The sequence below is a fragment of the Butyricicoccus sp. AF18-9LB genome (assembly GCF_027684505.1).
GTDB lineage: Bacteria > Bacillota > Clostridia > Oscillospirales > Butyricicoccaceae > Agathobaculum > Agathobaculum butyriciproducens.
On sequence record NZ_JAQCWA010000003.1, the window covers coordinates 1 to 55258 of the forward strand.

60 protein-coding genes, 2 pseudogenes and 1 other annotated feature (1 of these 63 cut by a window edge) are annotated in these 55258 nt (G+C 56.3%); of the genes and pseudogenes, 34 read left to right on the forward strand and 28 right to left on the reverse strand.

Features of this window, described 5'->3' with window-relative positions:
• Window positions 1–116 precede the first annotated feature (116 nt).
• The 4 genes from PGY33_RS03090 to PGY33_RS03105 all read left to right on the forward strand — a co-directional run bounded on the left by PGY33_RS03090 (window position 117) and on the right by PGY33_RS03105 (window position 2887).
• Window positions 117–494: a GntR family transcriptional regulator gene (locus tag PGY33_RS03090; protein WP_117492165.1), complete on the forward strand. Its 378-nt coding sequence runs from the start codon at window positions 117–119 to the stop codon at window positions 492–494.
• Complete coding sequence (locus tag PGY33_RS03095; RefSeq protein WP_110435051.1) at window positions 487–1191, forward strand: ABC transporter ATP-binding protein; 705 nt, start codon at window positions 487–489, stop codon at window positions 1189–1191. Before PGY33_RS03090 ends, PGY33_RS03095 begins: the two co-directional genes overlap by 8 nt.
• Complete coding sequence (locus PGY33_RS03100; RefSeq protein WP_118478514.1) at window positions 1185–1985, forward strand: hypothetical protein; 801 nt, start codon at window positions 1185–1187, stop codon at window positions 1983–1985. The genes PGY33_RS03095 and PGY33_RS03100 overlap by 7 nt, the downstream gene beginning before the upstream one ends.
• A gap of 92 nt (window positions 1986–2077) precedes the next feature.
• Window positions 2078–2887: a zinc ribbon domain-containing protein gene (locus PGY33_RS03105; RefSeq protein WP_118478516.1), complete on the forward strand. Its 810-nt coding sequence runs from the start codon at window positions 2078–2080 to the stop codon at window positions 2885–2887.
• A gap of 285 nt (window positions 2888–3172) precedes the next feature.
• On the opposite strand, the gene PGY33_RS03110 is transcribed toward PGY33_RS03105, so the two are convergent.
• Window positions 3173–3823: a YczE/YyaS/YitT family protein gene (locus PGY33_RS03110; protein WP_270477315.1), complete on the reverse strand. Its 651-nt coding sequence runs from the start codon at window positions 3821–3823 to the stop codon at window positions 3173–3175.
• Between the two features lie 97 nt (window positions 3824–3920).
• Window positions 3921–4634 carry a helix-turn-helix transcriptional regulator gene (locus tag PGY33_RS03115; RefSeq protein ID WP_118668021.1) on the reverse strand — a complete coding sequence of 238 codons (714 nt, stop codon included), beginning with the start codon at window positions 4632–4634 and terminating at the stop codon, window positions 3921–3923.
• Window positions 4635–4994: 360 nt separating this feature from the next.
• On the opposite strand from PGY33_RS03115, the gene PGY33_RS03120 reads away from it, so the two are divergent.
• On the forward strand, window positions 4995–5480 hold the full coding sequence (locus tag PGY33_RS03120) for a phosphate-starvation-inducible PsiE family protein (protein WP_110435046.1): 486 nt from the start codon (window positions 4995–4997) through the stop codon (window positions 5478–5480).
• Window positions 5481–5750: 270 nt separating this feature from the next.
• Here PGY33_RS03120 and spo0A read toward each other — a convergent pair whose 3' ends face one another.
• The 8 genes from spo0A to glyA form a co-directional block, all read right to left on the reverse strand.
• Window positions 5751–6500: a sporulation transcription factor Spo0A gene (gene spo0A, locus PGY33_RS03125; protein ID WP_242994956.1), complete on the reverse strand. Its 750-nt coding sequence runs from the start codon at window positions 6498–6500 to the stop codon at window positions 5751–5753.
• A 359-nt stretch (window positions 6501–6859) separates the two neighbouring features.
• Window positions 6860–7867, reverse strand: a complete 1008-nt coding sequence (gene spoIVB, locus PGY33_RS03130; RefSeq protein ID WP_270477318.1) for a SpoIVB peptidase — start codon at window positions 7865–7867, stop codon at window positions 6860–6862.
• Between the two features lie 178 nt (window positions 7868–8045).
• Entirely contained in the window at window positions 8046–8672 is a 627-nt protein-coding gene (locus tag PGY33_RS03135) for an ECF transporter S component (RefSeq protein WP_270477319.1), read from the reverse strand.
• Window positions 8673–8766: 94 nt separating this feature from the next.
• Window positions 8767–9537 carry a type III pantothenate kinase gene (locus PGY33_RS03140; RefSeq protein WP_158580219.1) on the reverse strand — a complete coding sequence of 257 codons (771 nt, stop codon included), beginning with the start codon at window positions 9535–9537 and terminating at the stop codon, window positions 8767–8769.
• Window positions 9538–9621: 84 nt separating this feature from the next.
• Window positions 9622–9975 (reverse strand): putative ABC transporter permease, encoded by a 354-nt coding sequence (locus PGY33_RS03145; RefSeq protein ID WP_243022773.1) that lies wholly within the window; start codon window positions 9973–9975, stop codon window positions 9622–9624.
• 352 nt (window positions 9976–10327) lie between these two features.
• Window positions 10328–10855 carry a DUF3592 domain-containing protein gene (locus tag PGY33_RS03150; RefSeq protein WP_117492149.1) on the reverse strand — a complete coding sequence of 176 codons (528 nt, stop codon included), beginning with the start codon at window positions 10853–10855 and terminating at the stop codon, window positions 10328–10330.
• Between the two features lie 274 nt (window positions 10856–11129).
• Window positions 11130–12476, reverse strand: coding sequence for a glucose-6-phosphate isomerase (locus tag PGY33_RS03155; protein WP_118478532.1), 1347 nt, complete (start codon window positions 12474–12476; stop codon window positions 11130–11132).
• Between the two features lie 223 nt (window positions 12477–12699).
• Window positions 12700–13941, reverse strand: a complete 1242-nt coding sequence (glyA, locus tag PGY33_RS03160) for a serine hydroxymethyltransferase (protein WP_118478534.1) — start codon at window positions 13939–13941, stop codon at window positions 12700–12702.
• Window positions 13942–14151: 210 nt separating this feature from the next.
• Here glyA and nth point away from each other — a divergent pair, with 210 nt between their 5' ends.
• From nth to PGY33_RS03195, 8 genes and pseudogenes are all read left to right on the forward strand, one after another.
• The gene (gene nth, locus PGY33_RS03165; protein ID WP_117492143.1) at window positions 14152–14790 is read left to right on the forward strand and encodes an endonuclease III; all 639 of its coding nucleotides are present in this window, start codon (window positions 14152–14154) and stop codon (window positions 14788–14790) included.
• 86 nt (window positions 14791–14876) lie between these two features.
• Window positions 14877–15126, forward strand: a binding site (T-box leader).
• Window positions 15127–15523: 397 nt separating this feature from the next.
• Window positions 15524–16170: pseudogene (locus PGY33_RS14440) on the forward strand (hypothetical protein).
• Complete coding sequence (locus PGY33_RS14445; protein ID WP_442861210.1) at window positions 16125–16868, forward strand: anthranilate synthase component I family protein; 744 nt, start codon at window positions 16125–16127, stop codon at window positions 16866–16868. Before PGY33_RS14440 ends, PGY33_RS14445 begins: the two are co-directional and overlap by 46 nt.
• Window positions 16868–17029: pseudogene (locus PGY33_RS03175) on the forward strand (glutamine amidotransferase-related protein); the annotation flags it as partial. The gene PGY33_RS14445 and the pseudogene PGY33_RS03175, both read left to right, overlap by 1 nt.
• A 117-nt stretch (window positions 17030–17146) precedes the next feature.
• The gene (gene trpD, locus PGY33_RS03180; RefSeq protein WP_118478538.1) at window positions 17147–18166 is read left to right on the forward strand and encodes an anthranilate phosphoribosyltransferase; all 1020 of its coding nucleotides are present in this window, start codon (window positions 17147–17149) and stop codon (window positions 18164–18166) included.
• Window positions 18163–18945 carry an indole-3-glycerol phosphate synthase TrpC gene (trpC, locus tag PGY33_RS03185; RefSeq protein ID WP_118478540.1) on the forward strand — a complete coding sequence of 261 codons (783 nt, stop codon included), beginning with the start codon at window positions 18163–18165 and terminating at the stop codon, window positions 18943–18945. The genes trpD and trpC overlap by 4 nt, the downstream gene beginning before the upstream one ends.
• Window positions 18942–19553, forward strand: a complete 612-nt coding sequence (locus PGY33_RS03190) for a phosphoribosylanthranilate isomerase (RefSeq protein ID WP_118478542.1) — start codon at window positions 18942–18944, stop codon at window positions 19551–19553. Before trpC ends, PGY33_RS03190 begins: the two co-directional genes overlap by 4 nt.
• Window positions 19550–19993: a pyridoxal-phosphate dependent enzyme gene (locus tag PGY33_RS03195; protein ID WP_442861211.1), complete on the forward strand. Its 444-nt coding sequence runs from the start codon at window positions 19550–19552 to the stop codon at window positions 19991–19993. Before PGY33_RS03190 ends, PGY33_RS03195 begins: the two co-directional genes overlap by 4 nt.
• 192 nt (window positions 19994–20185) lie before the next feature.
• On the opposite strand, the gene rbr is transcribed toward PGY33_RS03195, so the two are convergent.
• Together rbr and PGY33_RS03205 are read right to left on the reverse strand one after the other, a co-directional pair.
• Window positions 20186–20725 carry a rubrerythrin gene (gene rbr, locus PGY33_RS03200; RefSeq protein WP_118478544.1) on the reverse strand — a complete coding sequence of 180 codons (540 nt, stop codon included), beginning with the start codon at window positions 20723–20725 and terminating at the stop codon, window positions 20186–20188.
• Between the two features lie 72 nt (window positions 20726–20797).
• Complete coding sequence (locus PGY33_RS03205; RefSeq protein ID WP_118360766.1) at window positions 20798–21181, reverse strand: Fur family transcriptional regulator; 384 nt, start codon at window positions 21179–21181, stop codon at window positions 20798–20800.
• Window positions 21182–21524: 343 nt separating this feature from the next.
• Between PGY33_RS03205 and PGY33_RS03210 the strand changes: the two genes are divergently transcribed.
• Window positions 21525–21677 (forward strand): hypothetical protein, encoded by a 153-nt coding sequence (locus PGY33_RS03210; RefSeq protein WP_158575059.1) that lies wholly within the window; start codon window positions 21525–21527, stop codon window positions 21675–21677.
• A 27-nt stretch (window positions 21678–21704) separates the two neighbouring features.
• On the opposite strand, the gene trhA is transcribed toward PGY33_RS03210, so the two are convergent.
• Window positions 21705–22358, reverse strand: a complete 654-nt coding sequence (gene trhA / locus PGY33_RS03215) for a PAQR family membrane homeostasis protein TrhA (RefSeq protein WP_117492125.1) — start codon at window positions 22356–22358, stop codon at window positions 21705–21707.
• Between the two features lie 401 nt (window positions 22359–22759).
• Window positions 22760–23725: a polysaccharide deacetylase family protein gene (locus PGY33_RS03220; RefSeq protein ID WP_270477328.1), complete on the reverse strand. Its 966-nt coding sequence runs from the start codon at window positions 23723–23725 to the stop codon at window positions 22760–22762.
• A gap of 195 nt (window positions 23726–23920) precedes the next feature.
• Here PGY33_RS03220 and PGY33_RS03225 point away from each other — a divergent pair, with 195 nt between their 5' ends.
• From PGY33_RS03225 to thiE, 5 genes are read left to right on the forward strand one after another with little or no spacing between them, the layout of a single operon-like run.
• Complete coding sequence (locus tag PGY33_RS03225) at window positions 23921–24451, forward strand: DUF1836 domain-containing protein (RefSeq protein WP_270477330.1); 531 nt, start codon at window positions 23921–23923, stop codon at window positions 24449–24451.
• A 5-nt stretch (window positions 24452–24456) separates the two neighbouring features.
• Complete coding sequence (locus tag PGY33_RS03230) at window positions 24457–24933, forward strand: YbaK/EbsC family protein (RefSeq protein ID WP_270477332.1); 477 nt, start codon at window positions 24457–24459, stop codon at window positions 24931–24933.
• Window positions 24897–25652 (forward strand): nitrilase-related carbon-nitrogen hydrolase, encoded by a 756-nt coding sequence (locus PGY33_RS03235; RefSeq protein ID WP_270477334.1) that lies wholly within the window; start codon window positions 24897–24899, stop codon window positions 25650–25652. The genes PGY33_RS03230 and PGY33_RS03235 overlap by 37 nt, the downstream gene beginning before the upstream one ends.
• Before the next feature lie 33 nt (window positions 25653–25685).
• A complete protein-coding gene (locus tag PGY33_RS03240) occupies window positions 25686–26240 on the forward strand; it encodes a DUF6652 family protein (protein WP_270477335.1) in 555 nt (184 codons plus the stop codon).
• A gap of 21 nt (window positions 26241–26261) precedes the next feature.
• On the forward strand, window positions 26262–26894 hold the full coding sequence (thiE, locus tag PGY33_RS03245; protein ID WP_270477336.1) for a thiamine phosphate synthase: 633 nt from the start codon (window positions 26262–26264) through the stop codon (window positions 26892–26894).
• Between the two features lie 296 nt (window positions 26895–27190).
• Here thiE and PGY33_RS03250 read toward each other — a convergent pair whose 3' ends face one another.
• Window positions 27191–27781: a GerMN domain-containing protein gene (locus tag PGY33_RS03250; protein WP_118478556.1), complete on the reverse strand. Its 591-nt coding sequence runs from the start codon at window positions 27779–27781 to the stop codon at window positions 27191–27193.
• Between the two features lie 227 nt (window positions 27782–28008).
• Between PGY33_RS03250 and PGY33_RS03255 the strand changes: the two genes are divergently transcribed.
• Window positions 28009–28731 (forward strand): peptidoglycan recognition protein family protein, encoded by a 723-nt coding sequence (locus PGY33_RS03255; RefSeq protein WP_270477339.1) that lies wholly within the window; start codon window positions 28009–28011, stop codon window positions 28729–28731.
• Window positions 28732–28772: 41 nt separating this feature from the next.
• Here the strand turns inward: PGY33_RS03255 and PGY33_RS03260 are convergent, their stop codons facing one another.
• The 3 genes from PGY33_RS03260 to PGY33_RS03270 are packed head-to-tail and all read right to left on the reverse strand — an operon-like array spanning window position 28773 to window position 32209.
• Window positions 28773–30140, reverse strand: coding sequence for an MATE family efflux transporter (locus PGY33_RS03260; protein WP_270477342.1), 1368 nt, complete (start codon window positions 30138–30140; stop codon window positions 28773–28775).
• A 9-nt stretch (window positions 30141–30149) separates the two neighbouring features.
• Window positions 30150–31514 (reverse strand): dipeptidase PepV, encoded by a 1365-nt coding sequence (pepV, locus tag PGY33_RS03265; protein ID WP_270477346.1) that lies wholly within the window; start codon window positions 31512–31514, stop codon window positions 30150–30152.
• Window positions 31515–31540: 26 nt separating this feature from the next.
• Window positions 31541–32209: a Crp/Fnr family transcriptional regulator gene (locus PGY33_RS03270; protein WP_270477347.1), complete on the reverse strand. Its 669-nt coding sequence runs from the start codon at window positions 32207–32209 to the stop codon at window positions 31541–31543.
• Between the two features lie 954 nt (window positions 32210–33163).
• Here PGY33_RS03270 and PGY33_RS03275 point away from each other — a divergent pair.
• From PGY33_RS03275 to PGY33_RS03300, 6 genes are all read left to right on the forward strand, one after another.
• A complete protein-coding gene (locus PGY33_RS03275) occupies window positions 33164–33859 on the forward strand; it encodes a 4Fe-4S binding protein (protein WP_117555249.1) in 696 nt (231 codons plus the stop codon).
• A gap of 141 nt (window positions 33860–34000) precedes the next feature.
• The gene (locus PGY33_RS03280) at window positions 34001–35023 is read left to right on the forward strand and encodes a LacI family DNA-binding transcriptional regulator (protein WP_188885664.1); all 1023 of its coding nucleotides are present in this window, start codon (window positions 34001–34003) and stop codon (window positions 35021–35023) included.
• An 8-nt stretch (window positions 35024–35031) separates the two neighbouring features.
• Window positions 35032–35805 (forward strand): alpha/beta hydrolase, encoded by a 774-nt coding sequence (locus PGY33_RS03285; RefSeq protein ID WP_270477351.1) that lies wholly within the window; start codon window positions 35032–35034, stop codon window positions 35803–35805.
• A gap of 2 nt (window positions 35806–35807) precedes the next feature.
• Complete coding sequence (locus tag PGY33_RS03290; protein ID WP_270477353.1) at window positions 35808–36302, forward strand: GNAT family N-acetyltransferase; 495 nt, start codon at window positions 35808–35810, stop codon at window positions 36300–36302.
• Between the two features lie 138 nt (window positions 36303–36440).
• Entirely contained in the window at window positions 36441–36743 is a 303-nt protein-coding gene (locus PGY33_RS03295; RefSeq protein WP_110437322.1) for a DUF2089 family protein, read from the forward strand.
• Window positions 36743–37117, forward strand: coding sequence for a hypothetical protein (locus PGY33_RS03300; RefSeq protein ID WP_270477355.1), 375 nt, complete (start codon window positions 36743–36745; stop codon window positions 37115–37117). Before PGY33_RS03295 ends, PGY33_RS03300 begins: the two co-directional genes overlap by 1 nt.
• Window positions 37118–38161: 1044 nt before the next feature.
• On the opposite strand, the gene PGY33_RS03305 is transcribed toward PGY33_RS03300, so the two are convergent.
• The 6 genes from PGY33_RS03305 to PGY33_RS03330 form a co-directional block, all read right to left on the reverse strand.
• Window positions 38162–38704: a nitroreductase family protein gene (locus tag PGY33_RS03305; protein WP_118285105.1), complete on the reverse strand. Its 543-nt coding sequence runs from the start codon at window positions 38702–38704 to the stop codon at window positions 38162–38164.
• A 65-nt stretch (window positions 38705–38769) separates the two neighbouring features.
• A complete protein-coding gene (locus tag PGY33_RS03310; RefSeq protein ID WP_110437318.1) occupies window positions 38770–39171 on the reverse strand; it encodes a secondary thiamine-phosphate synthase enzyme YjbQ in 402 nt (133 codons plus the stop codon).
• 2 nt (window positions 39172–39173) lie between these two features.
• Window positions 39174–39743 (reverse strand): hydrolase, encoded by a 570-nt coding sequence (locus PGY33_RS03315; protein ID WP_110437317.1) that lies wholly within the window; start codon window positions 39741–39743, stop codon window positions 39174–39176.
• On the reverse strand, window positions 39733–41067 hold the full coding sequence (locus PGY33_RS03320; protein WP_118478572.1) for a CCA tRNA nucleotidyltransferase: 1335 nt from the start codon (window positions 41065–41067) through the stop codon (window positions 39733–39735). The genes PGY33_RS03315 and PGY33_RS03320 overlap by 11 nt, the downstream gene beginning before the upstream one ends.
• Window positions 41067–41273, reverse strand: coding sequence for a DUF896 domain-containing protein (locus PGY33_RS03325; protein ID WP_118478574.1), 207 nt, complete (start codon window positions 41271–41273; stop codon window positions 41067–41069). The genes PGY33_RS03320 and PGY33_RS03325 overlap by 1 nt, the downstream gene beginning before the upstream one ends.
• Before the next feature lie 45 nt (window positions 41274–41318).
• Window positions 41319–41819: a hypothetical protein gene (locus PGY33_RS03330; protein ID WP_118478576.1), complete on the reverse strand. Its 501-nt coding sequence runs from the start codon at window positions 41817–41819 to the stop codon at window positions 41319–41321.
• Window positions 41820–41961: 142 nt separating this feature from the next.
• On the opposite strand from PGY33_RS03330, the gene PGY33_RS03335 reads away from it, so the two are divergent.
• The 3 genes from PGY33_RS03335 (at window position 41962) to PGY33_RS03345 (ending at window position 44526) form a co-directional block, all read left to right on the forward strand.
• A complete protein-coding gene (locus PGY33_RS03335) occupies window positions 41962–43227 on the forward strand; it encodes an O-acetylhomoserine aminocarboxypropyltransferase/cysteine synthase family protein (RefSeq protein ID WP_270477360.1) in 1266 nt (421 codons plus the stop codon).
• A 222-nt stretch (window positions 43228–43449) separates the two neighbouring features.
• On the forward strand, window positions 43450–43905 hold the full coding sequence (locus tag PGY33_RS03340) for a GNAT family N-acetyltransferase (RefSeq protein ID WP_118285100.1): 456 nt from the start codon (window positions 43450–43452) through the stop codon (window positions 43903–43905).
• A gap of 105 nt (window positions 43906–44010) precedes the next feature.
• Entirely contained in the window at window positions 44011–44526 is a 516-nt protein-coding gene (locus tag PGY33_RS03345) for an HD domain-containing protein (RefSeq protein ID WP_119195173.1), read from the forward strand.
• 45 nt (window positions 44527–44571) lie between these two features.
• Here PGY33_RS03345 and PGY33_RS03350 read toward each other — a convergent pair whose 3' ends face one another.
• Window positions 44572–45570 (reverse strand): hypothetical protein, encoded by a 999-nt coding sequence (locus PGY33_RS03350; RefSeq protein WP_270477364.1) that lies wholly within the window; start codon window positions 45568–45570, stop codon window positions 44572–44574.
• Window positions 45557–46051 (reverse strand): RNA polymerase sigma factor, encoded by a 495-nt coding sequence (locus PGY33_RS03355; protein ID WP_118753522.1) that lies wholly within the window; start codon window positions 46049–46051, stop codon window positions 45557–45559. Before PGY33_RS03355 ends, PGY33_RS03350 begins: the two co-directional genes overlap by 14 nt.
• A gap of 227 nt (window positions 46052–46278) precedes the next feature.
• Between PGY33_RS03355 and PGY33_RS03360 the strand changes: the two genes are divergently transcribed.
• Window positions 46279–47376, forward strand: coding sequence for a stalk domain-containing protein (locus PGY33_RS03360; protein WP_270477366.1), 1098 nt, complete (start codon window positions 46279–46281; stop codon window positions 47374–47376).
• 47 nt (window positions 47377–47423) lie between these two features.
• Here the strand turns inward: PGY33_RS03360 and PGY33_RS03365 are convergent, their stop codons facing one another.
• Window positions 47424–47984 (reverse strand): coiled-coil domain-containing protein, encoded by a 561-nt coding sequence (locus tag PGY33_RS03365; RefSeq protein WP_270477368.1) that lies wholly within the window; start codon window positions 47982–47984, stop codon window positions 47424–47426.
• A gap of 234 nt (window positions 47985–48218) precedes the next feature.
• Here PGY33_RS03365 and rlmB point away from each other — a divergent pair, with 234 nt between their 5' ends.
• Window positions 48219–48992, forward strand: a complete 774-nt coding sequence (rlmB, locus tag PGY33_RS03370; RefSeq protein WP_117555164.1) for a 23S rRNA (guanosine(2251)-2'-O)-methyltransferase RlmB — start codon at window positions 48219–48221, stop codon at window positions 48990–48992.
• Between the two features lie 13 nt (window positions 48993–49005).
• Window positions 49006–51213, forward strand: a complete 2208-nt coding sequence (locus PGY33_RS03375) for a hypothetical protein (RefSeq protein ID WP_118478591.1) — start codon at window positions 49006–49008, stop codon at window positions 51211–51213.
• A 1062-nt stretch (window positions 51214–52275) separates the two neighbouring features.
• Here PGY33_RS03375 and PGY33_RS03380 read toward each other — a convergent pair.
• Window positions 52276–53157 (reverse strand): helix-turn-helix transcriptional regulator, encoded by an 882-nt coding sequence (locus PGY33_RS03380; RefSeq protein WP_118360219.1) that lies wholly within the window; start codon window positions 53155–53157, stop codon window positions 52276–52278.
• A 369-nt stretch (window positions 53158–53526) separates the two neighbouring features.
• On the opposite strand from PGY33_RS03380, the gene PGY33_RS03385 reads away from it, so the two are divergent.
• On the forward strand, window positions 53527–54333 hold the full coding sequence (locus PGY33_RS03385) for a 5-deoxy-glucuronate isomerase (RefSeq protein ID WP_117555212.1): 807 nt from the start codon (window positions 53527–53529) through the stop codon (window positions 54331–54333).
• Between the two features lie 335 nt (window positions 54334–54668).
• On the forward strand, window positions 54669–55258 hold the start of the coding sequence (gene iolD / locus PGY33_RS03390) for a 3D-(3,5/4)-trihydroxycyclohexane-1,2-dione acylhydrolase (decyclizing) (protein WP_118478780.1). 1372 nt of this gene lie beyond the right edge of the window; only the first 590 of its 1962 coding nucleotides appear in the window; its start codon is at window positions 54669–54671; its stop codon lies off the right edge, out of view.

Below are 55258 nucleotides of genomic sequence, written 5' to 3' on the forward strand. Positions count from 1 at the left end.
CTGCGGCAGTTCGTGTGCCCCGGTCAGCCGGTGCAGAAAAATTTCAGCAAAGGGTATTGACAAATCTGTATGCTTGTATTATTATCATAGTACAATAAAACGAAAGGAGAGAGCTTATGCAATGGGAATTGCGGGGGGATCGTCCGATCTATCAACAGCTTGTGGAAAAGCTGACCGAGCAGATCGTCAGCGGACAGCTTGCGGCGGGTGAAAAGGTACCGCCGGTGCGCGAGCTGGCGGCTCAGGCGGGTGTCAACCCGAACACCATGCAGCGCGCGCTTGCGGAAATGGAGCGCGAGGGCCTGATGTTCACCAACCGCACGAGCGGACGCTATGTAACGGAGGACAGAGAAATGATTGGTAAGGTAAGAGAGCAAATCGCGGGAGAGCGCATCACGGAATTTCTGTCCGGCATGAGCCAGCTTGGTTTCACCGAGCAGGACATTGTGGCGCTTCTGGAGAAACGCAGTGGGGAGGAGAAGAACAATGGATAACAACGAACTGGTTATCTGTCAGGGTCTGACAAAAAACTACGGTAAAAAGACCGCGCTTAATAATCTGAATCTGACGCTCGGCCGCGGACAGTTTATCGGTCTGCTCGGCCCGAACGGCTCAGGCAAAACAACGACTATCAAGCTGCTGAACGGTCTGCTGCAGCCGACAAGCGGCTCGGTGCTCATTGACGGTCAGGCGCCGGGCACCTACACGCACAGCATCATCAGCTATCTGCCCGACAAAAACTATCTCAACGACGCGATGAAGGTCAACGACCTGATTTCGTTCTTTGCGGATTTTTACACGGATTTTGACCGCGTAAAGGCAACCGACATGCTGGATTCGCTGCAGATCGACCCGCTCAGCCGCCTGAAAACGCTCAGCAAGGGCAATCAGGAGAAGGTGCAGCTCATCCTCACCATGAGCCGCAAGGCGCAGCTGTATGTGCTCGATGAGCCGATCGCGGGTGTCGATCCGGCGGCGCGCGACTACATTCTGAGCACCATTCTCTCGAATTACAGCGAGGACGCGTCCGTTCTGCTGTCTACGCACCTCATCGCGGATGTGGAGCGCGTGCTCGACGAGGTTATCTTCCTCAAGGAAGGCGCGATGGTGCTGCACGATACGGTTGACCATATCCGCGAGGAACACGGAAAATCGGTTGACGCACTGTTCCGGGAGGTGTTTGCATGTTAAAGCTGCTGAAATATGAGTGGAAAGCCTGTGCGCGTATCTGTCTGCCGCTGTACGGCGTGCTGATCTTAATGTCGTTCGTCACACACCTGCTGTACAGTATCCCGCAGAACAGCACGTTCGGCTTTATGCTGCCGGCCATCAGCTCCATGCTGTATATGGGCGTGATGATGGCGGCATTTGTGGTAACGGCTGTCATCCTCATCCAGCGTTTTTACAAAAACCTGCTCGGCAGTGAGGGCTACCTCATGTTCACCCTGCCGGTGACGGTTTCGCAGCACCTGTTCAGCAAGACTATCATCGCGGTGGTTATGATCGCGCTGAGCGGCATCGCGGCGTTCCTCAGCATCGGCATTTTTGCCGATATGTCCTTCGGCACCCTGTTTATCGATATGATAAAGGGTGTGGCGCGGAGCGGCGGCCTGCTGTTCGTGCTGGAGCTGCTCGTGCTGGCGGTGCTCGGCATTGCGGGCATGGCGCTGTTCGTCTATATGTGCATGGCGCTCGGCCATCTGGCGGGCAAGCACCGCCTGCTGATGTCGGTCGTGTGGTACGTTGTTCTTTCTACCGCAGTGCAGGTTCTCCTGCTTCTGGTGATGATGGGCGGGGGCAATGTCATGCCGGAGGCGCTTGCCGATGCGATGGTACGCTGGCTTGACAGCACCATGCAGACCATCACGCCGATGGATGCGGCGCATCTCATGCTGCGGTTCTGCTGCGTATTCGAACTCATCAGCGATGCGGTGTATTTCCTTGTGACGCGCTGGATTCTCACGCACAAGCTCAATCTCGAATAACAGAAAAAGGATACACACTTGTGTATCCTTTTTCTCTTGCCTGAACGGTATATCTCTGGTATGATGGAGGTAGTAAAAGGGAGGTGTGTCCTGTGAAATGTCAGCACTGTGGTATCCATTTTGACGATGAGGAACGCGTATGTCCGATGTGCGGCGCACGCGCGGGCAGCAAGGGCCGCATGACGAGACCCGCGCCGAAATGGCGCGGCAAGCCGCGTGAGACCTATACCGAATATCATCCGACGATAGAGAACAGCAGCTCGGCGAAAACGGCGAAGAGCAAGTCGCGTCCTATCCAGGATAAGCCGAAGAAAAAACGCGCAAAGGGTGCGGTGATTGCGATAATTGTTATCGCTCTGCTGCAGTTTGTGCCGACGCTGATCGCGTTTGTGGTGGATGATCTGGTGCCGGAAATCGAGAGCAGCTTCGGAAATTCCCCCGCGCCGGATTACGATTCGGATTACAGCTATGCGGCGCAGGACCTCAGCAGCATTCTCGGCACGGACAGCGGCATGGTGATCGATAACAGCGACACCTTCCGTCTGCACTACGACCAGTCGAATGGTGAATGGGCGATTCTGTATACCTCGGCGGACGGCGGCACATTCAAGAGCACGGCCGACGCGTGGTGTCTGTACGACGACCCCGACGAGTATTACTATCCGGAGGCGTATCCGTCCGATCAGTACGATATGTACACGGTTGCGTTCACGCTGTACGATACCGAGGTGGTAGGGAGCCTGCCCGAGTGGTGTCAGTCGGTAGCCGATAGCGGCGATGATATTTGGCTGAATTTGTATGTCAGCAAAACCGATGATACGCTGCTCATCGAGGATATGGATGGCATCGGCCTGTTCGGCACGACAGACCCGGTTCCGTATTATCGGGCACAGAATATGTGATTTTGTAAAAAAGCGTGAAAAACAGCAGCCCCGGTTCTGTCACTTGACAAAACCGGGGCGCCGCGCTGTAATATAGCTGCAAACGGCGGCTCGCTGCACCGAGCCGCCGTTCCCAATAGCTGAAGTATTTGAGGAAATGCCGCTCCGGTCTACGGGGCGGTTTTTGTGTTTTACGGGAGAATTTTGTGCATATGCAAAAGAAAAGGGCAGACCCAATGAGTGAGATGATTCAGTGCCGGAGATGCGACCACAAATAAATTGAAATTGATGATGAAAAATGGAGAATTACCGCTTTCCGGTAATTCTCGCAATGGTTTCCGCCACGTTCTCCTGATGCACCTCGGCGGGCTTGAACCGCACGGCTGCAAAATTGAGGTTGATCAGCGGACCCAGTCCGACGGCGGAAATAATGGTGCCGACACCGACCGGACCGCCGAGAAAGAAGCCGATGACCGTTACGAGCACATCCACGACCGCGCGGCACGCGCCGGCCGACCGCCCGAACTTACGCGCGAGCGCGACCATCAGCGCGTCGCGGGGGCCGCTGCCGAGCGCGCTTTTCATGTACAGCCAGGTGCCGAGCGCAAGCAGCTCCAGACCGCCGATGAGCATGGCAATGCCGCTCACCAATCCGTGCATCTGCGGGATGAGGTGCGCCGCCTGAATCGCGTCGATTATGACCGCGCAGCCCGCAATGTTGATGATCGTGCCGAAGCCGAAGCTCTCGCCGAAGAGCACGGCCGTGAGGATGGCTGCCGCGCCTGCGATAGCGGACGCTGTGCCGTAGGTCATGCCGGTTCGCAGCGACATGCCCTGCTGCAGCACGCTCCACGGCTCGAGTCCGACATTCGCCTGCAGCATCATCGCAATGCCGATCGAACTGACCGCAACACCCAGGATCAGCCAGAACAACCGGCGCATGTAATTTTGAAACATGAGAGCATCCTCCTGCTATCAGACTAAAGCGAAGTAAAGTAAAACGGCAAAATCGGAAGAATTTCGCTCCGGTTTTGCCGTTTGAGTTTTGATCTTGTTATTCCGAAGCGGAATTGCTGTCGTCCTTTTTAATCTGGGAAAGATAGCGGTACACACTGGCCTGCGAGCAGTGCAGCGCGTCGGCCACATCCTTGACCGCGCCTTTCAGCAGGAAGATACCGCCGGTTTCAAGCGAAGCAATGATCTGCATGCGCTCGTCCGGTGTGAGACGGTCGGCGGTCACGCCGAGGCGGATGAGTTCGCGGCCGACCGCATCGCCTGCCACCGCGTCGATCGAGTTGTGGAAGCTCTCGGTCGTTGCCGGAACCGCTCGCGGGAATGGATCACCGGGTTCGGCCTGCTGCGGTGCAATATGGTCGTCGATAAAAATATCCGGATGACACAGCCGCAGCACGTTTTCGCTGGCGGCCAGATACCGGCTGTCGTCAAAGTTGATGCACAGCATGCCGACCAGCTTGCCGTTGTGCTTGATGAACATGGTGCTCGAGCGCAGCGTTTTACCCTCGGCAGAGAGGCCGCAGTAGTGCAGACGGTAATCCTGCGTTTCGTAGCTTTTGTCCATCAGGATTTTGAGCGCCACATTGGTAAGCGGTGCACCGATCTCCCGGCCGCTGATGTGATTGTTGGCGATGGCTACTATGGAGCGGTTTTTGTCGGTCATATCATGCAGAGCAACCTCATAATCCGGTCCAAGTGCCTGTCCGAGAAATTCTGTCAGCTTGATGTAGTGCTGCAACAGCGGATTAGCCATTTGCCCACCCCGTTTCAAAGAATTTTCTTTGCAGTGCCTTTGATTGCATGGCATTGCCTTTTTATTAGTTTACTCTAATATTATTATAGCTTAACAATGATAAGTTTGTCAAAAAATAAACGCAAATAATTTCTCACAACAAAAATAAAAAGTTATTATGCAAAATAACTAAAATGAGGATAAAGTGCATAAAAAACTTGTGAGAAACCAGTGAACCATACAAAACTTGTTAAAATAATTGACAAGGCGCAAAAACTATGTTAAATTTATATCAAGGAATGAGACACAGACTGATAAAAAATTACAAAACTGCAGAAAGAGGAATGCAAAGAGATGAGGAGTAGAGAAAGGGAGACTGCCATGAATTCTGATTTTCGAGACAAGCTCTCCAACGCCGCGACAGCGGTTGAGATCACCCTTGGCATGGTGATCCTGATCGCGTGCATTGTGTCCGGCATCGGCATGGTCGCCATGACCGATATGAACAAGCTGTTCGGTGATCCGGCGTATCTGCAGGCGCGCATGAGCTCGGCCTGCCTGATCATCATCGGTATTGAGCTGATCAAGATGATCACCAGCTACACCATCGACTCGGTGGTTGACGTTATGCTCCTCGCCATCGCGCGCCAGATGATCGTCGAGCATACCTCGCCGATCGAGAATCTGATCGCCGTGCTGTCGATCGGCATCCTGTTCGTGATCCGGAAGTATCTGTATATTTCGCGTCTGGACCGCCGCCGCAGCAAGAAGGAGATCGAGGAGGACATCCGCGCAGAGGTTCTCGGCGTGGAAAACCGTAACGAGCCGAAAAAGCCGGAACCGCCCGAGATTGGCTCATTGATTTGACATAAGGAAAATGCATATCACCTGAAAACCGCAGCGCCCGAGAGGGCGCTGCGGTTTTTTGTTGGAAAGGATGCAGATAAATTGTTTCATTTATTCACAATATCAGAAAAAGTTTATAGGCTTGAACCTGCGTTTCACTCACACTTTCGCTATGTTGGCAGGCTTGCAAGCGATTTGCTGCGATTCACATAACAGCGTAAATAGTACGCATACGATACCGATAAATCGTTTTCTGAATGATATTACTGCTGCTTACGTTGTAAATTTGCCTTACGCCCCAAACCGCATCTGCAGCCGCAGCCGGTCGGCAATCATCGAGATAAATTCGCTATTTGTCGGTTTTCCCTTGACGCCCGAGACCGTGTAGCCGAAGTAATTCTGCAGGGTTTCGATGTCACCGCGGTCCCACGCGACCTCGATCGCGTGCCGGATGGCGCGCTCCACGCGGGAGGAGGTCGTCTTGAACTTTTTAGCAATCGACGGGTACAGCACCTTGGTGATGGCGCTGACCGATTCGATATCCTCGACTGCCATCATGATGGCCTCGCGCAGATACTGGTAACCCTTGATGTGCGCCGGCACGCCCACCTGATGAATCACCTCGGTCACGCGGAGCTCAAGCGCCATGCTTTCCTCGGCCTTGACCGCGCGCAGCTGACCGGTCCGCCACAGGCGAAGCCGCTCGCAGACCGCCTGCGGCTCCATCGGCTTGCGCAGGAACAGATCCACGCCGAGCGCCGCGCATTCCGCGCCGATCTGCGGGCTTGCAAACGCCGAGAATACCATCACCGCCGGATGCGGTCCGTCCTGCTCGTGCAGGCGGCTGAGCACGCTCATGCCGTCCATCACCGGCAGCATCAGTTCAATGATAAGTACATCCGGCCGCAGCTCATTGACTGCGGAAAGCGCCTTTTCGCCGTTTTCCGCAATGCCGACCAGCTCAAAATCGTCCGCACTGTCCAGTACCGCCGACATACGCGCGCAAAATTCGGTGTCGTCGTCTGCAAGTAAAACTCTCATTTTCTCATCCATATGTCATAACCAGCTTTCCGATAAATTTCATCTCTTTTTCTTGGCAATAGATTACCATATACTACCATAACTTGCAAGACCTTTTGTAAAAATATGGACAGAAAATTGCAGACAGAATTCGACAAAATCTGTCGATTTACCCGAAACGACCGGTCAGACCGACCGCTTTTGTAATTTCTGCATATTTTCAAAATTCCCCGGAAATAGACAAAATACAAGCAAAACTGCGGTTTTCGACAACAAAACAGCGGTTATTAACTCAAAAGAAAGGGCGCACAATGTGCGCCCAAACGAAAGGTAACCCCATCACAAATTACGAACTGCTGATTCCTGATTGCTCATGAAAGCTAACTCGCTTTGAGCATTTTCTCCATCGAAATGCCATACCCTTCCATCGGATTATCGACCAGCACATGCGTTACCGCGCCGATCAGCTTGCCGTTCTGCAGGATCGGACTGCCGCTCATGCCCTGCACGATGCCGCCGGTTTTTTCCTCAAGCTGCGAATCGGTCACGCGGAGCATCATGCTGCGCCCGTATTCGTCGTTCGCCGGATAGAGCTTGACAATCTGGACAGAATAACGCTGCACGCTGTCGCCGTCCACGTTGGAGAGGATTTCCGCGTCACCGATTTTGATTTCATCTGCCGACGCGACCGGCACGCACTGCAGCTCGCTGTACAGCGAATCGTCCGTCATGGTGCCGAAAATGCCGCTTTCTGTGTTCTGCGCCACGGTTCCGAGCGATTTTTCAGTCGAAAATTCGCCCTGCAGCGAACCTGGTTCACCCGCCTTGCCGCGCTGCACGCTGCTCACCGTCGAGTGAATGATCGTGCCCTCCTGCAGCGGCAGCAGCACGCCGGTCTCGCTGTCGCAGATGCCGTGACCGAGCGAGCCGAACGCGCCGGTCTGCGGGTCAACGTAGGTCAGCGTGCCGATTCCTGCCAGACTGTCGCGCGCGAGCACGCCGATGCGGTACGCACCGGTTTTGTCCCTGCACGGTGTCACCGTGACGCTTTTCTCCGCGTCTCCGCGCTCGAGCGTCAGCTTGATCGGCTGTCCCGCCGAGAGCGCGACCTGCTTCTGCAGATCATCGTTCGAGTGCAGCGCGGTCTCACCGGCGCGGCACAGCACATCGCCCTCCTGCACGCCCGCCTCCTTCGCAGGGGAGTGCGTGCCGTCCGCGCCCTGCACCTCGGTCAGCTGCACGATGAGCACGCCCTCCGCCTGCATTTTGATGCCGACCGTGTGCCCGATCGGGATGACCTCGGCGATTTTTGCCGCCTGCGCGGAGACTGTCACCGCAAACAGCAGAAACAGGGCAAGCGCCGTGCGTTTTGCGTGATTTTTTTGCATTTTTTCACCTCCGCTATTACTATGCCGCACGGAGCATGAAAACAACGCTGAGAACCTTTTCTATTCTGCCGGACATTTGGCGGCGCGGAAATTCTCTGGGTACGGAAAGGTTTTCCGGGAACGCAAAACGGCAGTTTCTCTGCGAAAAATGAGAGAAACTGCCGCAATTAGCAATGATTTATTCTGCTTTTACAGGTGCACGATGACCGAGGAACGATGCTACCGCACGGGCAAGCACGCCGCCGACCGCACAGCCGACGATGATCTCGATCAGGCCCTGCACGCCGACCAGTGCAACCACGAAGGACAGCGGGTTAGCCACGCCGAGCGTTGCCACACGTTCCTGCACGAAGTCGGTCTTGTAGAACACCAGAACGATGTAACCCATGAAGAAAATGGTATTCAGCAGCGGCGCGGACATCGCACCGACGAAATAGCTCCAGCTCTTCTTGCGGTCCACGCGGCGCAGCACGCGGAACAGCAGGCCGACGCACCAGCCCATCAGTACGCGCATGACAACGCACAGAACGAAGGTGTTGATCGGGCTGATCTGGAAGAACATGCCGGTCATACCGCCGCCTGCAAGCGCATCCTTAAAGCTGACACAGCCGAATACGCCGCCGAGAATCGCACCGGCGGTCGGGCCCATGGTCATCGCGCCGACAGCGATCGGCACGGTCAGGAACGACATGTACAGCGGGCCGACCGGCACGCTGCCCAGACCCATCAGCTTCATCACGACCTCGATCGCCGCCAGCAGCGCCAGCTGCGCGAGATATCGTACGTTGGTAGTTTTGTTATTCATTTGTAATTCCTCCTGCTGCCGTCCTGCTTTGACAGGTACAGCGCAATACAAAAATTGTGGTGGTCAGCGATAGAAATTCGCTGCCAAATCTCTTTCAACCCCGATTTTTCTTCCAAATCAGGTGCAGACCATCGAGCACAAGGCTTTCATCGTACTCGAACGGGATACGCAGATAGGGAGTGACGAGCGGTGCAAGCTCTCCGGTAAGCACCACATAGGGCGTTTCTCCGAGCGCCTCCGCAAAGCGTTCGACCATGCCGTCCACGAGCGACGCGGCACCGTAAACCGCGCCGACGCGCATGGCATCGACCGTGTTCCGGGCGAGAATGCCCTCGTCCTTGGCGTCGATAGCGACCGCCGGAAGCTGCGCCGCCTGCTCGCGGAGCGCGAGCAGACTCAGCTGCACACCCGCCGTGATGGCCGAGCCGACCAGCGCACCGGACTGGTCGAGCGCGGTGAACGTGGTCGCGGTGCCGAGCGTAACCGCCACGCACGGCAGCTTTCCCTTGGCACGGGCGGCCACCGCAGCGGCTACGCGGTCCGAGCCGACCTGCCGCGGCTGCTCGGAGCGGATGTTGAGTCCGGTCTTGACGCCGCTTGATACCTCGATGACGTCGCAGATGCCGAGCAGGCGCAGCGCACCCTCGAGCACGCCGACCATGCTCGGAACGACCGAGCTGACAATACCGCCGTGGATGCGACGCACGTTCACGCCGTACAGCAAAAGCACCTGCTGCAGCTTGCAGGCGTAGTCATCGCGCGTCAGCTTGGGCTCGGTTGCGATGGAGGCAGAAAAAACCTGTCCGTCCTCCTCATAGCCGCCGAGCAAAACGCGGCTGTTTCCTGCGTTGACTGCAATCAGCATGGTGTGTCTCCTTTTCTGCATAGTTTACCACTATTATAAGACATTGAAAACCGTATTGCAAGGGGAGAGGCACACATTTCCGTCTTATTTCGGCAGCATGATCGGCGCGGCGAGCAGCGTCCACAGCACGGCGTATTTCGGGCAGATCTGCCCTTGAACATTGCCGAATTCGTGCGAGTAATCCCACACGCGCAGCCGGAAATGCCGGTTGACCGTGCAGCCGACCACATATTCCGCCGCCGTGATGCATGCCGCGCCGCACAGGCAGCGGGAGAGCGGGTTTTCCTCGTGTACGCGCCGCCGCAGCTGCCGCAGACCGACCAGAACCGCACCGCCGGTCAGCGCCATGGTCCAGTGGGTGCGTCCGCGCCAGAGAAGCTCAAGCGCGGCGTAACCGGCCGCGCCCAGCGCAAAGACTGCGGGAGTTTGCAGTTTCATTTTCATCACCGCATTTATTTTGCCCGGAATGGCTGGATTTACGCAAGGGTGGAGTAATTGAGAATGGAGAATGAGCGTGGAGATTTGGCATTTTCCATTCTCGATTTGGCATACGCGCAAAATAAAAAGGAGAGAGCACAGCGCGCTCTCCTTGAATACAGCAAAGGGATCAGTCCTCCCTTTTACCTTTTGTGTTGATATAAGCCTATCCGCCAATCCCTCCGTCGATTTGACGGAACTTTAAGCATTGGAAAAGGAGCAAGGTGGGTTTTAACCTTGCTCCTATCGGTCAGAATATGCTATTCAGTTCAACAAACTGGAATTTGTCTGATTAGCAATTATCTTTTGCAATTTATAACTGCATCAAAAAGAATACCAGTACACTCGAGAGTATTGTTACTGTCCCCATTATGATAAACATCATGGAAGTAAAACTTTTTGAAATTGGTCTATCAACATAGCACTTTTTAGGATTGTTTGGATTATAATAAACTGTCATCTTACTGTTGATAGGCCACAACTGCTCCGCAAATTGACGCAAATTTGCAATAGCTCCAGTTTTTACATGTAGCCATCCTTTTTCATCTTCATAGACTTCTGATTTCATCGGTACAGGTACTCCTGATAGTTGCGTTGTTATAATTCCTCGAAATTTTTTCTTTGCTTTATAACAAGTTCCATTCACAAAGTACTCAACGATTGGGTACACTCTTCCATTTCCAGGAAACCCATATTGTTTAACAATACCGTCTGTCTTTTTTGTACACAATTTATTCTGTCTTTTTACAATGATATTGAAAATAACTCCTAGTAGAACTAATATTACACCAAGACCTCCAACTGTCATCAATTCTAACCATGCAATTTGTATTTCAGCCATAGTTTCATCACCTCAAGTTCCGATTTTTATATTTGCTTATAAAATAGATGTCTGCTGTTTGCAATGTATATTTATAAGCTCATTTCCCATAAGTACACAATTCTGAAAAGGGAGAATTCTTTTGTATCATACAATATTTTTGTGCTTCTTTCGAGGCATGAAAAGATGCCGAAGTTGCCTTCGGCATCTTTTTGGTATCCAGTATCGGTTATGTGCGTGATTTAGTGAAATCACCGGAGTTATACCCCATCAACACAAAGGGTAAAAGGGACGATCAGTCCTCCAGCTTGACACGAGCCTCAAGGTATTTTCTCCGCTCCTCGAAACCCGATCTGCCCAGAAGTGCAAACATATTCTTCTTATAATCCTCAACACCCGGCTGATTGAACGGATTTACGCCGAGCAGGTAGCCCGAAATGCCGCAGGCCTTCTCGAAAAAGTAGACCAGATAGCCGAAATGCCAAGCATCCGTGCGGTCGATCTCAATGATGATATTCGGTGTGCCGCCGTCCATGTGGGCGATCAGCGTGCCCTCGTACGCTTTCTGGTTGACGTGCTGCACGGTCTGACCTGCCAGATAATTCAGGCCGTCGATGTCCTCTTCGGTATGCTCGATGGTAATCTCGGAGCGCGGTTCCTTGACCCACAGCACGGTCTCGAACATGATGCGCGAGCCGTCCTGAATGAACTGACCGATGGAATGAAGGTCGGTGGAGAAATTCGCTGAGGTGACGAACAGACCCTTATGGTCCTTGCCCTCGGACTCATCGAACAGCTGCTTGAGCCATTCGCCGAGCATGACGAGCGACGGCTCGTAGTTTACCATGATCTCCATGGATTTGCCCTTGAACAGCAGCAGATTACGCAGTGCCGCATAGCGCGCGCAGTCGTGCAAGGAGCCATGAGAATATTCCTCGCGGGAGGCCGCAGCGCCTGCCATCACCGCGTCAATGTCCAGACCGGCTGCAGCCATCGGCAGCAGACCGACTGGCGTGAGCACCGAGAAACGGCCGCCGATGTTATCCGGTACGACAAAGGTCTCGTAGCCCTCGTCATCCGCCAGCTTTTTGAGCGCGCCGCGCTCTTTATCGGTCGTGGCGAAGATGCGCTCCTTGGCGCCCTCGCGGCCGTAGCGCTGCTCGCACAGCTTTTTCAGCTCGCGGAAGGCGATGGCAGGCTCGGTGGTCGTGCCCGACTTCGAGATGACGTTGATGCAGAAGTCGCGGTCACCGATCATCTTGATAATGTCGTTCAAGTAGGACGACGAAATGTTGTTGCCGGCAAAGTAGACCTCCGGAATGCCCTCCGGGCGGGTCTGGTTGTAGAACTGACCGTTTACGAACTCGATGGCTGCCCGTGCCCCTAAATACGAGCCGCCGATGCCGATGACGATCAGCACATCGCAGATCTGCTGAATCTTCTTTGCCGCCTGCTTGATGCGCGCAAACTCGTCCCGGTCGTAATCCACCGGCAGATTCAGCCAGCCAAGAAAATCGTTTCCGGCGCCGGTGCCGTTCACGAGCGTGTCCTGCGCTGCCGCGACCTGCGCGGTGTAGTCCGCAATCTCGGCCTCGGTTCGGACAAATCGCCGGAGACCGGTCAGTTTCAGTTTAATTCCCATTACTGCATTTCCCCTTTTGTTATTTCCTCCAAGCCATTTGGCGGGATTTGCTCTCCCTCATGTATCTAAGTATAGCATACTGACGGAAAAAGGCAAGCATTTTGTTCAAACCTTACAAAAACTTTATCTGCTCGACTGTTTCTGACAGGTAATTTTGCATTATGCAAACCGAACAAAGCTAACCAAAAAGCCGACTCCAACAGTAGGGAGTCGGCAAAAATTGTTAGTAAATTGGAAAATTTGCGCAGATATCGCGTACATTTCGGCGGATATCGTTTGCCTTGTTGTCGAAATCGGTTGCGGCCTGCCAGATGAACTCGGCAATGCGGAGCATCTCCGGCGCACCGAAGCCGCGGGTGGTGACAGCGGGCGTGCCGATGCGCATGCCCGAGGTGACGAACGGACTTTCCGGGTCGTTCGGGATGGCATTCTTGTTGGCGGTGATGTATACCTCGTCCAGACGGCGCTGCAGCTCCTTGCCGGTCACGCCGGTCTTTCGCAGGTCGATGAGCATGAGGTGGTTGTCCGTGCCGCCCGCCACAAGGTCGAAGCCCTGCTTCTGGAGTGCGTCCGCGAGCACGCGGGCATTGGTGACAACATTCTGCTGATATGCCTTGAACTCCGGTTTGAGTGCCTCACCGAAGCAGACCGCCTTTGCGGCGATGACATGCTCGAGCGGGCCGCCCTGTGTGCCGGGGAAGATGGCCTTGTCAAATTTCTTCGCCAGCTCCTCATCGTTCGTCAGGATAACGCCGCCGCGCGGACCGCGCAGCGTCTTGTGCGTCGTGGTGGTGACGACATCTGCGTAGGGGACCGGGCTCTGGTGCAGACCGGCAGCCACCAGACCGGCAATGTGCGCCATGTCAACGAACAGGTACGCGCCGACCTCGTGTGCGATCTCGGCGAATTTTGCAAAGTTGATGGCGCGCGGATACGCGGACGCACCGGCGATGATCATTTTCGGCTGTTCCTTTTTTGCCAGCTCGCGGAGCGCATCATAATCAATGAGACCGTTCTCATCCACGCCGTAGGGCACGATGTTGTACAGCAGACCGGACTGATTGACCGGCGAACCGTGGGTCAGGTGGCCGCCGTTGTCCAGGCTCATGCCGAGCACGGTATCACCCGGTTTGCACAGCGCCTGATAGACCGCCATGTTCGCCTGTGCGCCCGAGTGCGGCTGCACGTTCGCGTATTTCGCGCCGAACAGCTGGCACACGCGGCGGATTGCGAGGTTTTCCACCTCATCAACGCATTCGCAGCCGCCGTAGTAGCGCTTGCACGGATAGCCTTCGGCGTACTTATTGGTCAGCACGCTGCCCATTGCCGCCATAACAGCCTCGCTGACTATATTTTCCGAGGCGATCAACTCAATGTTGCGCGCCTGTCGTTTGTATTCCGCTTCGATCATACGTCCGAGTTCGGGGTCGAACGCTGTCACGAAGTCCATTGCTTGACGAACCATGATACAGCCTCCTGCCGGATAAGAATTTACTATTATAATTTAACCACATTTTTCGCATGGAATCTATTGACAAACATCTGATTTTTGCGTTACCGCTTTAGCAGTTTATAGTGAAATTGTTACATTGTGCATTTTTGTGCAAACAGTTGCCCTTTTTTCGACGATATGCTACAATTATCGTAGGAAAACTTGTGGAGAGAGGATAACAAAATGACTAAGAAAGAACGTGCCGCCACCGTTACCGAGCTGTTGAAAACCGTCTATCCGGAGGCGGTCTGCGCCCTGCATTATACACACGATTATGAATTGCTGTTCGCCACCCGGCTTTCCGCGCAGTGCACGGACGCGCGCGTCAATATTGTGACAGAAAAATTATTCAAGCAGTTTCCGACCCTGCAGAGCTTCGCGGATGCGTCCGAGGAGGAGATTGCCGAGGCCATCAAGACCTGCGGCCTGTTCCGCACCAAAGCGCGCGACCTCAAGGCGTGCGCCATGATGCTCATCGCCAATTACGGCGGCAGGGTGCCGGATACTATGGAGGAGCTGCTCAAGCTGCCGGGCGTCGGCCGCAAGACCGCCAACCTCATCCTCGGGGATATTTTCGGCAAACCCGCCATTGTGTGCGATACGCACTGCATCCGTTTGTCCAACCGGCTGGGCTTCGTCAAGAACGAGAAGGACCCGGTCAAGGTGGAGAACGCCCTGAGAAAGCTGCTCGACCCGGCAGAGTCGTCCGATTTCTGCCACCGGCTGGTGCTGTTCGGCCGCGAGCACTGCACCGCCCGCAGCCCGAAGTGCGAGGGCTGTCCGCTCGGTGCGGTGTGCCCGTCGTATCCCATTGCGAAATAACATAGAGAAAAAGTGGAATTTGCGAAAAAACACAGAAAATCCACTTGGCAAATTTTCATCGTAGGAATATACTGATTTCAGAAAAAGCAAAACCGCAGAACAAGAGTGAGTAAGAGCGAGACCGCGCTTTCAGAGAGCTTTCCGGTGGTGTGAGGAGAGCAGCAGAGGACGTTACTGAATGGACTTGTGAGGGCAGCCTCAAATCCGCAGGGAGAGTATGGCTGACGGGATTCCCACCGTTATCATGGGAGCGTGTGTGTTTGCACACGACAGAGTGGACGTTTTTGTACGTCAATTTGGGTGGTACCGCAGAAGTAACAGGCTTTTGTCCCATGATACGTTTGTATCGTGAGACAAAAGCCTTTTTTTATTGTGTCTGTTCGGAACGAACAGACACTCGATTGAAACCACGCTTTCGATCGAATCCCGAAGAAAAACCGCGTCCTTCGGACACATTTTTTCTTCCCTTGTATAAAAAGGCAGGCGCTATTCTTGCGCGACTTCTCGGTCGCGCTGCGCGTACACGCCCTGCCTTTTTATGAATTTGCTCCGCAAATTCTATTAAATGCGTGCTGCCACACGAACCCAAGAAATAAAACACGGTTTATGATTACCGCCGATGTTTTGCTGAAATATGGAGGAAAACACAATGATTACCCCAAGCTGTGATGAGATTTTAGAACTCGCGAAGGAGTATACGACCATTCCGGTCTGCCGCGAGATCTACGCCGATATGACAACGCCGATTTCGCTGCTGCGCCGCCTGCAGACCCGTTCCGACCGCTTTTTCCTGCTGGAGAGCGTGGAGGGCGGCGAAAAATGGGCGCGCTACTCCTTCCTCGGCTATGACCCCATCCTCCGTGCGACCTGCAAAAACGGAACGGTAACGCTCGAGGGTACGGTCAACAAGACGGTCAAGACCGACAAGCCGCTCACCGTGCTCCGCGGCTTGAGGGGCAGCCGCCGTTCACGGGCGGTTTCGTCGGCTGCTTCGCGTATGCCATGCTCGGCTACGCGGAGCCGACGCTCAAAATCAAGCGCGGCGCATGGGACGATTTCGACCTGATGCTGTTCGACAAGGTCATTGCCTATGACCACCTCAAGCAGAAGATCGTGCTCATCGTCAACATGAAGACCGACAGCGTGATGGAGAATTACGGCAAGGCGTGTGCGGCACTCGAGGGCATGGCGGCGCTGATCAACGACCAGACCCCGCTTCCGCCGCTCAAGGCAACCGGCAGGCCGAGCTTCACCTGCAACGTCACCGAGGCGCAGTACGCCGACATCGTGAGAAAACCCGCGAATACATCTTTGACGGCGATATCTTTCAGGCGGTGCAGTCGCGTCAGTTCTCCAGTCCGTATGCGGACAGCCTGCTGAGCGCGTACCGCGTGCTCCGCACCACCAACCCCTCGCCGTACATGGTGTTCCTTTCCATTGATGGGGACGAGGTCATGTGTTCCTCTCCGGAAACGCTCGTCCGACTGGATAACGGCCGCCTGACCACCTTTCCGGTTGCAGGCTCCCGTCCGCGCGGCAAAACGCCGGAGGAGGATAAGGCGCTCGAGAACGAGCTTCTTGCGGACGAAAAGGAGCTTTCCGAGCACAATATGCTGGTCGATCTCGGCAGAAATGACCTCGGCCGCGTGTCCAAGATCGGCACGGTCGAAGTCATCGATTACATGATGATCCACCGCTATTCCAAGATCATGCACATTTGTTCGCAGGTCGAGGGCGACATTGACGAAAAGTACGACGCCTGCGACGCCATCGAAGCGGTGCTTCCGGCGGGAACGCTGTCCGGCGCACCCAAGATCCGCGCCTGCGAAATTATCGAGGAGCAGGAGAGCGAGCCGCGCGGCGTATACGGCGGCGCACTCGGCTATCTGGATTTCACCGGCAATATGGATACCTGCATCGCCATCCGCATGGCTGCCAAGAAGAACGGCACAGTCACCGTGCAGGCGGGCGGTGGCATCGTCGCGGATTCCGTGCCGCATAACGAGTATATGGAAAGCGCAAACAAGGCAAAGGCAGTTATGAACGCCATCGAGCGTGCATCGGAGGTAGACGGATAATGATTCTCCTGATCGACAATTACGATTCTTTTTCCTATACCCTGTTCCAGCAGGCGGCGGCCATCGAGCCGGAAATCAAGGTAGTCCGCAATGATGCGCTCACCGTCAGCGAAATCGAGGGACTGAATCCCTCACACATCATTCTTTCTCCGGGGCCCGGCTATATGAAAAACTTTCTGTCTATGTAAAGTTTGACCAGAACCGTAGGGCGGGCTGCCCTACGGAGAAGATATCAATTAGTAATGATATAATAGATGTAATAGAAAGGTCGATATATAATGATTCAGCTTGCAATTCACGAGGCCATCAACGGCCGTGATTTGGACTACACCATCGCTCGTACAACAATGGAGGAAATGATGGACGGCACCGCGACTGACATCGAAATGGCAACCCTGCTGACGGCGCTCCGCATGAAGGGCGAAACCATCACCGAGATTACCGCCTGCGCCGAGGTCATGCGCGAAAAGGGCGCGCACATTGAGCCGAAGGGCGCGGTCATGGACCTTGTCGGTACCGGCGGTGACGAGGTTGGCTCGTTCAACATCTCCACGACCGCCGCGTTTGTGGCGGCGGCAGGCGGTGTGCCGGTTGCAAAGCACGGCAACCGGTCGGTTTCGTCCAAGTCGGGCGCGGCTGACGTGCTCGAGGAGCTGGGCGTTGTCCTTTCTCTGTCTCCCGAGCAGAACGAAAGGGTGCTGGCTGAAACGGGCATCTGCTTCCTGTTCGCACAGGGCTATCACAAGTCAATGAAGAACGTGGCTCCCGTCCGCAAGGGCATGGGCGAGCGAACCATCTTCAACGTGCTCGGCCCGCTGTCCAATCCGGCGCGCGCGACCATGCAGCTGCTCGGCGTGTATGACGAAAATCTGGTCATGCCGATGGCGCAGGTGCTCTCCAACCTCGGCGTAACGCGCGGCATGGTGGTCTGCGGCGGCGGCATGGATGAGGCGAGCCTGATTGGCAGGAACAAGGTCTGCGAAATCCGCGGCGGCAAGCTGACGCCGTATGAACTCGACCCGACCGAATACGGCCTGTCGCTCTGCACGGTGGACGAGCTGCGCGGCGGCTCGCCCAAGGCAAACGCACAGATCACCCGCGACATTCTTGCAGGCCGTGAGCAGGGCGCGAAGCGCGAGGAGATCCTGCTGAACGCCGGTATCGCGCTGTACCTCGGTCTGGACGGCCTGACGCTGGCGGACGGCATCAAAAAGGCCGCAGAGATCATCGACAGCGGCGCGGCGCTCGACAAGCTGAACCGGTTCGCGGCGGCAACGCAGGAGGCGGCAAAGGCATGATTCTCGACGAACTGGCGGCGCACGCCCGCGAGCGCGTCGCGGCGGACAAGGCGAAAATCCCGCTCGAGGACATGAAGGCGCAGGCGGAAGCACTCCCGAAGGACGATTTTCGGTTCGAGAAGGCGCTTGCCGGCAAGGACTGCGCGTTTATCTGCGAGGTCAAGAAGGCCAGTCCGTCCAAGGGTATTATCGACCCGGTGTTTGACTTTGCGTCCATCGCGCAAAGCTACGAGGACGCGGGCGCGGACTGTGTTTCGTGCCTGACCGAACCCAAGTGGTTCCTCGGCTCGGATGAGATTTTCAAGAAGGTTAGGGGAATCGTCACCAGACCGATGATCCGCAAGGATTTTACGGTGGACGAATATCAGATTTACCAGGCCAAAGTCCTCGGCGCGGACGCGGTGCTTCTCATTTGCACGCTGCTCGACACCGAAACCATACGCGGCTACATCGGCATTTGCGACAAACTCGGTCTCAGCGCTTTGGTGGAAACGCACGACGAGAAGGAAATGCAGTCCGCGGTTCGAGCGGGTGCGCGGCTGATCGGCGTGAACAACCGCAACCTCAAGGACTTCACGGTGGACCTCGGCAACGCGGCTCGTCTGCGCGAGGTCGCACCGGATGGTACGGTTTTCGTAGCCGAGAGCGGCGTTTCCTCTCCCGAGGATGCGGCGGCACTGCGAAAGACCGGCGCGGATGCCGTTCTGGTAGGCGAGTACCTCATGCGTGCCGCAGACAAGAAACAGGCGCTCGACGCACTCAGGGAGGCCGCAAAGTGAAGCTGAAATTCTGCGGACTGACCCGCAAAGCGGATATCGAAGCCGCAAACGAAGTAAAACCCGATTTCATCGGCTTTGTGTTCGCGGAGAGCCGCCGGCATGTATCGGATTTAGACGCGGCTCGGCTCAAGGAGCACCTCGACCCGCACATCAAGGCGGTCGGCGTGTTTGTGAACGACGAACCGGAGCATATTGCCGCGCTCGTGCGCGATGAGGTTATCGACATTATCCAGCTGCACGGCGGCGAGAGCCTGCATTATATAAACAAGCTGCGAAAGCTGACAAGCGCGCCCATCGTCTACGCCGTGCGAGTGGAGACCCACCGCGACATTGAGCAGGTGGACACCCTGCCGGTGGATTATCTGCTGCTGGATACCTATGTAAAGCACGCCTACGGCGGCAGCGGCAAAACCTTCGACTGGTCGCTGATCGGGCAGGTAAACCACCCGTATTTTCTCGCGGGCGGGCTGAATGAAACCAACGTCCAAAGAGCCGCACAGACCGGCGCGTATGCGCTCGACCTGTCCAGCGGCATTGAAACGGACGATGAAAAGGATATTGACAAGATGCGCCGCGTATCGGCGCTTGTGAAAGAAGCAAGCCAATGAGCAAGGGTCGTTTTGGCGTACACGGCGGTCAGTACATGCCGGAAACGCTGATGAACGCGGTTATCGAGCTGGAGGAAGCTTACAACCACTATAAGAACAATCCGGAATTCAACGCAGAGCTGACCGAGCTGCTGAACAACTACGCAGGCCGCCCGTCGCGCCTGTACTTTGCGGAGCACATGACAAATGACCTCGGCGGTGCGAAAATCTACCTCAAGCGTGAGGATTTGAACCACACGGGCGCCCATAAGATCAACAACGTGCTCGGTCAGGCGCTGCTGGCGAAAAAGATGGGCAAGACCCGTCTGATCGCAGAGACCGGCGCCGATCAGCACGGTGTTGCGACCGCGACCGCTGCCGCTCTCATGGGCAGGGACTGCGTGCCGCACGTCAAGGCGTACGTTAAGAGCATGAAGGACGCGGTACGCTCCGCAAACTAAACAAAAATGAGGGGAAAACGGTTGTTTCTCCCTCGTTTCATATTGATTATGGTGAAATGTTTTGCGTTGATTGTTCATGTTACCGCAGGGCGGGATGACCTCATCCCACCGTTTCCCAACCCGTTTGCACATTCGTAAATAAAAATGGAGAATGGTAAATCAAAAGGTTCATTCTCCATTCTCCATTTTCAATTAGTAATTGTCAGCCTTGAGTTCAAAGTAGGCTTTAGGATGTGCACAAACCGGACAGACCTCCGGCGCCTGTCTGCCAACCACGATATGTCCGCAGTTGGAGCACTGCCATACGCAGTCGCCGTCGCGGGAAAAGACCAGCTTGTCCTCGACATTCTTGAGCAGCCTGCGGTAGCGTTCCTCGTGCTCCTTCTCGATTGCGCCGACCATCTCAAACAGGTCTGCGATGTGGTCGAAGCCCTCCTCACGCGCCTCTTTGGCGAAGGTAGCGTACATGTCGGTCCACTCGTAGTTTTCGCCCTCTGCGGCAGCCTTGAGGTTGGCTGCGGTGTCATCAATGCCGCCGTTGAGCAGCTTGAACCAGATTTTCGCGTGCTCCTTCTCGTTTGCGGCGGTATCTTCGAAGATTTTCGCAATCTGCACATAGCCGTCCTTTTTCGCCTTGGAGGCAAAGAACGTGTACTTGTTGCGTGCCATAGATTCGCCTGCGAATGCGGTCTGCAGGTTTGCTTCGGTGCGGGTGCCCTTGAGTTCTGCCATAACAGTTATCCTTTCTCCACTTTTCTTATTCTTCCGGTCTCCCTTGACGGTCAGACCGTTCTGACTGCTCTTTTAGTCTTTCCTGCATGCGCTGCAAATACCCTCGAACAGAATTTCGTACCGATGCAGCTCCACGCCGGAGGAATCCTCCACGCGGTCGATGAGATCGGTGACAGGCGGCATAAATACATCAAAAACGCCGCCGCACTTGGTGCACCGCACATGATAATGCGGCTTGATGTTGAAATCAAAGTGATCGGCACCGGTCGGCACAGGCACGCGCAAAATCTCGCCCTGAGCTGCCAGCTGGTTCAGATTGCGGTAAACCGTGGCCTTGCTGATGGTCGGGTGCTGCGCCGCGATAAAGGCATAAATCGCATCTGCGGTAGGGTGGTTGTGCAGCTGATTCACTGCCTGCAATACAATCTGACGCTGAATGGTGTTTCTGGTCTGCATAAAATGCACCTCCTTTATTAGTATTACTTCTTAATTAAGAGTATATTGCAAATCCATATTTTTGTCAATCGGTAAGAAGCACTTTTTTGAATAATGTATGGGAAGAGATTTTGAAAAGATTGCAGGCGATACGGAGAGTATGATATTTTAAGGCAATACCGCATAATTGAACAAGAGTGATTTGCGAGTAAATTTTGCGTACTGACGAGGCACAGTTTTGCGGTAATACTTGATGTATTACCGTGAAACTGCAACAAAGTCAGAGCACAAAATTTCCGCAAAGCACCGCCGCTTTAATTGTGCGGTGTTGCCTTAATATAAACCGGGGAATGGAGATGGCAGTATGGATCGAGCGGAGTTAGAAAAATATATACGGAATAATTATGGTACAGAGCCGGATCATCCGTGGATAAAGCATCCGAATTATGGAGTGTTCCGCCATAGCAGTAATAAAAATGGTTTGCCGGGTGCGGATGAAAACAAAAACGAGCCGTGAATCACATGAAGATTCACGGCTCGTTTGTTATAGTACATAAAGAAACACCATCAGATAATGACAAACGCTGCCGACGATTACGAACAGGTGAAACAGCTCATGAAACCCGATCATTTTTCCTAAATTCGGCTTTTTGGCGATATAGATCACGCCGCCGACCGTATACGACAGACCTCCGGCAGCCAGCAGGGCAATGGCAGGCGCGGGCATGGACAGCACAACCCCGAAATCAAACGCGATTGCCCAGCCAAGCGCGAGGTACAGCGCGGTGCCGATGAGACGCGGCGCGTCAATCCACAGCAGCTTGATGGCAATGCCGGTTAGCGCAATCAGCCAGATCACGCCAAGAAAGATATAGCTGCGCGGCGCAGGCATGAATTTGAGAATAATCGGCGTATAGCTGCCCGCGATCAGCACATAGATCATGCTGTGGTCAAGTTTTTTCAGCCGCCGCAGGACGGCTTCGCCGCGGCCGGAGAAATGGTACACGCTGCTTGCGGAGTACAGCGCGATCAGCGACAGGCAGAACACCACGGCAGCCGCCGCCAGCGAGCCGGTGACGGACGAATCGAACAGCAGCCGCACGAGCAGCACGAACAGTCCGGCGCCGCTGAGCACCGCACCGATGAAATGAGAGTAACTGGAAAACGGCTCACGGGCCTTGAGAAATGCACGAGGCATACAAACTCCTCCTTTTGCTATGTAGAGTTAAAAACTATATCACATCTGTTATGATACCACATTTTCCGAAAATTGCAAGTGCTTTCTCCAAATTGTCACCATGAAAAAAGCACCGTCTTTGTTAATCAAAGACAGTGCTTCAGCTTGTCGAAAAAGCAATATTCGATTTTTATGCTTCGTGCGGCAGCACGCATTCAATCGAATTTGCTTTGCAAATTCATAAATTCCGGGAGCATGTATCTCGGAATTTATACAAGGGAAGAAAAAATGTGTCCGCAGGACGTGGTTTTTCTTCGAGATTCGCTCGAAAGCGTGGTTTCGAGCGAGAGGCTGTTCGGAAAACAAAGTTTTTCGACAGTCTCAAGCACCGTCTTTGTTAATCAAAGACAGTGCTTGGACAATCAGGTATACGATTTCGGAATTTTTATGGTTCTCTCCTGCGCGGGAAGGTGCCGGGCGACTTCCTGCCGGATTTTCTCATTCTTGATCATGGTCGGCATGTGCGCCCGCACGGTAATATCGTGCGAGGCGTTCGGGTTCGCCGGAAGAATATCGCTCAGTTTGGTGTCCATCGTGATGCGGTAACGCGGCAGATCGGTCAATCCGCGCCGGATAGACGCCGTTCCGGTGTTGGTCAGTACGCTGACCTGAATACCGTTTTTCTGCAGCAGCGGCTGCATCCACGCATCGCGCGCGCCGAACGGATATGCGAAAAACAGCACGTTTTTCTGGTTGGTATTTTGCGTGATGAGGTCGATGCTCTGCTTGAGGTCCTCGCCGACGCGCTTGTTATACGCCGCCTGCGACTCGCCCTTCAGCCGCTGGATGCCGTTGATGCCGTCCGGTGCGGTCAGTCCGCCGTACTGCGGGTTGTGCAGGTTGTAGGTGTGAGAGGCCAGCTCCACCAGACCGCTGTCGGCCATTTCGGCTGCCTCATCCCACTTGAGGAAAAAGCGATTCGCTTCCGTGTTGTCGTTTGCGCGGATGCTTTTGCCGATCAGTGCAATGACGGCTTTCATGCCGGTTTTCTGCAGAATCGGGTACGCAATATCGTAATTGGAGCGATAACCATCGTCAAAGGTGATCATGACCGGCCGCTCGGGCATGGCTTCCTTTCCGGCTCGGATGTCGATCAAATCCGCCGAGAGCAGCGGCGTGTAGCCGTTGTATTCCAGATATTCCATGTCCTCCTGAAACCGCTCGCCGGTGATGGTCATACTCGTCACGGCGGACGGGTCGTTCGTCAGATTGTGGTACATCAGAATCGGAACCTTCGAGGCAGTATTTGCCGCGCTGCAGCTGATACAGGATACAAAAAATGCACCTGTCAGTCCGAAAAGGACCAGGCGTTGCCAGAATTTTTTCATATGTAAGCCTCCTACCGCTTATTGTACGTTCAGTATACCATAATATAGTGGGTTTGTCGAGCGGCATAACTCTTGCGTGAAGCGCGCAAAAGGCTTATAATAATAGCATTGCAGACCGCACGGACAGACGAAAAATTGCGTGTTTCCGTTCAACATTGTAATTGTTAATATTTTGTAAAAGATGAGGTGAACGCCATGCCGCGGCTGGAGAAAACCATAGAAGCGGTCTTTGCCGACCGCGATATCATGCCCGACGAGGTGCCGCAGCTTGACCTGTATATGGATCAGGTGCTGACGCTGTTCGATCAGTGTTTATCAGGCAGCAAGCGCACGCCGGAGGACAAGCTGCTGACAAAAACCATGGTCAACAACTACGTCAAGGAAGGGCTTATGACGCCGGTGAAGGGCAAAAAATACACGCGCCAGCAGATCATGCAGCTGCTCTGCGTGTACCATTTGAAGCAGACGCTGCGCTTAAACGATGTGAAGGCGCTGACCGGTCGGGACGATGTGGACTTTGCGGCGTGCTACGAGCATCTGCTCGCGGACAAGAAGCGCATGCGCGAAGCCATTCCGCCGCTGCTGACCGCCCAGCTGCCCGCGACGCCGGATGACCCGGAGGAGCGGCTGTGCACATGCCTTGCGCTCAGCGAAATCGCAAATTATTTACGTCGGCTGTGCGAAAGCATGATCGACGATATCCCGCAGCAGACAGAAGGAGATTGAGACCCATGTCCATCGAAAAAGCAAAAGCGTATCTGCGTCAGTTCGGTGCAGAGGATCGCGTGATCGAATTCCCGGTGTCCAGCGCGACCGTGGAGCTGGCCGCCGAAGCTGCCCACTGCGAACCGGCACGCCTCGCAAAAACGCTGTCGTTCCGCACGAATGACGGCGTGATCCTCATCGTTGCGGCAGGTGACACCAAGATCGACAACCCGAAGTACAAGGCGCGGTTCGGCTGCAAGGCGCGGATGCTCGCGTTTGAGGAGGTCGAGCCGGAGATCGGTCATGCGGTCGGCGGCGTGTGCCCGTTCGGCGTGAACGACAGCGTAACGGTCTATCTCGATGAATCGCTCCGACGGTTCGAGACGGTATTCCCGGCGTGCGGCTCGTCCAACTCAGCCATCGAGGTCACCATCCCAGAACTGGAGAAATTCTCCGGTTTTAAGGCATGGGTGGACATCTGCAAGGGCTGGAGAGAGGCGTGAGCACGGTTGCCATCGGGCAGTTCAGCGCCAGGGAGGACAAAACTGCCAATCTCAGGGAAATAGAACGCTTTGCACAAACGGCAGCGGAAAATGGAGCGAAAATGCTGTTTTTACCGGAATACAGCATGTATTACGCAAAAGTGAACGTACGGTCGAAAAATATCGAGGCCGCAGAGCCGTGTGACGGCGCGTTCATTATTGCACTCGGTGAGCTTTGCCGGAGATACGGCCTGTGGATTGTCGCAGGCATGTACGAGCGCACGGACGGTCTGCCGTACAACACGATTGCGGTTCTTGACGACCGCGGCAGCCTGCGCGGAACGCACCGCAAGAACCGTTTGTACGATGCCTTCGGCTATCGGGAATCCGATGAGTGCCGGGCAGGGGACAAGTCGTTTTCGCCCATCGAGACACCTGCCGGAAAACTGGGCATCATTACCTGCTTCGAACTGCGGTTTCCGGCGCTTGCCGCCGAGCAGAAGGCGCGCGGCGCCGAGACGCTGTTCGTTCCGGCGGGCTGGGTGCAGGGCGAGAACAAGCTGCTGCACTGGCGCACCCTGCTGTGCGCGCGAGCCATCGAGAACGGCCTGACCGTGCTCAGCGCAGATCAGTATGCGCCCGGAAAATTTGTCGGGCACAGCATGGCGTTTCAGCCGGACGGCACCGCGCTCGGTGAACTCGGGGAAGAACAGGATTTGCTTATCGTGAAAATAAATTGATGAAAATTAACATGCGGTGAAAGGGGAGAGGGGATGAAGGCTGCAAAGTTTTTCAGCATCTGTGAAATCGTTTGCTTTGTCGGTCTGGCGCTGTCGTATGCAGGCGAATTTCTGTGCGCTTTTGTGGCGCAAGGAACGGATAAGGACATATTTCAGATGGGATTATTCCTGTTCTGGCTGCTTATTGGGCCGTTGGCAATCTGCAATCTGATTTGCGCTGCTGTGATGTACAGGCGGCTGTCCGACCCGGCGGTGCGGCAGACGCTGTGGCGCTGCATCATTGCAATGAAGTGCATCGCGATTCCAATGTTCCTGCTGAATTTCTTTTTCGGCATGATTTACGGCATGTTTACGCTGATTTTCCCGATGACGCTGCCGGTCGTGCTCTTACAAATGCTGGTTGCCTGGTTCGCTATGATGGCCTCGTCCGGCTACTGCATTGCGCTCATCCTGTATGCGCGAAAACAGGGTGCAATCGGCACCGGAACCGCAGTCCGGCAGGTCATTTCCCAGTTTATTTACGTTGTTGATGTTATCAGCCTGTTTTTCATTCGCAAGACGGTAAAAGAATGCGAAACGACACAATAAGTTCAAAAAAGGAGTATTATCATGCAGTTTGATCCTACATTGTATGTCATTACGGACAGCACCTACCACACGACCGAGACCCTGCTTCACGCGGTGGACGAGGCGTGCAGGGGCGGTGCAACGCTCATTCAGCTCCGCGAGAAGGATACCGGCGGACGCAGCTACCTTGAGCTGGCGCAGCAGGTCAAGTCTATCACCGACCGCTACAACGTGCCGCTCATCATCGACGACCGCGTGGATGTTGCCATTGCCTGCGACGCAGCCGGCGTGCACGTCGGCGCGAGCGACCTGCCGGTGGCGGTCTGCCGCAGTCTGCTCGGCCCGGATAAGATCGTCGGCGCGACCGCCAAGACGGTCGAAGCGGCCGTTGCCGCGTACAACGACGGCGCGGATTACCTTGGCACCGGCGCCATTTACCCGACGACCACCCACGTTACCACCAAGGTTACGCCGGTCTCCGTGCTGAACGATGTGTGCCGCGCGGTTCCGATTCCGGTGGTTGCCATCGGCGGCCTGAACGCGGATAACATGGACGTGCTGGCTGACAGCCCCATCAAGGGCATCGCCGTGGTCTCTGCCGTCATGAAGGCGGACGATCCGTGCGCGGCTGCCGCGTATATCAAGGAAAAGTTCCTGAAAATGATGAATAAGTAAGAAAAAGCTCCGAAACAGGCGTTTCGGAGCTTTCAGTTTGTTAAAAAAGTCGGTATTGAACCAATTTTATCATAACGCGCGGTAGCGCGCGTTAAATAGAATTTGCTTTGCAAATTCATAAAAACCGGGAGCGTGTATCTCGTTTTTTATACCTTAAGAGGGAAAAAGTTTCCGTATGGGAACTTTTGGACGACTTTGGAACGGCCTACGGTCCGTTCCTGCTTGTCGGCGAAACTGTAGTTTCGCGACAGCCTGAAAGCTCCGAAACAGGCGTTTCGGAGCTTTTCTTTTGCAGGTCAGTTGTTTGGCTCGATCGCGTAATCGTAGACCTCGTGTCCGCTTTCGAGCACCTTGCCGTCCACGGTGATGAGCACTGCGGTTGCGCCACGCGCCTGCGCGAACGTGTTGACCAGTGCGTAGATCTTGAGCGTTTCACCGGCGGTGCCGGAGGCGCGGATCGCCTCGCCGAAGGCGGCATTCATGTCGAGCGTGAGCGTGCCGTTCTCGAGCGACGAGGACTGCACCTTGACGCCCTCGGGCAGCGAGCCTGCGGCGATGAGCGCATCCACGAGCGACTGGTCGGAGTCGTCCTTCGCGTCTGCGCCGGTCGGCGTGAGTGTTTCACCCTGTTCATCCGGAACGTAGATCGTGACCGATTCCGTGCCGCTCGGATTGGGATTTTCCGGCTGTACGGCAGGTTCATTTGTCTTGGAATCGGACGGTTTGCCGGAATTGCTGTTGTTCGGCGTGGTCGGGTTCTCCGGCTTGGTAACAGCAGGCTTTTCCGGCTCATCGGCGGGCTTGCTGCGGACATATCCATATACACAGGCTGCGGCGACTACTGCAATGATCGCAATTACGGCTGTAATAACTTTTGAGCGTTTCATTGTAAACGCCTCCTTTCTTTTATAAGCCTATTGTATCAAGCCGGACGGGAAAATACAAGGGATATACCGTTAACAAACGGCGGCTTTTTGCCCCGGTCTGGGCGTCCTCTGTTTTTTGGCACCGATCCGTTGGGGTGCAGAAAAATTTCTCGAAAATTTTCAAAAAAGTTGACCATTCACGGTCAATTTTCGCCTCCATCCGGCATAGGGTTGAAGGAGGTGACGCAATGATGAACATTGCATTCAAACAGGCGCACAGCGGCAACTACCGCCGATCCGCACGCGGAAAGGAGGATATCTGCTATCTGGTGATTCACTTTACGGCGAACGACGGCGATACCGCAAAAAATAATGCGGATTACTTCGCTCGGGCGGAGATTTCGACCTCAGCGCACTATTTTGTGGACGAAAACGAGGTCTGGCAGTCGGTCCGCGACGCGGATATTGCATGGCACTGCGGCACGCGCGGCACCTATTTTCATCCGTACTGCCGCAACGCGAACAGTATCGGCATAGAGCTGTGCAGCCGCAAAAACGGCGAGAAATTCTACTTTATGCCCGAGACCGTGCGCCGAGCACAGACGCTTGTGCGAGGTTTGATGACAAAGTACGGTATTCCGCTCGAAAATGTTGTGCGCCACTACGATGTTACGCACAAAAACTGTCCTGCGCCGTTCGTCGAGAGCGCATCCGCGTGGACAGCATTCAAGCAGGGGTTACAGAAAAAGGAGGAACCTGACATGACCGAAGCCGAGGTAAAGAAGATCATCGAGAGCACCCGCAGGACGTACAACAGCGTTTCCGCCGTTCCCGCGTGGGCGAAGCCGACTGTCGAGAAGCTGACGCGCAAGGGCTGGCTGCTTGGCGATGAGCACGGAAAACTCGACCTGACCGAAGAGCTGCTCCGCACGCTGGTTATCAACGACCGCGCCGGCATCTACGGCGAATAAGCGCAAAAGAGGCTGCAAATTAAATTTACAGCCTCTTTTTGTTACTTTGTATTCTGATAGGTCAAACCCTTTTTTCGGATGATAAACAGCTGGATATAGTACGATGCCGCAAGGAATACCGCTGCGAATGTCCACGCGGCCGCGTCCGTGTAGAACAGACCGCGCTCGCCGATGACCTTGGTCAGCAGCAGCGATGCACCCACACGGCCTGCGAACTCGGTCAGACCGGAGAGCATGGGCGCGGTCGTAAAGCCCATGCCCTGCAGGGCCGAGCGGTAGGTGTGCAGCACATAGGCGGACAGCAAAAACGTGCTCATGACGACCAGATAATCGTACGCGACCGACAGCGCCTCGGCGGCGTTGGCAGCATCCGCGGAGATGAACAGCGCAACAACGTGACGGCCGAACAGGATCATGCCCGCCGCCAGCAGCGCGGAAAAGCTGAGCGCCAGCACAAGCGTCGAGCGGACACCCATCCGCACGCGGTCGAGCCGGTTTGCGCCCCAGTTCTGACCGGTGTAGGTCGAGGCGGCGTAGCCGAACGCGGACGCGGAGCAGTCCATCAGACCGTGCAGCTTGTTGGTCGCGGTGAAGCCCGCGAGGAACACAAAGCCGCAGGTGTTGATAACCGCCTGCATGATGATGCCGCTGATGACGATGACGAAATGCTGCAGCGCGAGCGGCAGACCAAGATGGCACAGCCGCCGGATCACACTGCCGTTCGGCTGCCAGTCCGGCTTTTCGACGGACACATCCGGGATTTTCCGCAGCGCATTGACGCAGTACGCGAATGCAAACAGCTGCGCGAGCAGCGTCGCGGCAGCAGCGCCCGGAATGCCCCAGCCGAAGCGGATAACGAACAGCAGATCGAGCACAATGTTCAGACATCCGGCGGTAAACATGGCAATAAGCGGACTTTTGCCGTCTCCGAGTGCGCGGAGGATCGCCGCTGCCATGTTGTATGCCATCGTGATGAGCGTGCCCGCATACATCATGGTTAAATAAATGTGCGCGCCGTCATAGATGTTCTCGGGCGTGTCCAGCAGGTGCAGCAGCCAGCCTGCCGAGGACACAAACACCACGGTCAGCAGGATGCCGACTGCCGCGCACAGCAGCACGGACATGGTGATAGCCTTGCGCAGTCCCTTCTTATCGTTTGAGCCGAAGGTCTGCGACACGAGCACGGAAAAGCCCTGCGTCATGGCCTGCACGGTCCACAGCACCAGCCAGTACAGCCAGTCGGTCGCGCCGAGTGCGGCCAGCGCCTCCACACCGACACCGCGCCCGACGATGGATGCGTCTGCGACGGTGTACAGCTGCTGACCGACATTTGTCAAAATCAGCGGTATGGCCAGTCCGAGAATGAGTTTTGTCGGACGGCCGACGGTCATATTTGTCTCTCTGCTCATACAATCTCCTTACTTTGCCAGTTCGTACATTGCCGCCGCGATGATTTCCACGTTCTGCAGCACGCGCTCGATCTCCATGTACTCGTCCGGCTTGTGCTCGCGCACCTCATCGCCGGGGAAGATCGGGCCAAATGCGACAAGGTTCGGCATGGACTTGGCATAGGTGCCGCCGCCGATGCTCTTGAGCTCGGCCTTCTCGCCGGTCTGCTCCTCATATACCTTGGACAGTCTGCGGATGAGTTCGCTTTCGGGCGGCATGTAAATGGCTGCCGCGTGGGTCAGCTCGGTTTCGGTAAAGCCGCCGAGCGTGAAGCCGCGCGACAGACGCGGGTATACGCGCTCGTATTGCAGGGTGACCGGGTAGCGCACCGAGAAAACGAGCGACAGCGTTTCCTGCTCAAATTTTGCCACGCCGAGGTTGAGCGTCAGCGGGCCGGACAGCTCATCGCGCATGGCGAGACCGAGGGACTCGCCGTGTACCTCCATGCCGATGCGCTCTGCCACAAATGCCATGCAGTCGCCAAGCTCGCCGGTCAGCGGCAGCTGATTGAGTGCCTGCGCCAGCCGTCCGATGGCATTTTCGCCCTGCTCCGGGGTCGAGCCGTGAACGGCAATGCCCTCGGCTTCCACGCGGATGCCGCCCTCGATCGGCGTGACGGTTACCTTGTCCGTGGAGATTTTGGCAGCCGCGTCCGCCGGGCACTGCAGCTCCGCCGCCGCATACGCGGGCGAGATGTTGGAGGCTGCGCCGCCCTCGAACTTTGTCAGGCGGTAATCGCCGGTCTGGTGCAGCTTTCGGCTGTAAGTGCCGTTGAGAATGCCCTTTTCGCCGTTGATGATCGGGTATTCGCCGTCCGGTGTGAAGCCGTACACCGGCAGTTCGCCGCCATGCGAAACGTACCACGACATATCGCCGCAGCCGGTTTCCTCGTTGGTGCCGAACAGCAGACGGATGCGCTTGGAGGGGGCAAATCCGGCATCCTTGAGCGCCGCCAGCGCGTAGATGGCCGCCACCATCGGGCCCTTGTCGTCCATCGTGCCGCGCCCGTAAATGCGGCCGTTTTTGATTTCGCCGGAAAACGGCTCGGTCTCGGTCCAGCCGTCGCCGGCGGGCACAACGTCCAGATGACCGAGCACAGCCACCATTTCCTCGCCCTCGCCGTACTCGCACCAGCCGACGCGGTCGTCCATATTGCCGGTCCGGAAGCCCAGCTTTTCGCAGAGCGCAAGCGTTTCGTGCAGCGCACGGGCAGGCTCACGGCCGAACGGCGCATGCTCCTCCGGCACGCCTTCTACGCTCGGGATGCGCACGAGCGCGGCAAGACTCTCCAGCAGTTCGTCCGCATGTGCGCGGATATAGGGTTTGCAGTTCATAATAAAAACCTCCTTAACAGGGTGGATTATTCATCGGATTGGGAGTGGTTGAGCACAAAATGGCTCTTTTTGTATGCGATAAGTCCGTCGCGCTGCATACGGCTCAGCTCGGCGGACAGCGCACTGCGGTCCACGCCGAGGTAGTCGGCAAGCTGCTGACGGTCGAACGGAATGTCGAACGTGTCCGAGCCGTGCTGCACCGCCTGTGCGGACAGGTACGACAGCAGCTTGCCGCGCATGGATTTCGGGCTTGTGTGGAAGATTTTTCGCGTCAAAAGCAGGTTTTTCTGCGCGGTGACGTCCAAAAGATTGCGTAAAAGCACACTGTGCGCGCTGTCCTGCGCGGCAGAGGAGAGCAGTATTTCGCTCGGCAGGAACAGCACCTCGGACGGCTCGTCCGCTACCGCGGAGACCATCATGGGCGTGCCGGGGACGCAGGCGTACGTTTCAGCGAATACCGAACCGGGCGTAATGCGATCGAGCAGTGTCTTGTGGCCCCATGCGTCGCAGCGCTCGATATTCACGCCGCCCGAGAGCAGAATACACAGCGCATGCGCGGTATCGCCAACGCGGTAAATCGGCTGAAATTTGTCAAATTCACGCGTGCAGGCGTGCAGACGGCGCAAAAGCGGGGATAATTCTGCGGTTTCAATGCCGCGGAACAGGCCGCAGCGCGCAAGGATGGACAGGTTCATATTTCCTCCTGTTTTGTTGTAGGGACAACATACTTTGCCTTCTCAGTATAGTAAGATATGAGCGTAAAGTCAAGCGGGGGACACGAACCGCGCAGGCGTGTTCGCCCGAACGGGGCGGCAGCTTTTTCAGCACCGGCTGACCGGGGTGCGCGAACTGCGTTAGCGTGTTCGCCCTGTCCGGGCGGCACCTTTCTCTGCACCGACTGACCGGGGCATACGAACTGCGTCAGCGTATTCGCCTCTAACGGGCGGGGTGTTTTTCGCTGAACCTCAGCGGGGGATTCGCCGCCTGCGGGCGGCGGGAGAGCGCGGCGCCCGCCGCGGGGACGACGCCGTACCCACGGCGGTGGGCAAAAAGGAAGGACAACCTGCGGTTTTCCTTCCTCTTTGAACTCCTACCTTTCCCTTGGATAGTCTGGCGCAGATTGCCGACATGTGACCGCTCCGAAAAAGGAGAACGGCAGTCGGGTTACCGTTGCGTGTCTTTCTCCGCCTTTTCGCAGTTCACAGATAGCATACTGCTACACATACGGTTAAATCTGCGCAGGCGCGACATACCCGTGTCGCGCAACTCTTTGGCACGTTGTAACGCACGGCATCTGCGAATTTAGACGTTTGGTACAATTTATCCTCGTAGGTGCTGTCTATCATAACGCGCTCACGAATTGCGCGGCACTGTCATGCCGCGCCTGCTGGAAGTAGCCGACCTGTGTAGCAGAACGGTATCTGACCCTGCGAACAGGTTGCGAAAGACACGGAAGAAAAAATCCTCTGCCGTTCCCTTATTTCGCAGCGGTCACATGTCGGCAATCTGCGCCAGACTTTCCAAGGGAAAGGGGTGATCCACAAGAGGGTGGAAACCGCAGGTGTCTACCCTCTTGTGCCCCCGCCGGGTAGGCGGCCCCAGCGGAACCATCTCAAAACAAGAAACCGGATATATAAGGAGAAAACACTATGATTCGCAAAATTATCGAAATCGACAAAGAAAAATGCAACGGCTGCGGCCTGTGCGCCCACGCCTGCCACGAGGGCGCTATCGGCATGGTGGACGGCAAGGCCACTCTGCTCCGCGACGACTACTGCGACGGCCTCGGCAACTGCCTGCCGGTCTGTCCGACCGGCGCCATCTCGTTCGTCGAGCGCGAAGCCGCCGCTTATGACGAAGCCGCTGTGCAGGCCAATATGCAGGCAAAATCTCAGCCGCACACCGGATGCCCGGGCAGCATGGCGCGGAGCATTGAACACGCCCCGGTCAATCAGCCGACCTCGTTCATTCCGATGCCGAGCCAGCTGCGCCAGTGGCCGGTGCAGATTAAGCTCGTGCCGGTGAATGCGCCTTATTTTGACGGCGCAAACCTGCTCATCGCGGCAGACTGCACCGCTTACGCGTACGCAAATTTCCATCAGGATTTTATCCGGGGGAAGGTAACGCTCGTCGGCTGTCCCAAGCTGGATGATGTGGATTACAGCGAGAAGCTGACCGAAATCCTCCGTCAGAACAACATCAAAAGCGTAACCGTTGTCCGCATGGAGGTGCCGTGCTGCGGCGGACTGGAATATGCCGTCCGCACTGCGCTGCAGAACTGCGGCAAGCTGCTGCCGTGGCAGGTGAAGACCATTTCCATCAAGGGCGAACTGCTGGACGATTGACCGATTTCTGTCGATTTCACTGATTTGCATTTGCAATTTTCGTTCAAAACGTGTAAAATAAAAAGGTAACACCGCAGTCAAATTGTGTGGTGGTGCCTTTGGAATGACACCGCGCAACGCGGTATGTAGGAGCGAAAATTCATGGCAGTCACTTTGGCAGAGATCGCTGCGCTGGCGGGCGTTTCCCGCGGCACGGTGGATCGGGCACTTAACGACAGAGGACGCGTCGATCCCAAGGTTGCGGCACGCGTGCGCCGCATTGCGGCAGAGCGAGGCTACCGCCCGAACCGTGCGGGACGCATGCTGGCACGCGCGAAAAACCCGATCAGGATCGGCGTGATCGTCCAGTCGGTCGAGACCATGTTCATGCACACGGTATTTGAGGAGATCGAACGCGCATCGGCGCACTTTACCACCACCGGCGCAGAGGTTCTCGTGCGGCCGCTTGAGGGCATCGACGCACAGCAGCAGCTGGACGTGATCGACGAGCTGCTCGAGGCAGGCGTGCAGGGCATCGCGCTTTCTCCGGCGGAGGACGAGCGGATACGCGCCCGTATTCAGGAGCTGTCCGGGCGCATGCCGGTCGTTACCTTCAACTCGGATCTGCCGGACTCGGGCCGCCTGTGCTATGTCGGCGTGGACAATTTCGCGTGCGGACGCATGAGCGCCGGTCTGATGGACCTGCTGCTCGCCGGTCACGGGGAAGTCCTGTTGGTTGCCGGTCAGGAAAACAACTGGTCACATCAGCAGCGTGTGGACGGCTTTCAGACCGAGGCTGCCGCAAATTTCCCCGGTTTGAGCCTGCTGCCGCCGCAGACCTGCGGTGACGATCAGCAGCTGGCGCATGATATTGTGTGCCGCGCCGTGAAGGAGCATCCGTCGCTGCGCGGTGTGTACGTTTCGGTAAACGGTCAGCTCGGCGCGTGCGACGCGCTGCGTGAACTGGGTTTACAGGGCAAGGTGCACCTGATCTGCCACGACTTGATTCCGGCAAATGCGGAGAATGTCCGCCGCGGACTCATCGACTTCCTGATCGATCAGGATGCCGCCCTGCAGGGGGCACGTCCGATCGAACTGCTCATGGACTACCTGCTGGCAGGCGAAAAGCCGGAGACCGACCGCATTCTTGCGTGCATTGATATCCGCAACCGCTACAACGTGTGAGGTGCGCGATGAAAGAGGTTTTGCGGCTCGATCACGGCGTTTTGACGCATTTTCCGGCACCGGCCGGATGGAATAAGCCTGCGCTCATCCTGTGCCCGGGCGGCGGCTACGAATACTGCTCCATTCGGGAGGGCGCACCGGTCGCGCGTGCATTCGCGCGGGACGGCGTGGAAGCGTTCGTGCTCGAGTACGACTGCACGGAGGTGCCGCTTGGCGTAAAGCCGCTGCACACGCTGTCCGCGTCTGTCGCCTGGGTGAGAGAACATGCGGCACAGCTCGGCATCGCGGCAGACCGCATTGCGGTCGGCGGATTTTCGGCGGGTGCCCATCTGGCAGGACTGCTGGCGGCGACGTGGCACGACGCAGACTGGTTTCCCGAGGGCACGGATTTGCAGGCGCACCGACCGAATGCGGCGGTGTTGTGCTATCCGGTGGTCTCGGCGGGAGTGCATGCGCATCGCGGCAGCTTTGTGCGTCTGGCAGGTGAAAATGATGCGGAACAGCAGAGGTTTTCGCTCGAAACGCTGGTTTCCGCGCACATACCGCGCACGTTTTTGTGGCACACCCTGACGGACGCGACCGTTCCGGTCGAGAACACACTGCTGCTCGAGGCGGCTTTGCGCCGAGAGAACATCAGCCACGAGCTGCACCTGTTCCCGTACGGCGTGCACGGACTCGCGCTCGCGGACTTGGAGACAGCCGACCCGATGAAAGGGCGCGTGCCCGACCGACATATCAACCGCTGGCAGGCGCTCTGCGCGGAATGGCTGAAGGAGGAATAACAATGCAGATTCGACACGCCCGGCCGGAGGATCTTCCGGCGATGCAGGAAATTTTTGCGGACGCGCGGGCATTTATGCGCGAAAACGGCAATCCCGATCAGTGGGGAGACAAGTTTCCGACGCTGGAAATGCTGGACAAGGATCTTGCACTGCACCGCAGCTATGTCTGCGAGGACAACGGCAAAATCGCAGCGACCTTTGCGTTTACGACCGACGGCGAGCCGACCTATCGCGTCATTCGCGGCGGCGCCTGGCTGGACGATGCGCCGTACGGCGTTGTCCACCGTATCGCGGCGGCAAAGGGCACGCACGGCGCGGCTTCGTTCTGCATGAACTGGTGCATGGAGCAGTGCGGCAACATCCGCATCGACACGCACGAGAACAACAAGCCCATGCAGGGTCTGCTGAACAAGCTCGGCTATACCTATTGCGGTGTCATTGAACTGGAAAACGGGCGCGGAGAACGTCTGGCGTTCCAGAAACGAGTAGAAAAGTAAGTAAGAAACAGCAAACGGCATACCGGAGAGAATCTCCCGGTGTGCCGTTTTTTTATTTCCGGACTTTGATAAAATTAAAGATTGACTTTAATATAATTTAATATTATAATGAAGTTACAATGAAAGGAAGTGATAGCCGTGGCAATCGAGGTAATGCCGGAGTGGCTTGCATCGCTGGACGAGGAGGACGTGTCGTTCATCAAAAAATTCGTGCTGGCGTCGGGTTCGCTCAAGGAGGTCGCGGGCATTTACGGCGTGACCTACCCGACCGTGCGCCTGCGTCTGGATCGTCTGATCCAGAAGATCAGGCTTGGCGAGCAGGCGGACGAGGAGCCGTATATCGCGCTCATCAAGCGTCTTGCGGTCAAGGACAAACTGGATTTTGACACGGCGAAGCTGCTCATCAACGAGTACAAAAAGCTGAGAGAGGGGAATAAATAATGCAGATTGCAACGGTTTCTACAATTATTTCGCTGATTTTTCTGATCGCGTTTGTCGCGGCAATGATTATTTTGCAGGTCTATCTTTCCAGACGGGAGAGTAAACTGCCGGGACTGGTACTGCCTGCCATCACGTTTTCGGGTGAGCTGTTCATCCTGCTGAACGTGGTGACGAATGTGGTGATGACCTCGGTGGCTGACAATGCGGTTGGCGGAGTGGATTCGTATGACGTGTTCGTGACGGTGCTCAACACGGTGCTGACGCTGCTCGTTATCTCCATGCCGACCATCGTGCTGCTGGTAATCTACTTCCTCTGCCGCAGAAGGATGAACCGCAAAAAGCAGATCGAGAAGATGAATATTCAGGATTTGTGAGTTTTTCGCTTACTTTGAGCGAGGGGATTCGCCGTCTGCGGACGGCGGGGATTTGCCGCGCCCCGCGGCGGGGAGTGCGCTGACGCCGCGCGGGCGTACAAGAGGGTAGACAACCTGCGGTTTTCCACCCTCTTGTAAATCTCCCCTTTTCCCTTGGAGAGTCTGGCGCAGATTGCCGACATGTGACCGCTGCGAAATAGGGGAACGGCAGTCGGGTTACCGTTGCGTGGCTCTCTCCACCTTTTCGCAGTTCACAGACAGCGTACTGCTACACATAAGATTAAGTCCACGCAGAGGGCGGCATGACAGTGCCGCCCAATTTTTTTGCGCGTTATACCGCCCGGCACCTGCGAAGATAAATTGTACCGAATGCTTAATTCGCAGGTGCCGTGCGTTACAACATGCCAAAGTGTTGCGCGACACTGTTATGTCGCGCCTGCGTAGAGTAACTCGCCTGTGTAGCAGTATGCTATCTGTGAACTGCGAAAAGGTGGAGAGAGCCACGCAACGGTAACCCGACTGCCGTTCCTCTTTTCGAAGCGGTCGCCGGTCTCTGGTCTGCGCCAGATTAAGAAGCAAGGGAAAGGTAGGAGTTCAAAGAGGAAGGAAAACCGCAGGTTGTCCTTCCTTTTTGCCCACCGCCGTGGGTACGGCGTCGTCCCCGCCGCGGGCGCGGCGAATCCCCGCGCTCCGCAGAGCGCAGCTCCCCGCTGAGGTTCAGCGAAAAACTCCCCGCCCGTCAGGGGCGAACGCGCCTGCGGCAGTTCGTGTGCCCCGGTCAGCCAGTGCAGCAAAAGGAGCCGCCCGTCAGGGGCGAACCCGCCTGCGGCAGTTCGTGTGCCCCGGTCAGCCGGTGCAGAAAAGGAGCCGCCCGTCAGGGGCGAACACGCTAACGCAGTTCGCACACCCCGGCTTTCCGGTGCAGAAAAGGAGCCGCCTGTCAGGGTCGAACCCGCCTGCGGCAGTTCGTGTGCCCCGGTCACCTTGTGCCGAGAAAAGAAAAGCACCGCAGAATTGCTTCCACGGTGCTCAAAGTATGCACTTTTACTCAAATCGCAGCAGCGTATCGACATCCTTACGCGCCGGAGCCTGCGGGTCCTGTGCCGGATGACCGAGCGCGATGAGCGCGGCCACTTCCTGACCCTCGGGAATTTCCACGACCTTGGCAACCTCGGCGGGATCGTAAATGCCCATGATGACCGTGCCGAGACCGAGCGCGTGCGCGGCAAGGCAGAAGGTCTGCGCGGCAACGCCCGCGTCAAAGGACTGCCAGTGGGCAGCAAGCGGGGTGCTGAACGAGCCGTCGCGCTCGTAGCCCGAGCGACCCTTGATCATGGTCAGCACGACCAGCGCCGGTGCACCGTGCGTGGTCTTCTGGTTGAAGGCGAAGTCCAGCATGCAGTCGTCCGCCAGCTTGTCCTTCTTTTCCTTGTCGGTCACAACGATGTAGCGCGCGATCTGCGTATTCTTCCAGCTCGGCGCAAAGGCGGCAGCTTCAACGACCTGACGAACCTCGTCCTCGGTCACAGGCTGCTCGGTGAACTTGCGGATGCTTCGGCGGGTTTTGATACATTCCAGTGCTTCCATGAGAATATCTTCCTTTTTAGAGTATGTTTGACTTTATTATAGCAGAGCAAAAAAGCAAGTGCAAGTTAATTATCCGCCATTACCTTAATATAGTAGCGGCGATGGCGCGGACCGTCGAACTCGCAGAAATACACGCCCTGCCAGATGCCGAGGATGGGCTTGCCGTCCTCGATGAGCACGGTCTGGCTCGGGCCGACATAGCTGCACTTGAGGTGCGCGGTCGAATTGCCCTCGGCATGCCGGAACTCGCGCCGGTCGGGAAACGCCTCGCGCAGACCGAGCAGCAGGTCGTGCTGCACATCCGGGTCAGCGTTTTCGTTGATAGTGATACCGGCGGTCGTATGCGGGCAGTACACCACGGCAAGGCCGCTCTGCACGCCGCTTTCGCGGATGACTTCACGCAATCTGGCGGTGATATTGTACATGCCCTCGTGATCGGTCGAGATGGAAAATTCCCTGGTTTTCATGCTCATTCTCCTCGGCTTTCGTGCAGATAGGTCGCTTCCAGATCGGAAAGATGCAGCTTTACGGCAAGCGGGTACTTCTCGAACGCATGCGCGAGTGCGAAGCTGCCGCCCTTGACCGACTCGTCAAAGCCGCCCATGTGCCAGCGCACGGCGATGGCCTCCTCAGTGCGCAGCCGCATGAACCGCTCGATCAGGAATACGGATTTTTCGCCGTGACCATACGGAAACTGATCGTCTACTGCGTAAACCGGCACCTTTTCCCACTCGCCGCGATCGTTTTTGCGGTTGCGCAGCTCGGTCTTGTAGAAACCGGCCTTGCACAGATCGTGCAGGAGCGAAACGATGGTGTAGCTTTCCAGATCGTCGGTCTCGGGATTGAAATGCTTGGAGATCAGCACGTTGTACACGTTGAGCGAGTGGTCGAGCAGACCGCCCTCATACGCAGCATGGAACCGCGTGGACGCGGGAGCCGTGAAGAAATCCGTGCCCTCAAGCCACGCAAGCAGCTTTTCCGCGCCCGGACGATGGATGTTTTTGTTGTAGGTTTCGATGAAAATCTCTTTATTTGACATGTTGTTCCTCCATTCGGGTGCGGGCAAGCCGCAGAAGCGTATCCCGCCGATTGTCGGTTCGGCCGTCTATCACGGCATCCAGCAGGGCGTGCAGCATTTCACCGACCGGCCTGCCGCGCAGACCGAGCGCCTGTAAATCAGTTCCGTTTACGGCAAGCTGCCGCAGCGAGAAGCATTGCTCCTGCGCGAGCACGCGGTTCAGCAGCGCTTCGGTCTCAAACAGCTGCGCCACATAGTCGCGGCTGGTGCCCTGACCGACCGCATCGCCTTTTTTGATCGCCAGCAGGTCGCGGAACCGCGCCTCTCCGATGCGCGACAGGCTGCGCCGCACCAGCTTTTCGTTGTCACCGAGCGGTGTGTCGTGCCGCTCGACCAGCAGGAGGATGCGTTCGGTGTCCGCGCTTGAGAACCGCAGCCGCGGCAGGAGCTTGCGCGACAGTGCAAGGCTCGCTCTGGGATGTCCCCGGAAATGCCCGATGCCTTGCTCGTCCACGGTCTTGCAGGCGGGCTTGCCGCTGTCGTGCAGCAGCATCGCCCACCGGAGCACCGGCTCGGCCGGTACCTGACCGACCGCGCGCACGGTGTGCTCCCACACATCGTATAGGTGGTGCGGATTCTGCTGCTGACAGCCCTGCATGGGCGCGAGCTCGGGCAGGGCAGAGGTGATAAGGTCGGCATAAGCCATCAGCGTGCGCTGCACATAGCGGCCGCACAGCAGACCGGTCAGTTCCTCACGGATGCGCTCGGCGGCAATGCAGTCCAGGCGATGCACCTGCCGCCGCATGGCAGCGGCGGTTTCCGGCTCGATGGCAAAACCCAGCTTGGATGCGAACCGCAGTCCGCGCAGGATGCGCAGCGCGTCCTCCTGAAATCGGGTGTCTGCATCACCGACCGCGCGCAGAACGCCGTTTTTGAGGTCGGTTTGCCCGCCGAACGGGTCGCACAGACCGCGTTCCGGGTGCCACGCCATTGCACCGACCGTGAAATCTCTTCGTGCCAGATCCTCACGGATGTCGGTGACAAAGCGCACGCCGTCCGGATGCCGTCCGTCCGAGTAGCCGCCCTCCGTGCGGTAGGTGGTAATCTCGAGCGGGCCGCCGTCCGTGAGTACGGTCAGCGTGCCGTGCCTGAGTCCGGTCGTGAGCACACGCGCGTCCGCGAACACGGCCTGCATCTGAGCCGGAGAGGCGGACGTACACAGATCCCAGTCGTGCGGCTCTGCGCCGCGCAGGCTGTCGCGCACGCAGCCGCCGACCGCCCACGCCTCAAATCCGGCACGCTCTAATCGCCGGATGGCGTGTGCCGCGTGTTCGGGCAGCTGCATCACTTTTTGTCCTGCTTCAGCTTGTACGAGCTGCCGTCCGGATTGATAACCACCGTGTGGTCCAGCTGTGCCTTCAGGCTCTTGCGGAAATCGGCAACGTACTCTGCGCGGAGCTCCTGCTGCTCCTTCTTCTCCGCGTCGGTCAGTCCTTCGGTCTTGGCCTTTTTGGCAAGCGCGTTGATGCGTGCAATTTTTTCGTCTGTCATATTGCAAAATCTCCTTGATTATCCTTATGCTATCTTTATATTATATCAAATTTCTATCCGTAATGAAAGCCTTTTGCGGACGCTGAGCAGCCGTTTCCGGTTATACCGCTGAATCCACGCGAACGGCAGATTCGCCAGCTGAATCGCAAGCGCAATGACCGCATACCGGATGAGCCACGCCGTCCGGTCGGCGCTCAGCAGACAAAAAACGAGCGATACCCAGCCGAGCACGCCGATCACATAATGAATCACCTCCGCGCGGCAGGTGATGAACAGAAAACGGTCAAGGTATGCCGTATCCCGCCCGGATTTGAGGTGCCGCTTGTCAAATTCGGGATTAAACTGCGGCAGCCGGTCCTTCCATTTCGGCAGACCGATCTTGCGGAAAACCCGCATTTCCCAGTCGGAAACCGTGAAAAAACGCCGGTTTGGGTCGAACCACCGTGTCTGCACGTCCTGCGGCAGAGCGCACACTGCGCCAGCCGTACCGAAATGCAGTCCGACCCAGAACGCTGTATTCAGCAGGGTAATGAGCAGATCCTTCATGCGGTTTGCCTCCCTTCGTACTGCCTCTATCATACCATGATATCGCTGTTTGTTCAACCGAACCGCCTTGACCGACAGGCTTCTGCATGCTACAATAAGTGGAGATTCTTCTACGTTAAATCATAGTAAAGAGGTAGTCTATATGAAAATCGAAACAAAATGCCTGCATGAAGGCTACAAGCCGGAAAACGGCGGTCCGGGCGTCATGCCGATCGTGCAGTCCACCACTTACCGCTTTGACTCGACCGCAAAGATCGCGTCCCTGTTCGATATGCCGATGGAGTGCATCTATTCGCGCTTTGCCAACCCGACCTGCGATGCGGTAGAGAAGAAGATCGCGTCCCTCGAGGGCGGCGTCGGCGCGATGCTGACTTCCTCGGGTCAGGCGGCATCCCTGCTGTCCATCCTCAACCTGTGCTCGGCAGGCGACAGCTTCATCGCGGCTTCCACCATCTACGGCGGCACGATCAACCTGTTCGGCGTAACGCTTAAAAAGCTCGGCATCGAGTGCATCTGGGCGGACGCAGAGGCAAGCGAGGAGGAAGTGCAGAAGCTGTTCAAGCCCAACACCAAGGCTGTGTTCGGTGAGACGCTTGCAAATCCCGCTCTGACCGTGTTCGACATTGAAAAGTGGGCGAACATCGCGCACAAGAACAACGTGCCGCTCATCGTGGACAACACGTTCGCAACGCCGGTGCTGTGCCGACCGATCGAATGGGGCGCGGATATTGTCATCCACTCGACCACCAAGTACATGGACGGCCATGCCGTACAGGGCGGCGGCGTGATCGTGGACGGCGGCAAGTTTGACTGGGCGGCATCGGGCAAGTTCCCGGATTTCACCGAGCCGGACGAAAGCTACCACGGCGTAGTCTACACCCGCGAGTTCGGCGCGATGGCATACATCATCAAGGCGCGTATGCAGCTCATGCGTGACTTCGGCTGCTATCCGGCGGCGCACTCGGCGTTCCTGCTCAACCTCGGTCTGGAGACCCTTCCGGTGCGTATGCGTCAGTACTGCGAGAACGCGCTGACCGTTGCCAAGTTCCTCGAGTCGAGCGACAAGATCGCATCCGTTCGCTATCCCGCACTGCCGGGCAACGAGCACTACGAGCGTGCGCAGAAGTACCTGCCGCTGGGCACCTCGGGCGTTATGTCCATCGACATCAAGGGCGGTCGCGCTCCGGCGATGAAGTTCATGGACAGCCTCAAGCTGGCGTGCAATGAGGTTCATGTTGCCGACATCCGCACCTGCGTGCTGCATCCGGCGTCCGAAACCCACCGTCAGCTGACCGATGAGCAGCTGGTTGCCGCAGGCATTGAGCCGGGCATGGTGCGTATTTCGGTCGGTCTGGAGAATGTTGAGGACATTATCGCTGACCTCAAGCAGGCGCTTGACCAGATTTAAGGCAATACCGCATAATTGAACAAGAGTGATTTGCGAGTAAATTTTGCGTACTGACGAGGCACAGTTTTGCGGTAATACTTGATGTATTACCGTGAAACTGCAACAAAGTCAGGACACAAAATTTCCGCAAAGCACCGCCGCTTTAATTGTGCGGTGTTGCCTTAATTTTACAGCAAAACAGGGTGTGTCAACGGACATGCCCTGTTCTTTCAGGAGGAAACTATGCGTATTCGCTCTATCGAGGCATCCGACCGCGAATTTTTTATCGACCGCTGCCATGCGTTCTATAAAACGCCTGCCTGCGACCATGAAATCCCGCAGCAGAACGCCGAACGCACGTTTGAGCTGCTCCTGCACGGCACGCCGTATGCGGACTGCCTGATTGCCGAGGACGAGAACGGACAGCCGTGCGCGTACTGTCTGCTGGCGCTCACCTGGTCGAACGAGGCGGGCGGTCTGTGCGTCTGGCTGGAGGAAATCATGGTGGATGACGAGCAGCGCGGCAAGGGCATCGGCAGCAGGATTATTGCCGCGGTGCACGAAAAGTACAACACAGCCGCGCGTTATCGTCTGGAGGTAACGGAAAGCAACGTGCGGGCAAGTGCCCTCTATCACATGCTCGGCTTTGAGGATTTGGAGTACAGGCAGATGATACTGGACACGCCGCCGCTCGGCTAAGCAGATTGTTGGTATTTTTGTCACAAACTTGTTACAAATTACCTCTTGATTTTGTGCACTAAGCGCACTATAATAAAGACATCAAAAGGAAGGAAGGTGGGTCCGATGGACAGTGAAATCCAGCAGTACGCGGGAGATATCCTTGCACATCCGCGTTTTCAGCAGCTTCGCACGTTCTGTCACCACGGACTGGACAACTCTGTGTATGACCATTCCGTTGCGGTAGCGGAAGCAGCCTGTCAGATCGCCCGCCTGATGCGTCTGTCGGAGAGCGAAACGACTTCGGTTGTCCGTGCCGCGCTGCTGCATGACTTTTTCGGCTATGACTGGCACGGCGAGCGCTTTCGTCGCTATCTGAGCCATTTTTCCGGCGTGCACCGCATTGCCCACATGCACGGGTTCATTCACGGCCACATCGCAGCCGACCGCGCCAAGCATACCTTCGGTCTGTCCGAGCGGGAGTGCGAAGCCATCGCACGGCACATGTTTCCGCTGGCGGCCATGCCGCGCACGCGAATCGCGTGGATTATCACCGTGGCGGATAAAGCCGTGGCGTCCAAGGAAATGACCGCCGCTGTCGGCGGTTACGTCTCGCACGCGTACCATAAAATTTTCGCATAAAAAAGCACCCGATCTCCATTGTGTCTGTTGGAGATCGGGTTTTTGTTATTCGTAGATGGAGTCGATGATTTCCTTTACCTCATCTACCGAAAGCGGTGCAGAAATCAGCACTTCATATTGGTCAATCATGGCAACCGCGTTGATTTGCTCCAGATTGTGCATGATGTACCATGTGGCATTTGGTTTTTTATATTCGATAACCGGACGGTCGTCCTTTTCGATGCCACCGGCACTGCCGTTTAGTGGAACTTCAATGAGTACCAGAATATAAGGACCGTTAGGGTCGGTGGGTTTGGTATAAGAACCGACAAAAGTTACTCGATCGGAGAGATAATCTTTTGTGATTTGAATTTGGGGTATGGAATACGCAGAAGGAATTTTAGTAGGTGCCATTTTCTGTTTTACACCGAATTCCGCTAAAGTGGTTTTCAAATCCGCATTGGTGATATCGAAATACTCCATAACGTGCATTTCATTCCAAGTGGACTCGGTTTTCTCTAAGTTGGTATCGGACAAATCTGTATCCGGTACATCTGCATATTCCGGGTCTACTTCTTCATGTACCGGTATCGGGTTTGCCTCCGAACCGAGCGGTGCATTCGGGTCATACTCTACTGTACTATCTTCCGGTGCATGGTTTTCCTCATAGCTTGCCGATGTACCATCCGGAAAATGCGTATAGCCGTCCTCGGTGGTCTCAAAATCGTCATGTCCGCTCTGGAAAAAGCCGAACGTCTCGGAATCCCACATCGCCGCATAGTCGAACGGATTGTGTCCGGTAGCCAGCGCAAACACGGTTCCTGCGGCGAAAACAGCCGCCGCGACAACAAAAACGCGGTAGCACAGCCGCCGCCCGCGGTGCGGCTTGACGAAAAATTCCTTATGGTCGGCCTTGAACTTTTTGAGCGACGCTTCTGTGTCGATTTCCGGCGCGTCCGTCTGCGTCTGCAAATACTGCTCGAGCGCAGGCAGAGCCGCATCACCGTTTTCGCAAACCGCGTCCATCAGCCGGAACAGCTCGTCAATCTGCTTAGAATCCTGCATTGTCGTCACTCCTTTCCATAAGTTCGGCGCAGTGCCGCCGTGCGCGGCTGTACTGGCTGCGGCAGGCGGTCTCGGAAATGCCGAGTTTTTCCGAAATGGTGGAATAGTCCATGTCCTCAGCGAGCCGCAGGGTGAGAATGCGCTGTTCGGACGCGGATAAGCCCTTTGGCAGCATGCCGGAAAACGGTATCAGCTCGGGTTCGGCTGCACGCAGAATGCTTTCCTCAAGCGGCGCGGCCGCGTGTCTGCACTGCGCGCGGTATTCGCTGATGGCGTTGTTTTTCAGCACACGGAACAGCCACTTGACCGGCTGCTCGTGCTCCATCACGCTGTTTATCTTTGCCAGCAGGATGAGAAAGGTGTCGGCCACAATGTCCTCGGCAATATCGCGGCTGCCGACAATGGGCAGAACAGTCTGCACCATCATCCTGTAATACTTTGTATATGATTCCTCGAAAAAGAGGATTTGCTCCTGTGTCAATTTGGTTCCCCCTCGGGTTGGAAATGATACCATTCAATTATACAACGCCTGAGCGGGATTTTCTGTGGCAAATTTTTTGAAAAAAATTCTTAGCGGTTTGTTGTCACAAAACGGCGCTCCCGGTCGTTATAATAGTATCAGGAAAATAGATTGACAGAATATGATTTTTGTTGTATACCATAGGTATGGATAGAAAAATCTGTATTTTATTATGTGGAGGGGCAATTATGACTAAGTTCAAGAAAATCGTAAGCGGCACACTCGCGGGCTGCCTGATGGCGTCCGCACTGATGATGAGCGCAGGCGCAGCAAATGTGCAGACCACCGTGATTTCCAAAGCCGGGGTGCAGGCTGCAGCGCAGACTGCGGCACAGGTTCGCACCGCCGTAAAAATCAATCCGCAGAGCGCGGACATCTATGCAGAAGGCATTCCGGCTGCCTTCCCGAGCGAGGACGGCAAGACGGTTTACACGGCGCTGAGCTACAACGGCTCGACCTATATGCCGCTGCGCACGGTTGGCCGCTGGATGGGCAAAAATATCTCGTGGGACAGTGCATCGCGCACGGTATTCCTGTCCGGCACTACGGAAAAGTCCTATCCATGTGCGGATGACGATGCGTACCACAAGGAAGGCGTGAAATATGTCGGTGCGACCGGCACGGCTACGCTCGATAAGGGCGTGAAGGTGCTCGTGGACGGCAAACAGCAGACCTTCAAGAACCAGAAGGGCGAGACGATTTATCCGCTGTTTTACCGAAACTCCATCTATCTGCCGCTTCGCAACATCGGTGAGCTGACCGGCATGGACGTAACGTGGTACAGCGCCAAGGCAGAGAACGACGTGAATGCCATCTTCCTGCGGATGCCGCTTTCGGACAGCAAGCGCGCCGAAATGGAAACCTACGCGACGAACCTCATGAAGCAGCTGCTCGATATGCGAACGGATACGCAAAAGTTCAAGAATTGCGATTCTGAGGTGAAAAACGGCAGCTATACCGACTATGTGATTACCGATAAGGCGGCTGCTATGGCGGCTCTGGATTCCATCAAGCGCAAGGCGCAGACCATCCGCAGCGGCATGACCGAGCAGGCCAACCCGATCCGCTACTACAACAGCAGTCTGATGAACGAACTGGATTTCCTCATCAATAACGCGGATACCGTGATGGACCGCGTGAAGAACGGACGGGTCGTGGTCGGCAGCAGCAACCCGAATACGAGCGTAGTCGATCAGACCGCCGTTATGTTCGGCGCGGATGATACCATGCTTGACTGCGAACGTATGGTTCGCATGCTGCGTCAGAATATGGACAGACTGTTTTAACAGGCAAACAAAAGAAGCTGAGACAAAATCTCAGCTTCTTTTTCATGTTATCCGCCGCAGACCGAGCAGGCGGTGTAACCCTGCCGCTTGGCTTCGGAAAGCGACATTGGAATCTGGCTTTTCTTCAAATACCGGCAGCCGGCACTGTGATATTTGGAGCCGGTGTCCGTGACGTAAACGGTCTCGCTCTGGTCGTCCGAGCTGCTGTAAGCTGCCGGGACGGACGAACTGTCACTCGAGGAACCGCCGGAGGACGAACCGCTCGATGCACCTGCTTTGAGCGTATCTACCTGTTTCTGTAAATCCGCCTTCTGGCTCGTGAGTGTGTCCACCTGCGTCTGCAGGCCGTTCTTCTCCTCGGTGAGCGAAGCCACCTGCGCTTTCAAACTGTCAATGGTCGGCTGGGATTCGTCCGCCTGCGCCTGCAGGTCGGAAACCGAGCCTTCCAGATGGCTTACCTGCGACTGCAGGGAAGCGGTCTCGTTCATCTGCTCCGCCAGATGATGATAATAGGTGTACGATGCACCGCCTAAAATGCAGTTCAGCAGCAGAGAGGCCGCGATTGCAAGTGTTTTCAGCGTGTTTTTGTCAAATTTTTTGCCATCCATAGATGTCCTCGCTCCTTTCAGTCCGGTTTCATTGTATCGCCTAAAATCTGGCTGTGTAAATGCGGCAGAGCGAATTGTCGATATCTGTCGAACGTATGGCAGCACTTTTGCGGCGATGTTTGTATAATTTTCGTGTCTAACATTGAAAAACAGTCGGGAAGTGTGTATAATGGAACTAACTGAAAGTATCTGAGGATATGCAAAGTTATTTCTCATTTTGGAGCGTAAAAATTTATGGCATATGAAAAAAACAGACGCCGTCCTCCGGTTGAGGATGACGGCACGCTGATCGAGGGACGCAACGCCGTCCTCGAAACGCTGCGCGCAGGCCGTGCAGTGGATAAGGTGTTTGTGGCCGAAGGCGCACACATCGGTGATGTGGCGGCAGAAGCGCGCAGGCATCATGTTCCGGTCGTCACCTGCGACCGGCGCAAGCTGGACGGCATGAGCCCGACCGGCAACCATCAGGGCGTTATCGCACAGGCGGCGGCACAGGAGTACGTCTCGCTCGACGATATTTTCCGCGTCGCCGAGGAGCGCAGTGAGGTGCCGCTCATCGTTGTCTGCGACGGCATCGAGGACCCGCATAATCTGGGTGCCATCATCCGTTCGGCAGAGACCGCAGGCGCACACGGCGTTATCATCCCGAAGCGCAGAGCTGTCGGTCTGACCGCAGCTGTCGCTCGTTCGGCGGCGGGCGCACTCGCCTATGTCGGCGTACACAAGGCAAACAACCTTGCGTCCACGCTCGATGAACTCAAGGAACGCGGTGTATGGCTGTTCGGTGCAGAGGCTGACGGTACAGTCGGTCTGTATGACGCACCGTTTGATCGCCCGACCGCCATCATCATCGGCTCGGAAGGACAGGGCCTCAGCCGCCTGACCCGCGACAAGTGCGACTACATCGTCAGCATCCCGATGAGAGGCCGTGTCAACTCGCTGAACGCATCCAACGCGGCGGCTGTGCTGCTGTTTGAGGCGCTTCGCCGACGCACACAGGGCAATTAAGGGGGAAGTGAACATGGATAGAAAAGACGATATGGATCTGGAATCGCTGAAAAATATGCTCAGCGACGTACCGGATACCGATGAATTTGATCTGGATTCCATCATCGCCGAGGTGTCCGGTCAGGCGCCCGCAAAGGCGGCAGAGCCAAAGATAACGGCAGAGCCGGAAAAGCCGGTCGAGCCGCAGCCCGCACCGGCGGCAGAGACCAAGGCAGAGGAGCCAAAGACGGCTCCCAGAAATAAGAAGGATAAAACGGCAAAGAAGGCCGCAGAGACCGCAGCCGCCGCCGAACACGAGTCTGTTGAAGAAGCGCGCGAAGCGCGCATCGCGGCGCGCGAGCAGAAAATGGCAGAGCGCGAGCGCAGGACCGTGCAGAAGATCGCCGAGCGGCAGGCACGCCGCGAGGCCAAGCTGGCAGAAAAGGAAGCCGCCGAGCAGGCTGCCGAGCAGCAGGAGATCGTGGAAGAAGCCGCCGCCGAGGAAGCAAGCCGCAAGGCGAGCATCTCGCGCAAGCAGGCAAGAGCGGCACGCATTGCTGCCGATCAGGCTGAGGAAGAGGAGGACATCAAGCTGGTCGATCCGGAGGCGGCTATGCACGCGGCACGCCGCCGTTCGGGCATTCTGTCGTTCCGGTCGCTGCTGGTGCTGCTCCTTGCCGCAGCTGCCGCGTATCTCAGCTTTGCACCGAGCTTTGAGGCGCTGCCGCTTCCGGTCGTGCTCGATATTCTGCAGAACCCGACCATCGGCATCGGCGCACTGGCTGCCCTGCAGATTCTGGCGCTGCTGATCGGTATTGACGTGTTCGGCAACGGCTTTTCCTCGCTGCTGCACGGCCGTCCGGCACGCGGCACGCTCGTGTCGTTTGCGGAACTGGCATCGCTGCTGCACTGCGCCTCTCTGCTGGTATTTCCGGATCAGGGCGGCGTTGCCGTACCGTACACGGCGGTTTCCATCCTTCTGCTTTACGCCGAAATGCGTGAGGCACGCGGCCGCAGTCTGGCACAGGCGCGTTCCTATCGTGCCGTCTGCGAGGCGGAGCAGCCGCTGGCGGTTTACAGCCACTACGACAGCGAGATTGATGCGTGCAATGCCGTCAAGTGCCCGCTGTACGATGCAAGCTCGTTCCTGACCGAGATCGAGCGCCCGGACACGGTTGACCGCTTCTCGCTCATCTACACGCCGATTGCACTGGCGCTCGCAATCATCCTGTCGCTGGTCGCTTCGTTCAACTGCGGCGAGCCGGTGCGCTTCTTCTGGGCGTTCTCGGCAATCCTGTCGGTGTCCGCGCCGATCGGTCTGCTGTGCGCGTTCGGCGCAAGCTACAAGAATACCGCAAGCCGCCTGCTGCGCTCGGGTGCAGCCATTGCGGGTGCGCGTCAGGCCAACCTGCTGCGCGGCACGGAGAAGGTCATGCTGCTCGAGAACGATCTGTTCCCGACCGGCTCGATCGAGCTTGAGGCCATCGACAATCTGGGCCGTATCACGGACGAGCAGATTCTCGGCTGTGCAGCTGCGCTGACCGAATCCGCCGGTCTGGAACTGGGCCGTGTGCTGACTGATACCACGAAGGAGCGCTTCGGCATCACCTTTACCGCGCGTGACGTGCGTCTGGTCGAGGGCGGTGTAACCGGCGCTGTCGGCACCAGCCGTATCGTGCTCGGCACGGCGGCGCTCATGGTCAAGATGGGCGTTCCGATCGAATCCGGCCATAAGGGTCAGATTAACATGTATCTGGTTGTGGATAACGCGCTCGCAGGCGTGCTGACCATGCGTTACCAGACCACCAAGAATACCTATAAGGCGATGCGCCTCATGCGCCGCATGCACATGAATGCGGTCCTCGCTGTTCGTGATTTCAATATCTCCCCGGCGATGATTGAGGAGGAGTTTGACCTTCGACGCGGCTTTGCCGACCAGCCGGATCCGACAGGCGTGGATCGTCTGCTGAATCCGAATTACGCCAAGGGCGATGCACCGGCAGCTATCCTCACCCGCGAGGGTGCCGGTCCGTTCATGCAGGTGCTCCGCGGCGCGGATAAGCTGGCGGGCGCCGTCCGCTCGGCGCTGACGCTCGGCACGTTCGCCGGCCTGCTCGGTATGCTGATCGTGTTCTACCTGCTGTACCAGAACGCCGCAGACGCGCTTCCGGTGATGAATATTCTGCTGTATCAGCTTATTTGGTACATTCCGGTGTTTATTATTACCCAGCAGACGAGATAAGACATAGAAAAACCTCCGTATGGTTCATACGGAGGTTTTTTACATCTGTTGGCAGTAATTAGGCGGGGCACACGAACTGCGTCAGCGGGTTCGCCCTGTCCGGGCGGCAGCCTTTTTCTCTGCACCGGCTGAGCGGGGTACTCGAACTGCCGTTGGCGTGTTCGCCCTATCCGGGCTGCTCCTTTTCTGCATCGGCTGAGCGGGGTACTCGAACTGCCGCAGGCGGGTTCGCCCCTAACGGGCGGAGAGTTTTTCGCTGAACCTCAGCGAGGGGATTAGCCGCGCCCCGCGGCGGGGCAAGAGGGTAGACACCAAGGTTTCTACCCTCTTAACTCCCACTTCCTTTTATTTCTTAGCCTGGCGTAGATTGCCGACATGTGACCGCTGCGAAAATAGGGGAACGGCAGAGGATTTTTTCTTCCGTAGGGGAGCACAGTGTGCTCCCATGTCCCGACATATTCGCAGCGTCAGATAAATTACTGCTACACAGACCGGAAAGTCTTCGCAGGCGCGGCATAGCAGTGCCGCGCAACTCGTTAGCGCGTTATGATAGACAGCACCTGCGAGGATAAATTGTACCAAACACCTAAATTCGCAGGTGCCTTCCGGTATAACGCGCAAAAAAATTGCGCGACACTGTTATGTCGCGCCTGCTTAGATGAACCCATATGTGTAGCAGTAATGTATCTGACCCTGCGAACAGGTTGCGAAAGATACGGTAGAAAAAATCCTCTGCCGTACTCCTTTTCGGAGCGGTCACACATAGGAAATTTGCGCCAGATTAGGAAGCAAGGGAAAGGTAGGAGTCCAAAGAGGAAGGAAAACCGCAGGTTGTCCTTCCTTTTTGCCCCCGCGGCGGGCGCCGCGATGCTCCCGCCGTCCGCAGACGGCGAATCCCTGCTGAGGTTCAGCGAAAAACTCCCCGCCCGGAAAGGGCGAACCCGCTAACGCAGTTCGCGTACCCCGCACAATCGGTGCAGAAAAGGAGCCGCCCCGTTAGGGCGAACACGCTGACGCAGTTCGAGCACTCCGGTCAGCCGGTGCAGAAAACAAATCTCGTGTTTAAGTTAAACTGTTTTTCCGATAATGCGACGGCGAAACGCCATACACAAGCCGAAACCGCTTGATAAAGTAGCTGAAATTATCAAATCCGACGCGAAACCCGACCTCCATGACCGGCAGATCGGTCTCACGGAGCAGACGCGCCGCCTGCTCGATCCGCAGGGAATTGATATGCTGGGTGAATGTCCTTCCGAAATTATCCCGGAAAAAGGTGCTGAAATACTGCGGTGAAAGCCCAAATTCTGCTGCAACCGCCGGCAGCGAGAGCGGTTCGGTGAAATGCTCACCGAGGTAGCCGACGATCTCCTTAAGCTGCTGCGCCTTGTAGTCCGCGCCCGGGCGCATTTGATGTCCGACCAGCCGCCCGTACTGCGCGCACACGGCCACAATGCCGAGCAGCGCGGCTTTCACGGCAAGCTGACAGCCGGGCGCCTGCACTTGCCACGCGCGCACGATCTGTGCGAGCAGCGCACGGATTTCACTCTGCCCGGGTTCACCGGCGCGAATGCAGGTGCCGAACCGCAGCCGTCCCTCGGCGAGCGGCGACAGCAGCGCGAATTCGCTCTGGTCGGCACGCGAAAACTGCAGGAAATCCGCCGCAAATACGAACGAGCGGAACTGGTTCTCCCGTCCGGCGGCACGAATTTCGTGCAATTCCTCACCGGCGGCGAAGAACACATCGCCGTGCGTGCCCTCGTAGGTGTGGTCAGCGATGGTGAGCGAAACGTGGCCCGCGTCCACCGTGATGATTTCCAGTTCCGGGTGCCAGTGATAGGGGATGAAATCGCTGTCATCGGCTTCGCTGCCGTCCAGCGCGGGGTAGATCTGGAACGGAAACGCAAGTGTGCCGTGCTCTTTTTTCTCTCGGCGGGCTGCATCCATGGCGAAAATCCTTTCTGATGCACACGCTGCGTGCATACCTTAAAATCGTGTTATTACTGCTGAAGAAATTGCAAGCAATCCTTTGAATATCTGCTATAATTATAGATGAAAAAGGAAGGGAAGGCAAGAGTGCGACACAAACCAATCGTATTTTTGTTGTATCATTTGCGAGAAAATCCACTCGGATTTTTGTGCTGAATGACAAAGCCTTTCCGCACCGCGCCGAATCCGTTCAATGAGTGGTTGAAACTGGCTGTTATGGCGTGGTATAATGATAATAGATAGGCTGTTTTTCACAGCTGAATCTGCGTGATCGGGTGGGATATACCGGTCACCGCACCAAAAAATTATTTTTTGGAGGGAATTCCTATGTACATGGATAAGCAGGTCAAGCGCGGATACAACGAGTACATCCGTCTTGACGAAGGCATCGGCAAGGATGCCATGATGGACGTTGCTCTCCTCGTGATGGAAGACGGCGACACCTGGAGCTGCGAGGAGCCTGAGAAGGAAGTTGCAGCACTGGTATTCGACGGCAAGTGCACCATCAAGTGGGAGAATGAGTCCTACGATGTAGACCGTCCGAATCCGTTCGATTACAACCCGTCCTGCCTGCACGTTTGCAAGGGCGTAAAGTTCGAGATCATCGCACACGGTCCGTGCAACATCTACATCCAGAAGACTTTGAACGAAAAGACTTTCCCGAGCAAGATGTACAAGCCGGAAGACACCGATACCTGGGCACGCGGCAACAAGGGCGAGCTGATGGGCTGCATCAAGCGTGATGTACGCACCTGCTTCGATCTGGACAACGCGCCGTACTCCAACATGGTACTGGGCGAGGTTGTCAACCTGCCGGGCAAGTGGTCCTCTTACCCGCCGCATCATCATCCGCAGCCGGAGTGCTACTTCTACCGCTTCGACAAGCCGATGGGCTTCGGCGCAGGCTGGGGCAACGGCGAGATTTACGAGACCCATCACAACGGCCTCGCTATCATCACCGATAAGATGCACTCTCAGGTAACCGCACCGGGCTACTCCTGCTGCTACGCTTGGGGCATCCGTCATCTGCCGGGCGACCCGTGGGACAAGACCCGCATCGACGACGAGGAGCACCTGTGGCTGCTTGAGGACGATGCCAACGATCATATCTGGCACTGCCCGAGCGGCAACTGATTGCCGCTTATAGGGGCGACTCCGTCTCCCCTATATACGCCAAAAGTTCCGTAGAAACTTTTGACGATACCCCTCTCACCTTTGCACGGCAAAGGTGGCTGCGCCGCCACGGCGCAGGCAGTGGTATCAAAGTCCGGCGGAGCTGGACTTTGATAAGGAACTGCATCTGCCGCGTGCGCGCGGCAGGCACGAGACCTGTCTCGTGTGTTTGGGAACCTATGGTTCCCTTGCCCCTCCTTTTGGAGAGGGAGGGTGCTAAGTCAAGGCTTGTTGGAGACTGGCTTTGATTCATCATTATTTGTATTCTATTTAGGAGGATTTCCAACATGATTCATATGGAAACCGTTCGTCTGACTGCGTCTCAGGCACTCGTTCGCTTCCTCGAGAACCAGTATATCAGCTACATTGATATGGATGGCAACGAGCAGGAGCACAAGTTCGTTAAGGGCATCTTCATGCTGCCGGGCCACGGCAACGTAGTTGGCTTCGCTAACGGCGTTGAGCAGGAGCTCAAGGACATGGTTGTTTACCAGGGCAAGAACGAGCAGGGCATGGCTCTGGCTGCAGTTGGCTACGCTAAGCAGATGCGCCGCAAGTCCATCTTCGCCTGCACCTCTTCCGTAGGCCCCGGCGCCTGCAACATGGTTACCGCTGCTGCAACCGCAACCGCTAACAACATTCCGGTTCTGATCCTGCCGGGCGACATCTACGCTTCCCGTCAGCCGGACCCGGTTCTCCAGCAGATGGAGCAGCCGCAGAACCTGTCCATCTCCGCTCATGATGCTTTCCAGGCTGTTACCAAGTACTGGGGCCGCATCAACCGTCCGGAGCAGGTTATGACCGACATGATCTCCGCTATGCGTGTTCTGACCGATACCGCTAACACCGGTGCTGTTGCAATTTCTCTGCCGCAGGACGTTCAGGC

Excerpts from the sequence above, each read along its gene's own strand:
- trpC (WP_118478540.1), top strand. The coding sequence starts at position 18,163 with ATGATTCTCGACGAACTGGCGGCGCACGCCCGCGAGCGCGTCGCGGCG.
- PGY33_RS03090 (WP_117492165.1), top strand. The coding sequence starts at position 117 with ATGCAATGGGAATTGCGGGGGGATCGTCCGATCTATCAACAGCTTGTG.
- PGY33_RS03260 (WP_270477342.1), bottom strand. The coding sequence starts at position 30,140 with ATGAGCAGAGAGACAAATATGACCGTCGGCCGTCCGACAAAACTCATT.
- PGY33_RS03345 (WP_119195173.1), top strand. The coding sequence starts at position 44,011 with ATGGACAGTGAAATCCAGCAGTACGCGGGAGATATCCTTGCACATCCG.
- PGY33_RS03250 (WP_118478556.1), bottom strand. The coding sequence starts at position 27,781 with ATGAAACGCTCAAAAGTTATTACAGCCGTAATTGCGATCATTGCAGTA.
- trhA (WP_117492125.1), bottom strand. The coding sequence starts at position 22,358 with ATGCCTCGTGCATTTCTCAAGGCCCGTGAGCCGTTTTCCAGTTACTCT.
- thiE (WP_270477336.1), top strand. The coding sequence starts at position 26,262 with ATGCAGTTTGATCCTACATTGTATGTCATTACGGACAGCACCTACCAC.
- PGY33_RS03365 (WP_270477368.1), bottom strand. The coding sequence starts at position 47,984 with ATGGATGGCAAAAAATTTGACAAAAACACGCTGAAAACACTTGCAATC.
- spoIVB (WP_270477318.1), bottom strand. The coding sequence starts at position 7,867 with ATGCAAAAAAATCACGCAAAACGCACGGCGCTTGCCCTGTTTCTGCTG.
- trpD (WP_118478538.1), top strand. The coding sequence starts at position 17,147 with ATGATTCAGCTTGCAATTCACGAGGCCATCAACGGCCGTGATTTGGAC.
- PGY33_RS03385 (WP_117555212.1), top strand. The coding sequence starts at position 53,527 with ATGTACATGGATAAGCAGGTCAAGCGCGGATACAACGAGTACATCCGT.
- PGY33_RS03340 (WP_118285100.1), top strand. The coding sequence starts at position 43,450 with ATGCGTATTCGCTCTATCGAGGCATCCGACCGCGAATTTTTTATCGAC.
- PGY33_RS03290 (WP_270477353.1), top strand. The coding sequence starts at position 35,808 with ATGCAGATTCGACACGCCCGGCCGGAGGATCTTCCGGCGATGCAGGAA.
- PGY33_RS03280 (WP_188885664.1), top strand. The coding sequence starts at position 34,001 with ATGGCAGTCACTTTGGCAGAGATCGCTGCGCTGGCGGGCGTTTCCCGC.
- pepV (WP_270477346.1), bottom strand. The coding sequence starts at position 31,514 with ATGAACTGCAAACCCTATATCCGCGCACATGCGGACGAACTGCTGGAG.
- PGY33_RS03255 (WP_270477339.1), top strand. The coding sequence starts at position 28,009 with ATGATGAACATTGCATTCAAACAGGCGCACAGCGGCAACTACCGCCGA.
- PGY33_RS03095 (WP_110435051.1), top strand. The coding sequence starts at position 487 with ATGGATAACAACGAACTGGTTATCTGTCAGGGTCTGACAAAAAACTAC.
- PGY33_RS03220 (WP_270477328.1), bottom strand. The coding sequence starts at position 23,725 with ATGAAAAAATTCTGGCAACGCCTGGTCCTTTTCGGACTGACAGGTGCA.
- PGY33_RS03275 (WP_117555249.1), top strand. The coding sequence starts at position 33,164 with ATGATTCGCAAAATTATCGAAATCGACAAAGAAAAATGCAACGGCTGC.
- rlmB (WP_117555164.1), top strand. The coding sequence starts at position 48,219 with ATGGCATATGAAAAAAACAGACGCCGTCCTCCGGTTGAGGATGACGGC.
- PGY33_RS03155 (WP_118478532.1), bottom strand. The coding sequence starts at position 12,476 with ATGGGAATTAAACTGAAACTGACCGGTCTCCGGCGATTTGTCCGAACC.
- nth (WP_117492143.1), top strand. The coding sequence starts at position 14,152 with ATGACTAAGAAAGAACGTGCCGCCACCGTTACCGAGCTGTTGAAAACC.
- PGY33_RS03195 (WP_442861211.1), top strand. The coding sequence starts at position 19,550 with ATGAGCAAGGGTCGTTTTGGCGTACACGGCGGTCAGTACATGCCGGAA.
- PGY33_RS03315 (WP_110437317.1), bottom strand. The coding sequence starts at position 39,743 with ATGTCAAATAAAGAGATTTTCATCGAAACCTACAACAAAAACATCCAT.
- PGY33_RS03115 (WP_118668021.1), bottom strand. The coding sequence starts at position 4,634 with ATGGCTAATCCGCTGTTGCAGCACTACATCAAGCTGACAGAATTTCTC.
- PGY33_RS03145 (WP_243022773.1), bottom strand. The coding sequence starts at position 9,975 with ATGAAACTGCAAACTCCCGCAGTCTTTGCGCTGGGCGCGGCCGGTTAC.
- PGY33_RS03110 (WP_270477315.1), bottom strand. The coding sequence starts at position 3,823 with ATGTTTCAAAATTACATGCGCCGGTTGTTCTGGCTGATCCTGGGTGTT.
- PGY33_RS03330 (WP_118478576.1), bottom strand. The coding sequence starts at position 41,819 with ATGAAGGATCTGCTCATTACCCTGCTGAATACAGCGTTCTGGGTCGGA.
- glyA (WP_118478534.1), bottom strand. The coding sequence starts at position 13,941 with ATGGTTCGTCAAGCAATGGACTTCGTGACAGCGTTCGACCCCGAACTC.
- PGY33_RS03325 (WP_118478574.1), bottom strand. The coding sequence starts at position 41,273 with ATGACAGACGAAAAAATTGCACGCATCAACGCGCTTGCCAAAAAGGCC.
- PGY33_RS03335 (WP_270477360.1), top strand. The coding sequence starts at position 41,962 with ATGAAAATCGAAACAAAATGCCTGCATGAAGGCTACAAGCCGGAAAAC.
- PGY33_RS03225 (WP_270477330.1), top strand. The coding sequence starts at position 23,921 with ATGCCGCGGCTGGAGAAAACCATAGAAGCGGTCTTTGCCGACCGCGAT.
- PGY33_RS03300 (WP_270477355.1), top strand. The coding sequence starts at position 36,743 with ATGCAGATTGCAACGGTTTCTACAATTATTTCGCTGATTTTTCTGATC.
- PGY33_RS03100 (WP_118478514.1), top strand. The coding sequence starts at position 1,185 with ATGTTAAAGCTGCTGAAATATGAGTGGAAAGCCTGTGCGCGTATCTGT.
- PGY33_RS03310 (WP_110437318.1), bottom strand. The coding sequence starts at position 39,171 with ATGAAAACCAGGGAATTTTCCATCTCGACCGATCACGAGGGCATGTAC.
- PGY33_RS03240 (WP_270477335.1), top strand. The coding sequence starts at position 25,686 with ATGAAGGCTGCAAAGTTTTTCAGCATCTGTGAAATCGTTTGCTTTGTC.
- PGY33_RS03140 (WP_158580219.1), bottom strand. The coding sequence starts at position 9,537 with ATGCTGATTGCAGTCAACGCAGGAAACAGCCGCGTTTTGCTCGGCGGC.
- PGY33_RS03270 (WP_270477347.1), bottom strand. The coding sequence starts at position 32,209 with ATGAACCTGTCCATCCTTGCGCGCTGCGGCCTGTTCCGCGGCATTGAA.
- PGY33_RS03205 (WP_118360766.1), bottom strand. The coding sequence starts at position 21,181 with ATGCAGACCAGAAACACCATTCAGCGTCAGATTGTATTGCAGGCAGTG.
- PGY33_RS03380 (WP_118360219.1), bottom strand. The coding sequence starts at position 53,157 with ATGGATGCAGCCCGCCGAGAGAAAAAAGAGCACGGCACACTTGCGTTT.
- PGY33_RS03350 (WP_270477364.1), bottom strand. The coding sequence starts at position 45,570 with ATGCAGGATTCTAAGCAGATTGACGAGCTGTTCCGGCTGATGGACGCG.
- PGY33_RS03135 (WP_270477319.1), bottom strand. The coding sequence starts at position 8,672 with ATGAATAACAAAACTACCAACGTACGATATCTCGCGCAGCTGGCGCTG.
- PGY33_RS03120 (WP_110435046.1), top strand. The coding sequence starts at position 4,995 with ATGAATTCTGATTTTCGAGACAAGCTCTCCAACGCCGCGACAGCGGTT.
- PGY33_RS03305 (WP_118285105.1), bottom strand. The coding sequence starts at position 38,704 with ATGGAAGCACTGGAATGTATCAAAACCCGCCGAAGCATCCGCAAGTTC.
- PGY33_RS03285 (WP_270477351.1), top strand. The coding sequence starts at position 35,032 with ATGAAAGAGGTTTTGCGGCTCGATCACGGCGTTTTGACGCATTTTCCG.
- PGY33_RS03230 (WP_270477332.1), top strand. The coding sequence starts at position 24,457 with ATGTCCATCGAAAAAGCAAAAGCGTATCTGCGTCAGTTCGGTGCAGAG.
- spo0A (WP_242994956.1), bottom strand. The coding sequence starts at position 6,500 with ATGAGAGTTTTACTTGCAGACGACGACACCGAATTTTGCGCGCGTATG.
- PGY33_RS03360 (WP_270477366.1), top strand. The coding sequence starts at position 46,279 with ATGACTAAGTTCAAGAAAATCGTAAGCGGCACACTCGCGGGCTGCCTG.
- PGY33_RS03235 (WP_270477334.1), top strand. The coding sequence starts at position 24,897 with ATGGGTGGACATCTGCAAGGGCTGGAGAGAGGCGTGAGCACGGTTGCC.
- PGY33_RS03375 (WP_118478591.1), top strand. The coding sequence starts at position 49,006 with ATGGATAGAAAAGACGATATGGATCTGGAATCGCTGAAAAATATGCTC.
- PGY33_RS03150 (WP_117492149.1), bottom strand. The coding sequence starts at position 10,855 with ATGGCTGAAATACAAATTGCATGGTTAGAATTGATGACAGTTGGAGGT.
- PGY33_RS03320 (WP_118478572.1), bottom strand. The coding sequence starts at position 41,067 with ATGCAGCTGCCCGAACACGCGGCACACGCCATCCGGCGATTAGAGCGT.
- rbr (WP_118478544.1), bottom strand. The coding sequence starts at position 20,725 with ATGGCAGAACTCAAGGGCACCCGCACCGAAGCAAACCTGCAGACCGCA.
- PGY33_RS03210 (WP_158575059.1), top strand. The coding sequence starts at position 21,525 with ATGGATCGAGCGGAGTTAGAAAAATATATACGGAATAATTATGGTACA.